This window comes from Bradyrhizobium sp. UFLA05-112 (assembly GCF_053572325.1).
In genome coordinates, this window is the sequence record NZ_JBANBK010000023.1 from 1 (window position 1) to 57,671 (window position 57,671).

A 57,671-nucleotide genomic window follows, 5' to 3' on the forward strand; every position below is an offset into this window, starting at 1 on the left:
GACGAAGCCGCGGTCGACCAGCGACAGGCGGTTGGTGTTGAAGGAGGCCGGCATCGCCGCGCCGTAGGAGCCGTAACCGTAGAGCAGCAGCGGCGCCGTGCCGTCGAGCGCAAGGCCGCGTCGATACACGATCGAGACCGGCACCTCGGCGCCGTCATCGGCCTTCGCCATGATGCGGGTGGTGACGTAGTCGGCCGCATTGTGACCGCTAGGAATCTCCTGGCGCTTGCGCAGGACACGTGAGCGCCTGGCCATGTCGTAGTCATAGACTTCCGACGGCGTCGTCATCGACGAATAGGAGAAGCGCAAGTTCGTCGTCTCGAACTCGTAGGAGCCCATCGTGTCGAGCGAATAGGCGGCTTCGTCGAAGGCGATGGCGTGCTCTTCGCTGTTGCCGAGATCGCGGATCACGATCGCCGGCAGCGCGTTGGCGCGCTCCAGCCGCACCAGGTGGCCGGCATAGAGATCAATATCGATGATGTAGATGCCCGGACGATACGGAATCAGATCGCGCCAGTTCTTTCGCTCCGATGTCGCGAGCGGTGCGGTGACGATCTTGAAGTCGATGGCATCATCGGCATTGGTGAGGATGAAGAGCTCATCGCCGCGATCGGCGAGCGAATACTGTACGCCCTCCTCGCGCGCCGCAACCAGTCGCGGCGGTGCGTCGGGATTGGCAAGATCGATCAGCCGCTGCTCGGAGGTCTCGTGGTCGCCGCCGGCGATCACGCAGAAACGTCCACTGGTGCTCTCGTGCAGATGGGTGAACCAGCCGGAGTCCTGCTCCTCATAGACCAGGAAATCGTCGGCCTGCTTCGTGCCGAGCCGGTGCCGCCACACCTGCATCGGTCGGTGATTGTCGTCGAGCTTCACATAGAAGAAGTTTTTGGCGTCCTTGCTCCAGACCACGCCGCCATCGGTTTCCTCGACGAGGTCGTCGAGATCTTTTCCCGTCGCCCAATCGCGCACGCGGATCGAAAAATACTCGGAGCCCTTGGTGTCGGCTGTCCAGGCCTGCAGCTTGTGATCGGGCGAATGCCGGCTGCCGCCGAACCTGAAGTATTTGTGGTCCTTTGCGAGCGCATCGCCGTCGAGCACGATGTCGCTGTCGCCGCCATTGCGCGGCAGGCGGCCGAACAGCTCATGCTGTCCGCCTTCGCGAAACTTGCGGAAGTAGGCGAACGGGCCGTCCGGTGAGGGCACGCTGGAATCATCTTCCTTGATCCGGGAGCGCATCTCGCGCACAAGCGTCTTCTGCAAGGGCGCAGTATGGCCGAGCAGGCTCTCGGTATAGACGTTCTCTTCATCGAGATATTTGCGGATGTCGGGATCGAGCACCTGGGGATCGCGCAGCACCTCCTGCCATTTCGCATCCTTCAGCCAGGCATAGTCGTCGCTCACGGTGATGCCGTGTCGGGTGAACGAATGCGGCCGCTGCGGCGCGACGGGGGGCTTGGTGGGGCTGGCGGTTTTGGTCAAGTCGATCCTCGCGTCAGGGGGCGTGTCCTGCCTTTATATCGGAGCGAAAGTGGGGGATTTAAAGAAGCTCAATGCGGCTGTGGGGCTGGAAGGTCGCGTCAAACTCCGCCGTCGTCCCCGCGAAGGCCGGGACCCATACCCCCAGGGAGAAGTCGTCGCACGAGCTGGTAACCCCGAGTCTTCGCCCAACCACATCCTGTGGTACCGGGTCCCGGCCTTCGCCGGGACGACATTGGAGTGTTTGGCTTACGCCCAAGCCTAACCCAAGCCTACACCCCGACCTGCTCGCCGAGATAGGCGACCGCGGCCTCGAGCCCGCCCTTGCCGTGCGGGATCTTCAGTGCGTTGAGGCCCACCTCGATCACGCCGAGCGTGCCGAGCAGCATCGGTGCGTTGACGTGGCCCATATGGGCGATGCGGAAGGCCTGGCCGGAGAGATCGCCGATGCCGGTGCCGAGCACCACGCCGCATTTGTCCTTGCAATAGCGCTGCAGCACCGCGGGATCATGACCGTTGCCCACGGTCACGGTCGTCACCGTGTTGGAACGCTCGCTGTTCTCCAGAATGTTGAAGCCGAGCACCTGGCCCTCCGACCACATCGCGACCGCGCGCCGCGCGGCTTCGCCGAGCAGACTATGCCGACGGAATGCGTTCTCGAGGCCCTCCTCGTGCAAGAGGTCGATCGCCTGGCGCAGCGCGAACAACAGATGCACCGGCGCGGTGCCCGCATATTTGCGATAATGCTCGGTGCCTTCGCGCTCGCTCCAGCTCCAATAGGGCGTCGCCATGTTCGCCTTCTTGTGCGCCTCGAGCGCGCGATCATTCGCCGCGACGAAGCCGAGCCCGGGCGGCGTCATCAGGCCCTTCTGCGAGCCGGACATCGCGACGTCGATGCCCCATTTGTCCATCTCGAACGGCATGCAGCCGAGCGAAGCCACGGTGTCGACCATGTACAGCGCGGGATGGCCGCTCGCCTTGATCGCCTTGCCGATCGCCTCGATGTCGTTCTGTACGCCCGAGGCGGTATCGACCTGCACGACGACGACGGCCTTGATCTTGTGCTCCTTGTCACGGCGCAGGCGCTCCTCGACCTCGTGCGGCCGCACTGCGCGGCGCCAGTCACCCCTGAGCACCTCGACCTCGGCGCCCATCAGGGATGCAGCGTGGCCCCAGCCGATCGCGAAGCGGCCGCTTTCCAGCACCAAAAGCTTGTCGCCGCGCGACAGCACGTTGCTGAGCACGGCTTCCCAGGCGCCGTGGCCATTGGCGATGTAGATGTAGGATTTGCCCTTGGTCGCGAACAGTTTTGAAAGATCGCTGATCAGGCTCTCGGTCAGGTCGGTCATCTGCTTGGAATAGATGTCGATCGCCGGACGATGCATCGCCCGCAGCACCTCGTCGGGCATCGTGGTGGGCCCGGGGATGGCCAGAAATTCCCGGCCCGCGCGAACGGTCATTGTTGTTCTTCCTTATGTGATGAAGACGATCTGGAGGGTCATCGACTTACGCTTTTACGCGCCGTCGGGCCCTAAGAAAAGCACGTAAAACGCGGGATAATCATGCAAGAAGCCGATCGTTCGGACATGACTATCGCCGTGTCTCGCGGCATCCTGCGGCTTCGGCTTCCTCCACCGAGCAGAACCAGCGGGTGCCCTTGCTGATCTTCATCTTGATCTGCGCGTACCACCGGCTGGTCGGCTGGTGAAAGATGCATTCGCCGGCGCTGTTGACGTTGCCCTTGATGGTGCAATCCGGGGACGGCGCGACGGCGCCCGATGCCGAGGCGAGCAGGATCGCATGGGCCCCTTCGGGCGGCTTGGTGGCGCCGAGGATCGCGGTCTTCCTGTTGCGCACGCGCCAGTCCCAGGGGGCGATGAAGGCGCCCTGCCACATGCCGGCCTTGGCTTCGCGCGCGACCGCTTCGTCGGCTTCATAGTCGTGGGAGATCCGGGTGAAGGCCAGCGCCCAGCCGTTGCGCACCAGCCATTTCTGGATGTCCTCGCCGTCGACCTCGCAGCGCGCCACGGTGCGGCCGCGGCGGTCGATCGACCTCGCATGGCAGACCCAGTTCTTGCCCTCGGCGTATTTGGCGAGCTCCTCGCGCGCCGCCACGCCGCAGGTCCAGCGCTCGCCCTTGGTGTTGAGGCAGAGCTGGTCGGTCGAGGGTGCATCGATGCCGCCGAGCCGGATGCGGGTATTGCCGATCTGGAGTGTATCGCCGTCGCGGATCTTTGCCGTGCCGGTGATGTCGGCAGCCTGCGCCAGCGACGGCAAGGCGAAGAGGAAAATCAAGCCAAGAAATGTTCGCGACATGCCGGTCCGCGCGTAATGAAAATTCCGATAAGCCCAGCAATTGTGGTCGGTATTTGGCCGCCGGGCCAGCACCTGCCCAACATATGGGCTTTCAACTTCCTGTCATCGGTGGGGCGAGTGGCGAATTGTGAATAGCGAGTAGGGAGACTGATGGTGGCTCCCATTCGTTATTCGCCATTCACCATTCGCCGCCTCGCAACCGCCAGCCCCATCAGCACGAAGGCCGACGTGACTTCGGGGCCGCCGACCAGAATTCGTGTCGGGGTCTTCATCTTGTTCCATTCATAGGCACGGAACGGGCCGCGGCGGCCGCCTTCGCCGAGAGCTCTGACGATGCAGTTCAGCGCCGGCGCGAAGGTCTTGGGATCGGCGCCGAGATGGCCGAGCGCGATCAAGGCGAGCGCCGCGTCGAATGCGTTCATCTCGGCGACGAGCATCTCGCCCTGGACATAGCCGAGCACGCGGGCGCGGATGAAATCGAAGGTGCCGTCGGGATCGATCGCGGCCTGGGCGGCCAGCGGCAGCGACAGGAAGGCGGCGTAGCAGCGGCCGAAATAGGCGCTGTAGAGCTCGGGCAGATAGTAGATGTGCGAGCGCGGATTGGCGAAGGCGCCGCTCGCCGCCAGCCGCTTCTGGAAGGCGATGATGCGATGCACGGTGGCGAGCCGCGCCGGCGTCTCCAGAATCTTCCAGCGTTTAAGATTGCGGAAGGACACTTCGAGGATGTCGAGGTTCAGCGTTGGATCGAGATCGTTGCCATAGGGCCGCTCGCCGGCGAGATTGTCGATCCAGGTGGCGACGCCGCCTTCGTAATCGATGTTGTCGTTGAGCGGCACGGTGACGCGCGGCTCATTGACGCCCTCACGCACCTGGTAGCCCACGTAGAAATCGAGCAGGGGCTGGGCGAGGATCGGATCCTCGGAGCCGGCCTGCGTCGCGGCCGAGAACGAACACGCCGTGGTGTCGCAGTCCGGCACGTAGACGCCGAAGCCGAGGTCCTGCTTGATCTGCGCGAAGAAGCGGGAGAAGCGCGGATGCGGCGGCGGTGCGAGCGCGGTGATGACGTCGAAGCGCGTGCCGTCCGTGCCGCTCACCGCCTCGCGGCTGATGTTGATGCAGAAATCGACCATGTCCGCGATCGCGGCCTGCGCGGCGGTGGCGTCCGCGGGCGAGGCGAGGCCGGTCTCGCGATAGGCGAGCAACGCCTCGATGAAGAAGGCGTCGTAATAGGCCGAGCGGTGGCGGATCTGCACCGGCTCCCACATCGGCTCGGCGATGCCCCGCCAGGGCGGATTGATGATGGCGCCTGCGCTCGAGCGCGCGATGAACACGCGCGCCAGGTTGAACAGCAGCGAGGAGTTCTTGTAGCCGCGCGAGTTCAAGCCGGTCAGCGCCATGATCAGCTCGCGCCCGCGCAGGTCCGGGTCGCCGATCAGGTTGAACGCGGCAAAGGTCGGCAGAAAGCCGTTCTGGCGGTAGCTGCGGAGCAGATGATGCGCGCAGTCGCGGATCACGCTGTCGATTTCCGCCAGCGCCGGCGCCACACCGTTGAACGGCATCGGTGGCGGCTTGGGATGGTCGAGCGCGATGGTATCGAGGAGGTCGGCGACGGGACGGCCGACCGCTTCCCAGTCGGGCATGGCATCGTCACGCGCGCGGGTCAGTGCCGTGCGCAGCCGGGTCAGCCTCGCCTCATCGCGCAGGTCGGGCAGACCGGCGCGGCGGAGCAGCGCCCGCAGGGCCGGATTGCCAAGCGCGGTCTTGTAGAATTTTGCCAGATGCGGATCGCCGGTGGCCGGGCCCGCCAGCACGGGATCGCAGACGTCGTAAAGCGAGGGGCCGTCCTTCCGTGCCGTCAGGGCGCGGAAGGCGTGCCCGGCGAAATAATGAAAGCTCATGAATTACCTGGTCGCGCGGGGCCTTGCCGGGGTTCACGGCACGCCGTCCCGGCAGCGCGCCCATGTCTCCGCAAGTGATTGAAAAGTGTCACGAATTCGCGGGGAACACAAATGTGACCAATGTCACGGAAAAATTGGACACAGGAGCTGCCCGATCAGGGCTGAAAAAGGGCTCAAAGGATGACAAAATCCTCATCTGTGACGCTGCCAATTAACCAGCATATTCAGTGCTTTAGCTAAAAAGAAGGGCAATCTATTGCCGTGGGGGCGATATCCGGTTAAGGGTTTGTTTGGTGCGGCGCCGCAAATTGCGCGCAATTCGGGGACACATCCCCGGCCAATCCCTCAAACCTAAAGACGCCATCGCGCTACTCAGACAAGTGCGCGCGCCGCGATGGCTCCTGACAGGAATGAACCGAGATGAATGTAAGGCAGCTCGACATTTCCCGACGCACCATTGCGGTCGCCGCCGCCCTGATCGGCACGGTGTCGCTGGCGATCGGCGCCCACGCTGCCCTCAACATGCGCGCCCTCGATGCCGCCAAGGCGGTCTCGACCGCTGAGGTCACCGGCTCGGTCGGCCACACCTCGCGTCTCGCCCTCGTCATCGGCAATGGTCATTATCCCGACGCCAATGCGCCGCTGTCGCAGTCGATCAACGACGCACGTGCGCTGTCGTCCTCGCTGCGCAAAGGCGGCTTCGACGTTGACATGGTGGAGGACGCCAGCAAGGACGACATGGTCCGCGCCGTCAACCGCCTGAAGTCGAAGATCACGCGCGACAGCGTCGTCATGCTGTTCTTCGGTGGCTACGGCGTGCAAGCCGGCCGCGAGAGCTACATGCTGCCGGTCGATGCCGTGATCTGGAAGGAAAGCGACGTCCGCCGCCACGGCGTGTCGATCGAGAGCGTGCTCGAGATGATGAAGGAGCAGGGCGCCAAGGCCAAGCTCGTCGTCGTCGATGCTTCGCGCCGTAATCCCTATGAGCGCCGCTTCCGCTCATACAGCCACGGGCTGGCGCCGATCAGTGCGCCGGACAACGCGCTGATCCTCTCCTCTGCCTCGCCGGGCAAGGTCGCCGACGACGGCAAGGGCGAGCACAGCGTGCTGGTCAGCGAGCTCCTGAACAACCTCAATGCGCAGGGCAGCGCCGAAATCGTCTTCAACAAGACCCGCGTCGCCATCTCCCGCGCCTCCGAAGGCGACCAGGTCCCGACGGTGTCGTCCTCGCTCCTGGAAGACGTTCAGTTCGACCAGGCTGGCGGCTAGTTCCTCACACCCTGCAAGGTCTCGTGCCCCGGACGCGGCGCATCATGAAATGATGCGCTGCTGAGCGGGGCCCATGCCTTCATGCGGAGCTTTCGGGAGAGATGGGTCCCGGCCCAGCGCAGCAGCGTGCACGCTGCTGCGCGTCCGGGACAAGAGCCCTTCTTACGCGTTTACTTCGTCTCCGCGCTCGCCGTTACCGGGCGAACTGGGTCGCCTTCGCGCAATAGCGCGCCGGCGCGGGCGACGACGATGTCGCCTTCATTGACGCCGTCGCGAATCTCGATATTGCCGCCGGACATCAGCCCGATCTCGACCCGCTTGGTCTCGACGCGGTTGCGGCGGATGATCTGCACCACGGTGCCGGCGGGACTGTACTGCACGGCGGTCAAGGGGACTGCGACATTGCAGCTCTGCCCGGTCTTGATCAGCGCGCGTCCGCTGGAATTCAGCAGCAGCCGCCGCGGCGTCGAGATGCCGATATAGACCATGCCCTGCTGGATGTTCGGCTCGACCGTCGGCCCGATCTTGCGCACCTTGCCGTCGATGTCGCCGGCACCCGCGACGCGCACGGTGGCCGGCTGATTCACCGCGAGCTTCTTCATGTCGGCGGTGGCGACCAGGCCGACGAGGTCATATTCGCTGCGCGCCACGATCGAGAACAGCGCTTCGCCGCGCGCCGAGGCCGGTGCGCCGATCTGTGCCGTCGAAGCGGAGATCACACCCGCGACCGGCGCCGTCACCTGGACTGTACCACCTTCGGGCAAGGCCAGCCGCGCCAGCACCTGGCCGGCGGTGATGGTGTCGCCGGCTTCCGCCAGCACCTCCGTCACCTTCAATCCGGGACGCTCGGGCCGCACCGAGCTTTCCTCGCGCGCGATGATCGTGCCGCTCGCCTCCACGATGTCTGAGAAACAGGACTTTGCCGCCTTCAGCACCGTGACGGCCGGTCCCTTGGGTGCCTCCTCATCGGCGGCGCGGGCCGGGAGAAGGCCAAGAAAAAGGCCAAGCCCCAGTGCGGTGGCCGCTGGAAGCAGGGTTTTGCGAGATTTGCGGGTGCAACGACGCATCGGACCAATCCACGGGATCAAACGCTTCACTCGATAGCAGATGGCGAGGGTCCACACCATGGCGCCCGAGTGGCAGGACGGATCGCCGCAGGTGCAGGTCACGGCAAGCCTTTGATTAGTCGCGGGATTGAAGATCAGGTTCGGCGCCTCGCGCCATCCGTCAGCTAGGGCGTTCGCCGAGCAGCCTACCGGTCGTGCGATTGATCAGGTGCAGGCGCGCGCACGCCGGACACGTCACCGAATCGTGCGTATCCCTGGAATCGGACAGCTCGGCCGTAAGCCGATGCTGAACGTTCATGCCGGTCTGCGGGCATTTGAAGACAATATGACGGTCCATCGCGTGCCGGAATATGACGGCAGCGAGCCGCGACCGAAACTACGGATGATTGCGTAGGTCGGTCGCAACTCCCGCCCTCTTACTGCAGCGCGATGAACTCCACCCAGTTCGGCTTCTTGCCGGTCGGATAGGACTTCAGTTTGGTTAACGCGCCGCTGGTTTGGTCGATCGCATAGACCGACATGCCGTCGGACAATTCGCCGAGGGCGGCGAGATAGCGGCCGGTGGGATCGATGTTGAAGCCGCGCGGCTGCTTCTCCGTCGGCACGGTGCCTACCGTGGTGAGTTTGCCGCTTGCCGGATCAATCTTGTAGGCGGTCAGCGTGCTGGTGGTCCGCTCCGAGGCATAGAGGAAGCGGCCGTCGGGCGTGACATGGATGTCGGCGGCCCAGGGTTTGCCGGTGAAACCTTCGGGGAGCGCCGTAGTCCGCTGGATCTCGCTCCACCCGCCGGACTTGGCGTCATAGCTGAACGCCGCGACGTCGCCGTTCAGTTCGTGGATGAGATAGACGTATTTGCCGTTGGGGTGGAATACGAAGTGCCGGGGACCCGATTTCTCAGGTACCTTGTAGACCGGCGGATCGCTCGGCGTCAGTTCGCCGGTGGTGGCATTGAAGGCGAAGGCCAGCACCTGGTCGGAGCCGAGATTGGTCGCAAACGCAAAGCGATTGTCGGGCGAGGGGATCAAGGCGTGCGCATTGAGCCCGGTCGGGATCACCTGCTTGGGCTCGCCGACGACGCCGGTATCAAGCAGCGGATTGAGCGTGACCTTGTTACCGCCATAGGAAGCGCTGAGCACGAACTTGCCGGTGCGATCGGTCATGACATAGGCCATGCTGTCGGCGAGCGGCCCGTTGCCGATGTGCTTGAGCGTGCCGGTCTTCGGATCGATCGCAAAGCTCACCGCCGAGAACGGCTGCGAGCGCACGCCGGCGATCAGCACGCGGCGATCGGGTGTCACCGCCAGCGGCGTCGAGGAGCCGGGCTTCTCTATGCCGGCGAAAGGCGCGGTCTGCACCGGGCTCATCTCGCCCTTGTCGTCGATGCGGAAGACGGAGATGTCGTTGCTGTCGGCATTGCCGACATAGGCAAATGTGTCGGCCATACCGGCGCGGACTCCGAATTGGGTGGCAAGAATGACGGCGCATGCCGCAAGCGGCAGTCGTTGCAGGATAGTACGGGGGGGCGGTCGAGACATCAGGCTTCCTCCAGCTTTCCAAAATCGCCCTTGCCGTCCGGCATGGCTTTTCTTGGTTGCCGGCGAGGATACAGGGCTCCCTGCCATTCCGCCAAAATCCACGTTGGATCGATCGATGTCGAAATTGTATCGGTCGGGTGTCGCAAAGCCGGCACCGTGACGCGAACCAATGTGGTGTGCATGAATTGAGTCCGGGCAGGCCTCAGAGGAGCTTGGTCATTGCCCCGCGAAAACGATCTTGAGGGTAAGCCCGATATGGGCGGCAAGCATGGCGGCCAGGCCGGCCAGCCTAAATCTCCGCCACGCCCAAAAACCAGCCAGCGCGATGAAGACGCGGTGGCAAAGCATCGGGGCCATCAAACCGAGCAGAGGCCGCCACCGACCAACAAGAGATAGTTCGGCAAGATATTGGCCCCAGGATAATGGCCTTGGGTGCGCTCACAGGCCGCAGCAGAAGAGGAACGGCATCGTCGTTCGGCTGTTCTAGAATTCCTGCTTGCGGCGGGAGGCTTTTGCGGAGGCTGACGTGTTTTGGATTTATTGGGACACCGCCTGGTCGATCATCATCAGCGGCATCATGTTCGCGACCATCGTCGCGCATCCCGACGCTGAGTTCGCGGAAGTGCGCGCGGCAAAACGATCCTGAGGCCTGCACTGCGTCGGGGCCGCGTGTCTCCGTAGTTCTGCGGAGTCAGCGCCGCCGCGCGTCGTTGTTCGATGCGACGGCCTTTGCCCGTATCGAGGTGAACCAAATCTTAGGCGCGCGACGGTAATTTTCCGCATCTTTCATAGGATGCGGCCCGCAATGAAATTGTCTGGCAATCCCTCCATTCGTTCGGTTCTGGGCGCCATCATCGGCATCCTCGGCCTGTTTCTGCTCGCCCAGCTCGCGACCGGACTCTATGGCGCGGTTGAGCGCAACGCCGCGGCGCAAAAGCTCGAGCGCTTTGCGGGCACCGACCAGCAGCTCTTTGCGACCCTGCTCGGCTTTCGCCTGGAGCGCGGCACATTCCTGTCGGCGCTGCTGGCGGAGGGGCCGGCCAACGCCAATGCTGACAATCGCATCGCCAGCAACCGGCAATTGTCGGAAGCCGCCTATAAGAGCGTGCTCGAGCGTCTCGAGGGCGTGACCGATTCCCGTCTCGCCGGTGCCCTGAGCCGGCTGGTCGCAATTCATGACGCGCTCGTGTCGCTTCGGCCCAAGGCGGAAGCCGCCATCCACCAGGCGAAGGCCGAGCGCGTCACGAAGCTCGCCGACGATTTCCGCAAGACCGCGCAGGATTATCTCGACGCGATTCTGGCGCTGACGGGCGAGCTCGAGAATGCGCTGAAGCTGAGCGATCCCGTGGTCGATCATCTCCTGGGCGTGAAGCAGTCGGCCTGGGCCGCGCGCAATTTCGGCGGCCTGATCGCGATCCGCCTGGAAGCCGCGGCGGCCAGTGCAAAACCCTGGAGCGCCGCCGACATGGTCGGCGCCGCCGAGGATACCGGCCGTGCCAAGCAGGCCTGGAGCCAGGTGCTGGATGCAGCCGGCCGCGCCGATGCGCCCGCCAGCCTCACCGACGTTGTCGCGCGCTCGAAGCAGGGCGAAGCCGCGGCCATGGTCGAGCGCCAGCAGGGTTTCATCAAGGCGCTGAGCAACAACCAGACGATCGACATCAAGATCGAGGATCTCTCCAAGCTCAACACCGCCATCCTCAACTCCAGCGTCGAGGCCGGTCAGGTCGCGCTGGCCGAGATGGTCGCGCGTGCCGGGCAGCAGATGAGCTCGGCGAAGTGGAGCCTGGTGTTCAATGGCGCGATGATGCTGGTCGCGCTCGCCATCACCGTGTTCGGCTTCATCCTCGTCAACCGCCGCGTCAGCGTCCCGATCCGGAAGTTGACTCAGGCGATGCGCCGGCTTGCCGAGCGCGACTATGCGATCGAGCTCGCCGGCATCGAGCGCGGCGGTGAGATCGGCGAGATGTCGCGCGCGGTGTCGGTCTTCAAGGAGAACATGATCACGGGTGATCGTCTCGCCGAGGAGCAGGCGGCAGAGCAGGCGCGCAAAGAGCGGCGCCAGCTTGTCGTCGAGCGGCTGATCGGAGAGTTCGAGAAGACCGTCACGGAATCGCTGCATACGCTAGCCTCGGCGTCCGGCGAACTGAACGCCACCGCGCACTCGATGTCGTCAACCGCCGAGCAGGGCTCGTCGAAAGCGGCCTCCGTTGCGTCCCTGTCGGGCGACGCCTCGTCCAATGTCCAGACCGTTGCCGCTGCCACGGAAGAGCTGTCGGCCTCGATCGCCGAGATCAGTCGCCAGGTCGCCGAATCGTCGAGCATTGCCGGGGCCGCCGCGGCGGAAGCTGATCGCACCAATGGCGAGGTCCAGGCGCTGGCGGACGCCGCCCAGCGCATCGGCGATGTCGTTGCGCTGATCACGGGCATTGCCGAGCAGACCAATCTGCTCGCGCTCAACGCCACCATCGAGGCCGCGCGTGCTGGCGAAGCCGGCCGCGGCTTTGCCGTGGTCGCATCCGAGGTGAAGAACCTCGCCACGCAAACCGCGAAGGCGACTGAGGAGATCACCGGGCAGGTCGCCGCAATCCAGGGCGCGACGCGTTCGTCCGTGACTGCGATCCAGTCGATCGGCACCACCATCCAGCGCGTCAACGAGATCGCAGCCGCAATTGCCGCCGCGGTCGAGGAGCAGGGCGCCGCCACGCGCGAGATCGCCCGCAACGTGCAGCAGGCCTCCCAGGGCACTAGGGAAGTCTCGCGCCATATCTCCGGCGTCTCACAGGCCGCCGGCCAGACCGGCGCGGCCGCCGGCGAGGTGCTCGATTCCGCCAAGGTGCTGGCGCGCCTGTCGGAGGATCTGAAACGCGAGGTCGACAGCTTCGTCGAAGATCTCAGGGCAGCGTAGCGCGACTCCGCTCCGCTCTCCGTGCCCCGGATGCTGCGCAGCGCGCCGCCCTTCGCGGCGTGATGCGTTGCTGATCCGGGGACCACACCGAACGGCAAAGCGAGGTCCCGGTTCAGCAGCGCATCACGTCATGCTGCCGGGCATGAAGCAGCGTATCAGCGTGCGGCCGTTGACGTAATACGGCCAGACCATGGTGCGACCGGCGCGGTTCGGCTCGGTGATCACGGTGTCGTCGGGCACCTCCACCCACATACCTTCGAGACGAACGCGGTAATGGCCGTCCCGGGTGTCCCAGTCGGCATCGGCTACCGCGGTGCCGTCGGCGTCCGCGCAGCACGGGCCGCCGCCTTTGCTGTGCAGGCTTTCGAACCAGCCTTTGAGGGGGGAATTCGCAAACCGGCCGTCGTCGCGGCCTTGTACGGGGGCGCCGATCACGGCAAGCGCCACAACGAGAGGGGGTAACCGATAGCCGACAGACATCCTTTCGCCTCTTGGGTTTCGCACGCAAAACAAAACGTCCGGCCCCGAAGGCCCGGTGCGCACGTGATGCATTTTCAGCTGACACCCCCCGGCCGGACTGTTTCGCATCAGCGATTGCGACAACCCACGGGTCGAAGGTTTGATCCTATTTGGGAACGCGCATCATTGCGGCCCTATCGGTCAGAATCTGTGACCGATTGCCGATCGTCCATTTTGTCGACTTGATGCGGGAGCGAATTGAGCGCAGGTTTGCGCCCGTGATTTGTCGTGAAGGGCTTAAGGGGCTTTGGGATTCATGGTGATCGCATCGAGGGCGACAATTGCCGTTTGCTCGTTCCTGCTGGTTGCGGCCGGCGGTACCGCGATCGCTGTCGGCACCGGCGGGCTGTGGCAGGCGTTGCGCGGCGGGGCCGAGGTCAAGGTCGCCGACGGCAAGGCCCAGGTCGAATCCAAGCCGGAAGCCGGGGCGGCGCTCGCGGCGCCGACATTCCTGCCGCCGAGCGCGCCGTCCGTCGCACCGTCAGCGGCGCCCAGCAATGACGTCGCCACCGCGCTCGGCAAAGCGCAGTCCGCGCTCGCCGATCTGCCGGCGCCGACCGCTCCGCCGCCGGCTGCTAGCGAGGAGACCGGGCCGCGTTTCGATGTCGCTCGCGTCGATGATGACGGCGAGGCGGTGATCGCCGGCCGCGCCGCGCCGGGCGCACGCGTCGAGCTGCTGCGCGATGGCGAGAGCCATGCCTCCGCAGTTGCCGATGCGTCCGGCCTGTTCGTGATGACCCCGCCAAAGCTGCCGCCGGGCAGCTACAAGCTCAGCCTGCAATCGACGGCGCCGGACGGCAGCGTGACGAAATCGAGAACCGACGTTCCCGTGACGCTGAACGCGATGGCGCAGCCACCGCGCGCCGCACAAGCGCGTACCGATGTCGCCAAGGTTGCGAAGGACACGCCCACCGGCGAAGCTCCTGTGAAGGAGGCCAGCGCGGCAGCCTCACCGGCCGCCGCGCCGAGCACCGCGCAATCCACTTTGGCACTCGCCGCCGCGCCGTCCGCCGAGAAGGGTCCGTTGCGCTCCAAGGTGGAGACGACGGGTTCGACTAGCTCCAACCGCATCGTCATCCGGGGCGACAGCCTCTGGCAGATCAGCCGCCGCGCCTACGGCGATGGCCTCAGCTACGCCCTGATCTACAACGCCAACCGCGACAAGATCCACAACCCGGACCGGATCTATCCCGGCCAGACATTCGTCTTGCCGCGCAAGGCAAGGTGAGGGGTTCTCGATCCCGCAAATCCTAAGGTGGGTTGCCTGAGCGTGGGAACTTTCTGTTCCAACGCGCGTCATTGACGTTATGACGAGATGCGGCTTGGCGCGAAGGAGGGAGCCAAGGTGACCATCATGTCGAAATCCCGCCTTGGACTCGCGGTGGCCGGCATCGCGCTGATCATTCTCGCGCTGCTGCCTGGCGTCGCCGAGGCCGGCTTCGGCCTGCGGGTCGGCGGTCCTCTCGGCGTCGCGCGTTTTGCGATGGGGCGGATGCTGGGTGTCGCCGGAATTCGCCACATGCGCATGGCCGCGCGGCACAATCGTGCCCGGATGGCCGCGCTGCGCCCGCAGGACCTCCGCCCCGCCGCGGACGCCGTGCGCCCTACCGTTCGCGCCCAGCTCACGGCGGTTGCTGCACTCGCAGGCTGGCGCGGTGGCCGCGCCGGGCAAGGCTGGTGGCAGCACGGCGATGGGACCTATGGCTGGGTCGGCCCCCTGTTCTGGCCGTTTGCTGATGACGACATCACCGATTTCACGATGCGCGGCGACGGCACCGCGCTGTGGGCCTATGGCTACGGCGATATCTATGCCGCAATCTTCGCGCCCTACGCCCCAACCGAGCTCGCCGCCTACACGGCGCCTGGCCGCCGTCACCGCAGGGTCCCCGAGCTCCAACAGCTCTGCGACACCGGCGATGCCGTGGGCCTTCCGATCGATGCGATCCTGCGCACGGTGCAGCCGAACGAGGTCCAGCGCGCCGGCCTCGACGAGCTCGCAAGTGGTTGGGCCTCGGCAGGCGCGACTATCCGCGCCGCCTGCCCGACCGAGGCGGCCGCCAATGCACGCGATCGCTTCGCGCTGATGCAGCGCCGCCTCGAGGCAATGATCAACGCGGTGGATGCGGTCGCGCCGCAGCTTGAAAAATTCTACGGCCTGCTCGACGACGAGCAGAAGTCGCGCCTCAACGCGCTCGGCAAGGAGGGCCGCGGGAACGCCGCCGAGACCAAGCGCAAGGAGATGCAGGCTGCAGCCTGCAGGGCGCCCAGCGAGCCCATGAGCGACGAGCAGGCCCAGCGCCAGTACGAGCAGCTCGCGAAGCAGCAATGGCCGGCCGACGATATCGGGGCCGCGCTGCGGCTCGACGATACCAAGCGCGCCGCGCTGGAGGTGCTGCAAGACACCACCATGGGCACCATGGAAGCCCTATCTCCCTGTGCGCCGCAGAACCTGCACACCCCGCAAGCCCGCCTCAAGGCGGTGAGGGCGCGGCTGGATGCCATGCTCGAGGCGGTGAAGACCGTGGGCGACGCGCTCGACGATTTCGAGTGGGGCCTCTCCGACGAGCAGAAGACGCAGTTCGAGGCGATGGGGCTGAAGCGCGGGGTGTGATCGGATGCTGCGCGCGCAAAAGCCGCGGAGAGCGCGCAAGCGCTCTCCGTATCACAGCTCTCTTGCTCAGCTGAAGAAGTGCCCGCCCGAGGCCAGCGCGTAGGCCTGCCATTGATGATCGAGCACGATCGTCTCATGACTGCCATTGCTCTGGCTGATATCGAGCACGAGGTCGTTGGCGCCGCCGCGATGGGCGGAAACATCGGCGGAATCCTTGACGAGGTCGACCAGCGCCGCCATCGAGTTCACCACCGCGCCGGATCCAGCGCCCTCGCCGGTGTCGAGCACGGTTGCGGGGTGCGTGCCAGTCGAGGCGAATGTGCCGGCCTCGTAGTCGTAGAGCACGAGGCTGTCGCCCTTGCTAAAGTTCAGGTCGAACACCGCGTCGGTGGCGTGCTGGCCAGCCGTCTGGTCGGTGCCGTTGAAGCGGAACTGGTCCGCGCCCCGGCCGCCATAGAGCAGATCGTTGCCGCCGCCGCCATTGAGCACGTCGGAGTGCTGTCCGCCGATAAGGACGTCATTGCCGCCCTTGCCGTCGAGGAAGCTGCCGACCGGGCTGAACAGTCGTGCGACGAGCAGATTGTTGCCATCCGTTCCCTCGACCAGATTGTCCGAAACGACGGTGACGTTGGTGCCCCCGTTGCCGTCGGAGGCGAGCTGGAAATTCAGCCCCGACGCATAGGCATGTGCGTCGAGCTGGAGTGTGATCGTCCCCGCGTTGCCGCCGGTGATGGTGAGCACATTGTCGGCCGATAGCGTCGCATGCGTCGCCTTGCCGATGCCGGCAAGATCGATGGTATCGCCGACGGCAAAGCCTTCGATCGTATTGTCGAGATGGCCGTGGCGGAGCGCTGCCTGGTCGATCTTCAGCGTCTGCGCGCCGTCCTCGAAGGTGATCGCGCCGGTGCCCGCGGCATCCAGCGCCGCGAGCTCCAGCGTGCCGGCATGCAGCGTGGTGCCGCCGCTGTAGCTGTTCGTTTGCGTGAGCACGGTGGTGCCGGCACCGGCCTGGTCGAAGGCGCCGCCGCCGGAGATCACGGCGTTGAACTGGAACAGGTCCGAATGCTCGACGGCGAATTTGCCGTTGTCGGTGACGTTGCCCGTCAGCGAGCCGCCGTCGGCGACCGCAAGTTCCGCGCCATGCGCCACCGTGATGCCGGACGAGAAGCTTTCCGCGTCGGTGACGGACCAGTTGCCGCCTTGTACGTCGAGCACCTCGAAGTTCACCGCATGCGCCAGCGTGCCGGAGCCCGTGCCGAGCAGGTTGAACGTATCGGTGCCGTCGCCACCGTCGATCGTCGCGGTGAAGGTCGACCCCGTGTAGTCATTGAGCACATCGTCGCCGCCGCCAAGCGCGACACTGCCCTCGATCGTGCCGTGATTGGTGATGGTATCGGCGAACGTGTCCGTGATGGAGATCGCTTCGCCATTCCCGCCGTGGATGAGGCCCCAATTCTGGATCGTCGTGGGCGCCCAGCCATTGCCGCCGTTGCTGCCGTTGCTGCCGTTGGGTCCGCCGGCGCCGTCGCTGTCGTTGACGGTGATCGCGCGCTCGAAGCTGGTGATGACGCCGCCGATCTCATTGATGATCGTGCCGCCGCCGATGGTGACGGCCTCCTGGAGATCGACCGTTCCGTCCGACTCGACGACATGCACGCCGGTCGCCTGGATGGTGCCGAAATTGTCGAGCGTCAAAAGGCCGTCCACGTCGATACCGTCGCCGTCCACGGCCTGCGACGGATCGCCGCCGAGATAGCCGCCGGTGCCGACGATCGTGCCGTGATTGGTCACGTACGTCATCGAGAGGCTCGGCGTGTCCATGTTGATGCCGCTACCGAGATGCCCGGTGATCGTGCCCTCGTTGTAGACGGTGATCGGCTGCTCGCCCGTGATGCCGTGGCGGGCGCCGTCGATGGTACCGCCAGCAAAGTTGTTGACGATGCCGCCGCCCGCATTCGACTGGAAATCGATGCCGTCGTTGCCGCTGTCGCCGGCGCCGTTCTGCGCGACGATCGCGCCCCAATTGTTGATCGTGGCGTGCGCGCCGGGCCGGATGGCGTCGGCGTCGGCTGCGCCGATCAGTCCCCCGGCGTAATTGTTGATGGTGACGATCGCGGATTTGAGATTGTCGAAATCGAGCGCCTGGCCGCTGGCGGTGCCGCTGATCGTGCCGCCGCTGTAGCTGCCGGAGACGATGACGCCGGAATTGTTGACGGTGACTGATCCCGCATGGCCGTCGGCGGCGGGAGCGATATCGGTGTTGATGCGAATGCCGTCATTGGTTAGCGACACGAGCTCGGCGCCGCTCGCATTGTTGAAGGTGAGGCTGCTGCCCCGGTGAGCGAATTCTTGCCGGTGTCGATGCCCCGGGTCGTTGCGCTGATGATTCCGAAATTGTCGATTTCGGTCGTGCCGCCGGTCCAGGTGATGTCGGTGGTGTCGGATAGCGTGCCGCCGGCGGCAATCGTGCCGATGTCGCCATTGCCGACGGTTTTCGCTTTCGTGTCTGTCACGCCGCTCGCCACGGTGAACGAAGCCATGATCCCTCCCTGTGTCCCGGAAAAATCGACGCCGGACGGCGTCAGCGCATGATGTTGGTTGCGGCCGCGAGCCGTAGCGGGAGTGCATGACGACGGGATGACGATTGATCAGCCGGCTGTGGACTTCCGACACGAATTGATTTGCCCGGACGCCGGCGGGCGCCAGGGAAGAATGCCCGGCTGCGTCTCCGCACGACACCGCGACGATGTCCTCGCCATGGACGCGATAGTCGTCCGGCAGCTTCAAGGTATCTAGTCGTCGTCCTGGCCTTCGCCAGGACGACCCTGGAGACGATCTGGCGCTCCTCACGGCCGAGGGAGCCGCAATAGCTCACATCCTCCGCCGCGCCGCCGACGCATCCACGACATTGTCGACTTCCTCGCGCCAGCTCAGGATCTCCATTGCGAGCACGGGGTGATTGAAACCCTTGAGCTGGAGATCGTCGAGCGGGCGGGCTTCGACCCATGGCTCGACGATGCCGTAGACGCGCCGCGCGACCACGATCTGGCCGGCCTTGGCCTCGTCGCACAGGCGCGAGGCGAGGTTGGTGACGCTGCCGATCGCGGCATATTCCAGTCGCTGCTCGAAGCCGATCTGGCCGAGCGTGGCATAGCCGAGCGCGACGCCGACGCCGAAGCCGAGCGAATGGCCGCGGTTCTTCCATTTCTCGGTCAGCTTGCCGACCGCATCGCGCATCTCGACCGCCATCTTCACCGCGCGCTTGGTGTGGTCGGCGAATTGAATCGGTGCGTTGAACAGGATCATCACGCCGTCGCCGGCGAAGCGGTCGAGCGTGCCCTCGTAGCGATGGATCAATTCGCCGAGCGCTGCGTGGTATTCCCGCAGCACGTTCATCGCCTCTTCCGGCTCGGTCGCTTCGGTGAATGAAGTGAAGCCGCGCAGATCGCAGAATACGACGGTGACCTCGCGGCGGTGGCTGTCGAGCAGCGCATCGTGGCCGTCCGAGGAGGCGATGAGCTGCGCGACCTGCGGGGCGAGGAAGCGTTCGAGGCGCTTGATGCGGCCGATCTCGCCGAGCTGCTTCTCGACGCGCTCCTCCAGCGAGCGGTTCCAGTTGCGCAGCTGCTCGGTCTGCTCCTGAAGCTTCGCAGCTTGCTGCTGCACCGTCTCATGGGCAGCCGCAAGCTCGCGGCCCTTGTGGTCGACCTCGGTGAAGAGGCGCGCATTGCGCATCGCCAGCTCCGCCTGGTGCGCGAAGGTGCGCATCAATCCGGTGAGGCTGCTTGCGAACTCGCCGCTCGCGCGACGCAAGACCACCAGCGAGCCGAGCGTGCCCTGCTGGTCGACCAATGGCACCACGAGCACGGAATGGAAGCCGGCGTTGACGGCGACGTCGCGCAATGGCTGCCCGGTCGCCTCATCGAGATCGGGAAGCGCGATCGGCTCGCCGCTCCTTGCGGCATCGCTGAGCAGGCTCGCGCCCTCGTCGATGGTGACGTGCGCGCCGTCGGCCGACTTGTCGATGCCATTGGCCTCGACCAGGTTGAACTGGTGTTTCTCGGCATCGTAACCGTAGATCAAGACCGCATCGGCCTGGGTGATCTCGAGCGCGCGCGCTGCGATCGTCGGCAGCACGGCATCGAGATCGAGCGAGGAGGCGACGGCGCGGCCGACCTCTTCCAGCACTTTGAGCTCGTTGATCGACTGTGCGAGGTCGCGCGTGCGCTCTTCAACTTTGGTTTCCAGGCTCGAATAGGTCTCCTGGATCTGGTTCGCCATGCTGTTGAACTGATTTGCCAGTCCCTCCAGCTCGTCGGAGGTGCGCACGTCGATGCGGTGGCTGAAATCGCCCTCGCCAAGCCGATGCGCGCCGGCGCTGAGCGCGGTGATCGGGATGAGCATGCGCCGCGCCAGCAGCGTGCCGGCAAGGATCGCGACCAGCAGGCCCATGCCGATCAGGAGCGCGACCCGCACCAGCTGGTCGCGGATCGGCGTCAGCGCCTGCGCAGTCGGCTGCTCGAACAGCACCGTCCAGCCGAGCTTTGGCACTTCGCTTGTGGCCGTCAGCACCGCGTGGCCGTTGAAGTCGGTGCCGGAGGACGCACCGTCGCGATCGGAGGCGATCGCGGCTGCGACCTGTGGCAGCTTCGAAAGGTCGGCGGCGACTTCGGGCCCCTTCGACGATGTCGCCAGCACCCTGCCATGCGGATCGACCACATAGGCAAACGCAACCTTGCCGACCTGGGCGTCGGACAGGAAGTCGGCGATGAAGCCGAGGTCGACCTCGGCGAGCGTGACGCCGGGCTTGAAGCCGGAATGAGCGACCGAGATCGACATGAACGGCTCCTGGTCGACGAAATGAGCCGGTGCGTAACTGGTGCCGCGGGCGACGGCGTCGGTGAAGCGCATGTCGCGCGCGTAGTCCGTGCTGCTGCCGCTGGAGACCGCGGCGCGCGACACGCGCTGCACCACCTGGCCCTCGCCGTCGAGTTGGGTGAGCCTGCTCACGGCCGAAACCTGGTTCAGGAGCTGGACATAGTCGGCGCGGCGTTTCTCGATGGTGTCCTGCGAGGCGCGCGTCACCCAGCTGATCTGGCGCTCGAGATCGAACATCGATTGCTCGATGCGCTTGGAGACGGCCTGCGCCTTCTCCTCGAGGCCGTCGGTCAGACTTGTCCTGGTGGCGCGATAAGAGATCCAGGTCTCCATCGCGCCATTGACCGCGAGCACGAACACGACGAGGCCGACGAGGGACGCGACATATTTGGCGAACAGGCCCTCGCGGAAAAACCAGGTCTTGTCTTTCGCTCCCGCCATCCAGATCCTCACGCGCCACGGCCGATGCAGGGGCTGCCGGCCGTTCTAGCACAGTTCCGCCTGCACAGCCGCCCAAGCCTGCCGGATATGGGATAAGGCGCTGGCCGAACAGGAGATTAATTGTCGCTGCAACCCAGCTCTTTCCGTTCCCGCCCCCCGTTGCGGGGGAGGGCAGTACCCCGGCAAAGGCTGCCCAAAGGAACACCCGCTGTTGCAAAAACTACCGGTTAAACAACTGACGCAGCACGTCATTCATCGGCTGGCTGTCTTGCTGCTCGGCGGGCGGATTGTCGGGCGGGGTGTTCTGGGCCGGCGGCGTCGGCGAGGCTTGCGGCGCCGGATGCGCCGGCGTTCCGGGCAGGCCGCGGCTGCGGCCGGTGCTGGTCCCGGGGGCGGCGCCGGACAGGCCCTGCTGGATCAGATTGCCGATCGCCTCGCCCAGCGCGCCGCCGAGCGGATTGTTTTGCGACGGCTGGCCTTGAGGATTGGCATTGCCGGCATTGTTTCCGCTTGGCGCAGTGCCGCCGAGACCGAAGCTGCCCAGGATGTTGCCGAGTCCGGCGCCATCGGGACCAAACAGGCCCTTGCCCATTTCGCGCAGCTTTGCGTAGGCCGCCTCCGGATTGTCGAGCACGCCCGCCATGTCCGGATAGATTTTCGGCTGCGACCAGGAGCCCTCGATCATCACGGGAATGCCGAAGCCGACGGGATCGGAGGTGCGGCCCTGGCCCTCGGTGGTCATCACCAGTTTCGGTTCGACGCGAAAACCCATCATCTTGGTGTCGAGCGCGATCGTGCCGGCGCCGGTCACGCGCACCAGCGGGCCGATCAGGTTGAGATCGGTCGTCACCGCCTGGCCCTTGTCGATGCGGAAGGAGGCAGAGAGCTGCGTCAGATCCGTGCTCTGCTCCTGGCTGTCCTGCCAGCCGGACAAGGTGGACGTGGTTAGCGATCGGATCATCTGCGCGACATTGATGCCGCGGATGGCGCCGTCCTGGAAGTTGGCGAACACCGTGCCCTGCATGTTCGCCATCAGCGCGCGCTGGCTGGTGCCTGCGGAGCGCACCGCGATCTTTGCCTGCAGCTTGCCGTCGAGCCGGTCGAAATCGGCGAGCCCCTTGAGCAGCGGCAATGCGCGCACGCCGACGAGGTCGGAATGCATGGCAAAGTTCGGCGCACCGCCGGTCGCATCCAAAATCACCTCGCCGGAGACCTGGCCGCCATAGGCGCCGAGATCGGTCGTGCCGGCCTTCAGCACGCCGCCGGCGAGCTTTGCATCAACCGCGAGAGGCGCAAAACGTGCTTCGCCGATATTGGCCTCGGTCGCCGAGACCCTCATCTGCGCGTCGACATAGTTGAGTCCGGAGACGCTGATCGGCGCATCGCTCCAGGGTTGACCGGCGGCACCGTCGGCGGATTTCGACAGGGGAATGTCGAGCCGCTGGAAGTCGAGATCGAGCTTGAGCAGCGGTTTGCTGGCGATGTCGACCGAGGCCCAGCCGTTGAACGCGCCATCGCCGAGCGTGCCGGTGATGCCGTTGATCATCACGATTGAGCCGTTCAGCCGCGCCTCGGCGTGGCCGCCGAGCTGCGATTGCAGCAGGCTCGGCGCGTCGACGGCGAAGTCGAGCGGAATCGTCTGCCGCTCGACCGGCGCCGTGGGCACCACGGCCTTGATGTCGAACTTGATCCCGTGATCGCCAGCCCGCGCCGTGCCCTTGAAGTTGACCTTGCGATCGGCATTCACGGTCGCGTCCGCATTGATCGCGCTGAGCCGGCTCTCGACACGGTCGCGCGCGACCGAGAACGCCACTTCACCGTCGGTGACCTTGATGCGATCGATGCTGACGTCACCGGCGGCCAGCGGCACCGCCGGCTTCGATGCCGCGGCCGCGTTCGGCATGCGCTCGCGCAGCAGCGGCTGGTAGAGTACGGGATGGGTGACGAGGAGATCGCCGATCCTCGGATGGCCCGACCACACGCTCGCCAGCGACATGTCGGCCTGAACGCTATCGACGGTGAGGCGGTTGATGCCGGTGCGGTCCTTCGGATCCTGGAGCGTGAGGTCGCTCAGCGTCACGTTCAGCGTCGGCCACAGGCTGACCTTCGTGTTGCCGGCGATCGTCAGGCGGTAGCCGGTCGCGCTTTCCACCCGCGAGGTAATCGCCGAGGTCAGGAATCCGGAGGGGACCCCGATCACCAGTAGAAGCGCGATGACGATGATGACGGCGGCGACCGCAGCGCCGGCGAATTTCACTGCTCTCATGTCGACTTTCCAAACGGATAGCGGCGTCGAACCCGGCCGGGCCGATAACCCGTCCGTTGCCCGTCAGTCTATCCCGGGAGGGGAAACCGCTCCAAGCTGCCAAAAATAAACAGGGGGTGCTGCAAAGTTATGTGACTTATGACACACTTCCCTCCGCGGGTTTTCCGCGAAATCTGATGTTGATGGTTCCAAGGGAATTGCCAAGGGTTTGCCAAGGGATTGCCGAGGGGGATTTGCCAGGGGGACTACCAAGAAATCTGAAAAAGGGAATTGCAATGAGCAAACAGGCCGAATTTGCGGTCATTCTGAAAATGAATGCGATGTTCGCCGACCTCGGTGCGGACGAACTTCAGCGCTTGTCCAATCTCTGCCACACCCAGCATCTGGCGAATGGCGAAGTGCTGTTCCAGAAGGGCGACCCCGGCGATGCGCTGTTCGGCGTCCGCCGCGGCCAGGTCCGGATCGAAACCGGTGCCTCCGACGGCAGTCGGCTGACGCTGAATTTCATGGGACCGGGAGACCTGTTCGGCGAGGTCGCCGTGCTCGACGGCCAGGACCGCACCGCGGATGCAACCGCGGGCGAGGCCAGCGAGTTGTTCGTGCTGCGGCGCGAGGACTTCCTCACCTTCCTGGAGCGCGAGCCGAAGGTCGCGATCAAGATCATCATGCTGCTCTGCCAGCGCATCCGCTGGCAGAGCGAGCGCATGGAAGAATCCATGCTCCAGCCTCTGCCGGTGCGGCTTGCCCGCAGGCTCTGCGCGCTCGCCGCCGATTTCGGCTCGGAGGTGCATATTTCGCAGGAGCAGCTCGGCATCTTCGTCGGCGCCGCCCGCGAAAGCGTCAACCGTCAGCTCCAGGCCTGGCGCAAGGAAGCGATCCTCGACCTGCAGCGCGGTCGGATCCTGCTCAAGAACATGCCCAAGCTGACGTCGATCGCGCGGAATGAATAGGGGTAGGTAACACCTACTCCGCGGCCGGATGCACAATGCTCTTCGGCACCGGCGTCGCTTGAGTAGGCGCAGCCGCAGCCGTCGGCGCAGCATGGTGCTCGTCGGCGTCCGTATCGGCGCTGTGCACGATCAGTCGCTTGCCGAAGCGCCAGATCAGCGCGCCGATGTCGTCCATCACCATGAACATCGCGGGCACGAAGACCAGCGACAGCACGGTCGAGAAGATCAGGCCGCCGATCACCGCGAGCGCCATCGGCGAGCGGAACTCGCCGCCGGCGCCGACCGCGAGCGCGCTCGGCATCATGCCGGCGACCATTGCGATCGTGGTCATCACGATCGGGCGGGCGCGCTTCATGCCGGCGTCGATCATGGCTTCGTCGCGCGGCTTGCCCGCGTGGATCGCTTCGATCGCGAATTCGACCAGCATGATCGCGTTCTTGGTCACGATGCCCATCAGCATCAAAATCCCGATCCACACCGGCGTGGTCAGTTGCTTGCCGGTCACGAGCAGCGCCGCGATCGCGCCGCCGATCGACAGCGGCAGCGAGAACAAGATGGTGATCGGCTGCAGGAAGGTGCCGAACAGCAGCACCAGCACGGCGTAGACCATCAACAGGCCGGCGGTGATCGCGGTGGCAAAGCCATCCGACAGCTCGTTCAGGCTTTCGGCGTCGCCGGACGGGCTGACCCTCACGCCCTTCGGCAGGCTCTTCATCACCGGCAGCTCGTAGATCTTCTTGGTGGCATCGCCGAGGGCGGCGTGGCCGACGAGGTCGGCGGCGACGGTCGCCTGGCGTTCCCGGTCATAGCGGTTGATGGTGGTCGGACCCTGGTCGAGCTTGACGTCGGCGATGACCGAGAGTGGCACGCCGCCCTTCTCGCCATGCTCGCCGAGCGGCACCCGCAACTGTTCGAGCGTTTTCAGATTGCCACGCGCGGCATCTTCGAGCTGAACGCGGATCGGCACCAGCCGGTCGCCGACGTCGAACTTCGCGAGCGCAGGTCCGACGTCGCCGATGGTCGCGACGCGGATGGTCTGCGACAGGATTTCGGTCGAGACGCCGAGCCGCGCCGCAAGCTCGGCGCGGGGCTCGATACGCAGCTCGGGCCGTTCGAGCGCGGTTTCCGAGATCACGTCGGAGATGGTCGGGATCCGCTTCATCTGCGTCGCAAGCTCGCTCGCGACGTTGTTGACGATGTTGGCGTCGACGCCGGTGACGACCAGCGAGATTGCGCGCAGGCCGTTCTCGTCGAGGAACCAGAAGCGGATGTCGGGGATGCTCTCGAGCTCCTGGCTGATCGAGGATTCCAGCTCGCGCTGGGTGATCTTGCGGTCGCGCTTCGGTGTATAGTTGATAATCAGGGAGGCGCGCCGGACCTCCTGCGTGCCCGGCGGGACTCGGCCGCCGTCGACGAATATGCTCTTGACCTCGGGCCGCTGGCGCAGGCGCGCGACGATGTCCTCGGTGACCTTCTCGGTATAGGAGAGCTGGGTGCCCGGCGGCAGCTCGATCGCAAGCAGCGATCGTGCGCTGTCCTGCGCCGGCAGGAAGCCCTGCGGCAACAGCGTGATGCTCCAGATCGAGGCAGCGAAAATGCCGAAGCCGATCAGCACGGTGATGAAATAGTGCTTCACCGACCATGCCACGATCTTGTGGTAGGTGCGCAGCACGCGGCCGGGTGGCGGCTCCTGGTGATTGTGATGCTTGAGGAAATAGGCGGCCAGCATCGGGGTGACGAAGCGCGCGGCAAGCAGCGAGAAGAACACCTGTACCGAGACGGTGATGCCGAACTGCTTGAAGAACTGCCCGGCGATGCCGGACATGAAGCTCGCGGGGGCAAAGATCGCGATGATCGTCAACGAGATCGCGATGACCGCGAGCCCGATCTCGTCGGCAGCTTCCAGCGCGGCACGGTAGGGCGACTTGCCCATGTTCATGTGCCGCACGATGTTCTCGATCTCGACGATGGCGTCGTCGACCAGAATACCGGTCGACAGCGTGATGGCGAGGAAGCTGACGAGGTTGAGCGAGAAGCCGAGCAGGTCCATCGCCCAGAAGGCCGGGAAGATCGACAGCGGCAGCGAGATCGCGGCGATGATGGTGGCGCGCAGGTCGCGCAGGAACAGCAGCACGATGATGACGGCAAGGATCGCACCCTCGAACAGGGTCGAGATCGCCGCCTCGTAATTGCCCTTGGTATATTCGACCGAGGTGTCGATCAATTTCAGGTCGACGTCGGGATAGGCGATCTTGAGCGCATCGATGCGCTTCTGCACGGCGGCGGCCACCACCACGTCGCTGGCGCCCTTGGAGCGCTTGATGCCGAGGGCGACGACCGGCTCGCCGTTGAAGCGGGCGAAGGTGCGGCGGTCGGCGATGGTGTCGGTGACGGTGCCGAGATCGTCGAGCCGGACCTCGCCGCCGCCGAACAGCGGGATCATGGTGCCGGCCAGATCGCTCAGCGTCTTGGCGCCGGCCAGTGTCCGGATCGCCTGGTCGTTCTTGCCGATCTCGGCGCGGCCACCGGCGACGTCGACATTGGTGCCGCGCAGGCTCTGGCTGACATTGACGGCCGTCAGCCCCATGGCCTGTAACCGGTCGGGATCGAGCGAGACCAGAATCTCGCGCTCGACACCGCCGATGCGCTCGACCTGGGCGACGCCGCGCACGCCCTGCAGCGCGCGTTTGACCACGTCGTCGACGAAATAGGAGAGCTGTTCTGGTGTCTTGCCGGGCGAGATCGCGGCATAGGTGACGATCGGCAGGCCGATGACGTCGACGCGCTGGATCAAGGGCTCGGTGACGTTCTGCGGCAGGTTGGAGCGCACCCGCGTGACCGCGTCCTTGACGTCGTTCAGCGCGCGGTCGGTGTTGGTTTCGAGCGCGAACTGGATCGTGGTCACCGACAGGCCGTCGGTGATCTGCGAAGTGATGTGTCGCACGCCCTCGACGCCGGAGACCGCGTCTTCAACCGTCTTCGTGACCTGGGATTCAAGCTCGGCGGGAGCTGCGCCGAATTGCGACACCGCGACCGAGATCACGGGGATGTCGGCCGAAGGCAATCGCGTCACCGCGAGCTTGGTGAAGGACACCCAGCCCAGGATCAGGAGAATGATGGAGAAGACGACCGACGGCAGCGGATTGCGGATCGACCATGCCGAGATATTGAGAGCCATCAGCGTACTCGCGATCGATCGAGTTCATCGGCGAAGACGGTCTTGATCTGGTCGCCGTCATGGAGCGAAGAGCCGGCGTCGGCCACGACGATTTCGCCGACGTCGAGACCTTCCAGGATTTCCGTTGCGGTGTCGGACGTCAGCCCGACCCGCACCCGTCGCGTCTCGACCGTGTTCCCTTTGACCACCTGGACGGTGAGATGGTCAATGGCGGTTTTGGGAACCGCAACGCCGCAGCTCCGCTTGGCGTCGATGGAGGCGCGGGCGAACATGCCGACCCTCAGTGACGGATTGTTGGCAACGCTGATCCGGACGTGGCCGAGCTGCGTGGCGCGGTCGATCTCGGGTGAGACCAGCCGGACGCGCCCGATCAGGTCGGGAGCATCGTCCCTGCTGATCCGCACCGTGGCGCCGGGATTGAGCTTGGTCATATGCACGGCCGGCACCTGCGCATCGAGCTCGATCTCACCGCCCACGGCAATGCGGAACATCGGACCCGCCTGCGGCGAGGCCGGGGCACCGACGACGGTGCGGACTTCGGTGACGAGGCCCGCGGCAGGCGCCTTGAGCGAGATCGGTCCTTGCGGTCCCGGCCGTGCCGGCTGTCCTGGCATCTGCGGGGGCGGGCTCAATCGCGCCAGTTCCTGGTTCTCAGTGACCGTGGCGCCTTCGGCGACGAAGAGGTCGGTGACGCGCGACCCTTCCTGGTCGACGGTCACCACGGCCTCGCGGCGCGGCACGAAAAAGCCGGTCACGCGCACCAGATCGGAAAAGCAGGCATTGGTCGATTTCGTCACGACCACGACGGCGTCTCCGGGTGTTTCCTTCACCTCCGGGCGATGGCGGTTCTCGAACCAGTAATAGCCGACGCCGAGCACAACGATGAACGCCGCGGTTCCCGCGGGCTTGATATATTCGGTGATGTTCATCGCCGGATCATCCTGGCCTGGCTCGCTGTCGCCGGCTCGCGGCCTGCCACTGAAAGAGTTTCCCCGAAACGAAGCTGCGTCCCGCAAGGCTGCGGGACGCGCGTCGGACGCACGAACTTACACCACACGACCGGTCACTTGCACAACGTGTCGGGGTTATTTGGCCGCAGTAGTCTTGTTTTCCATATTGACGACCTGCACCCGGCGATTGACCTCCGCCATCGGCTGGCTCGGATCCTTCAGCTTGCTCTTGCCATAGCCGACGGTGACGAGATCACCTGCGGAAATGCTGTACTTGTCGATGAGGTAGCGCTTGATCGCGTCCGCGCGGCGCTCCGACAGGTCCTGGTTATAGGCCTCGCCGCCGGCGGCGTCGGTGTGGCCGGCGACGACGAAGGTCGAGCCCTTGAGGTCGGGATTGGTCAGCGCGCGGCCGAGCGCCTGCACGGATGGCATCGACTTGGCACTGATGTTGGCTGAGTTGTAGTCGAAGGTGATCTCGAGATCGATATTCGGCTTGTCCTTGGCGGCGGTTGCGATTTCCTCGCGTTCGGCCACTGAGAGCGAGCGCGTGGCGCGGCCCCGCACGCTCTGGAGCAATTTGGTCTCGGCGGCGCTCGGCGCTGGATCGGTGGTTTGCGGTCCGATCGAGAGGCCACGGGTCAGGGGCTTCTTCGGCGGCGCCAGCGCCCGGACGATCTGGTCCTCGGTGACGTTGTTATTGGTGTCCTTGTCGTCGCCAGCGAATGCGCTCGATAGCGGCAGCGTCAGTGCGGCGCCGATCGTGAGGATCGAGAGGATCGCGGTCACACCCTTTGCAGCCAATCTCATTGCCAGTCCCTCCTGCAAAAAATTCCTGCAACGAGCCCGGAAGAGCCCTTGCGGCATCCTTCCCTTGGTCTCCGCGGGGCTCTCGGGGGTTCGAGGCCGCGCCTCGAATCTCAAAAAAATATCAACGGACTCCGTAGCTTGCAAACTCCTGGACGATGTTCGGATCCATCGCCTTGGCGTTCGCAATGTCCAGCGCGCCTTCTGGGGCCGAGCCGTTGCGCTGCTTGGCAAGGCCCCGTCCATAAAGCGATGAGGTCAGGCGCGGGTTGATCTTCAGCGCCGCATCGAAATCCGCGATGGCGTTCTTCACCGCGCCGGATTTCAGGTTGACCAGGCCCCGGCTGTCGAGCGCATCGACGAAGTTCGGGCGCAGCCGCAGGGCCTCGTTGCAATCCTTCAGCGCGCCCTGGAGGTCGCCGATCACGGTGCGGGTCCAGCAACGGTTGTTCAGGGCCTCGACGTCCTTGGGATTGATCCGGATCGTATCGTCGAAATCCTTGATCGCAAGGTTATAGGCGCCCTTGCTGGCATAGACCTGGCCCCGCCGGTACAGCGCGTTCACGTCGTCGGGGTTGGCCGCAATCTTGGCGGTCAGGCCCTTGATGGTCGGATCGTCGGCCAGCGTGGCCTGGCTCGGTCCGGTGTCGCCGGTATTGGGGCTGGTGCCGGCGTCGGCCGGCTTCGCCGGCGGCTGCGGCGGGGGAATAGCCGCCTCAACCTGCGGCTTCGGTGACGGCGCAGGAGCCGGCGCGGGAGCGGGAGGCGGAGCGACATTTGCTTCGACCTGCGGCTTCGGCGGGGCGGGCGGTGCCGGGGCAGCGGGAGTTTGTGCCGGAGTTTGTGCAGGCGTCGGCGCAGGCGGCGGGTTGTTGGCAACCACCGGCGGCGTGGGCGCGGGTGGGTTCGGCGGCTGCGCCGTGGCGGTCGGCCGCGATCCGCCGGCGCCGGGAATGAAGGAGAAATCCTCGGCCAGCGAGGACGAGATCCACGGCACCTGCTCGTTGCGCGAGGCACGGGTGACGCCCATCTTGGTGCGGTTCAGCGTTTCCTCCGCCATCAGGTCGGGGACGCGGATTTCCTTCAAAAGCTCCTGGACGAACAGGCTGCGGTCACCACCGGCATCCGAGGTCACCGAGCTCAACGCCGCCGAATACATCACCAGCGTGCCGTTCGGCGCGATCACGGGGGCGAGGCCCGCGGAGAAGCTGCGGAACCGACGCTCGAACGGGTTGCGCCGGGAGGCATCGATCAGCGCGATCTTGACGCCCGCGCCGCGGGTGTTGATCTCGCCGAGCACGGTCTCGATGCTGAAGCCGTCGCGGCGCACGTCGGACTCGGTCCAGATCTGGGCGTCGACCGGGATCATGTAGCTCTGGCGTGCCGACTGGATGCCGAAGCCACTGTAGAACACCAGCACGACCGCGCCGGGCTTGACCTTGCCATAGAGCTTGTCGAAGGCGCGGCGCATGCCGTCGCCGGTCAGGTTCTCGCCGACATCGACGGTAAATCCGTCATGCTTGAGCTCGTCGGCGACGTCGCGTGCGTCGTTGATCGGCTCCTTCAGCGGGCTGTCGGCATCCGGGTATTTGGCATTGCCGATGACCAGCGCATAGCGGTCGCCGGCGGCAAAGGATGGCGCGGTCAGGACGACCCAGAACATCGGGAGCAGAAGCGAAAGAAAGCGAATCTTCATAACGAGCGCGGTCCAGCCAAAAAGGCGCCGTTCGCAAGCTTTGCGCCGCGGCGACCTTAACTTACGCAATTTGCATTATCAAACCGGGGGGTGGGGGCGTCAACCGCTTGGAGACACGGCATTATCGCGACAATTGACCGCGACGCTGGGGAAAGATGGAGGGGCCAAAGCGGCTGTCACGGCATTGCTCGATCGGAGGGGGAGGGTCCGGCGGATATATCTCTTAGCGCAGCCATCGCGACAAAAATGTGATCGGTCTCACATCTCGGCCGCACGCGAGGCGCGTTTGACCTTTGCGTCCGGCGGTGGCTTGGTGATCTTCAGGCTCCCCTCAACGAAAAAAGTGCAACCATGGGAAACCTCTACGAAGTCTACGCGCTGCGCTACGCGACGATGTCGCCCCGCACCCCCCACATGAACTTCCTGTCGCCGGACCCGCATGAGAGCGCCGCGCAGGATCTTGACTATTTCGTCTGGCTGATCCGAGGGCAGGGCCGCGACATCCTCGTCGATACCGGCTTCAACGCCGAGGAAGCGTCCTTGCGCGCCCGCAAGCTGACGCTCAATCCGGTCGACGCGCTGGAGCGCTTTGGCGTCAAGGCATCAGCCATTGCCGACATCATCGTGACGCATCTGCATTACGACCACGCCGGCAATCTCGATCGCTTCCCGAACGCGCGCTTCCATCTGCAGGAGCGCGAGATGGCTTACGCGACAGGCCGCTGCATATGCAACGGCTTATTGCGACATCCGTTCTCGGTCGAGCACGTCACGCAGATGGTGCGCCATGTCTATGGCGAGCGCGTCACGTTCTATGCGGGCGATGGCGAGGTCGCGCCCGGCGTGACCGTGCACCGCGTTGGCGGCCATTCCGACGGCTTGCAGGTCGTCAGGGTCGAGACGGCGCGCGGGCCTGTGGTGCTCGCCTCCGACGCCGCGCATTACTACGCCAATCTGCAGCGGCGCAGCCCGTTCCCGATCGTCTACAATGTCGGCGACATGGCCGCAGGCTGGGAAACGATCGAGCGCCTCGCCGGTCATCCAGATCGCTTCATCCCCGGACATGATCCACTCGTCACCGAGCTCTATCCGCGCGCCAGCGACAAGGTCGATGCCTGGGCGCTGCATCTGCCGCCGACGCGGTCGTTTGTGAAGTGATGTATCTCCGTCATTCCGGGGCTCGCGACTTCGTCGCGCCCCGGAATGAAGAGGTGAGGGAGCGAAACCCCGCTCTCAATCCCCCATCCTGAGGAGGCCGCGCAGCGGCCGTCACGAAGGATGCGGGCCCCAGTTGGGGTTGCAAGCGTAAGTTGTGTAAATCGGTCGAGTATAATACGGTACTGCCATGCGTGCGGACTTAGAGAAGGCGATGATGGCGCCGAACGATGATTGCGCAGTGTCGTCGCGCGTGAGTCGACTATGGGGCTAGTCATCCTTACAGGTGCATCGGGCTCGGGCAAGACGACGATTGCAGACAGGATACAGCAGCAACATCCCGAACTGGCTCGCGTGTTCCTGTTCGATAGCATTGGTGTGCCGTCACCAGAGGAACGGTTAGCGGGGTGGGGGTCCGGAGGCGGTTGGCAGCGCGCGATGACCATTGAGTGGCTGGTTCGGATCGCGAACGAACCTGACGCTCATCCTATCCTGTTTGAAGGCCAGATGCGCCTGTCGTTCATAAAGGAGGGGCTGGCAATTGCTGGAATTGCGCGGGCTCGCATAGTGCTGGTGCATTGTGACGATGCGACCCGAACGCATCGCCTTTGTAGCGAGCGCAACCAACCGGATTTGGCCAATGCAGAGATGATGAATTGGGCAAAATTTCTTCGACGCGAGGCCGAGGCGGGCGGATTCGAATTGTTGGACACATCGAAGATTTCGATCGAAGAGAGCGTTAGTTACGTTTGCGAGCGTCTGGGAAATTGACAATGCGGCGGGGGCAAAAGCGCCGGGATCGTTGCGGACGAACCGGGTTCGCTCACGGACAGCAGATCTCAGCGAGGTGCCGAGCGATTTCGCCCATGCTTACGAGTACTAATACGCCTGCTTGGCATCCGCCTCTTCGCTGGTCTGGATCAGATCCAGACTCTGCTCGATCTTGCCGAGCAGCGCCGACAATTGCTTGCGCTCTTGCGTGGAAAGGCAGCTGAGGATTTCGTCCTCCCGCCGCAACAATTGCGGGAACAGCTCTTCATAGAGCGCGCGACCCTTCTTCGTGAGCTGCAGGCGGAATTCGCGGCGGTCGGCTTCGTTCTCGACGCGCTCGATCAGGGCGTCATGCAGCAGCGCAGTGACCGCGCGGCTGATCGTGGATTTGTGCGTGCGGGTGCATTGCGAGATGAACTGCGCGCTACAGGCGTCGTTGCGGAAGCCCAGCGTGGCAAGCACGCGCCAGGCCGGAATGTCGAGCCCGTGCTGCTCCTGGTACTCGACCGCAAGCGCGGAGCTCACCTCCGCCGCCAGCCGGTTGAGGCGGAACGGCACGAACTTGAACAGATCGAGCCGCGCCTTGGGCTTCGGCGATGCCTCTTCCGCTTCCTTCGCCTTCAGCGCGGTATCGCCCAATGTCCTCGTCAAAAATCGCTCCGAATGCCAGTTGACGGACGGCGGTCGCCGGTCCAAGATAGTTGCACGTGAGACTATCTAGCAGATAAGTCCCCTCCTGACCAGAGCGAAAGGTTAGCGCATGGCGCAGGCAAAAACCCAGTTCGGCTATCGCCGCCACCCCGACCAGGATCGCCCCGACCAGACTCCGGCCGAGCACGCGACCGTGGTCGTGGGTGCCGGGCCGGTTGGGCTGTCGCTTGCGATCGATCTGGCGCAGCGCGGCCAGCGCGTGGTGCTGCTGGATGACGCGGATCGCATCGGCGAGGGCTCGCGTGCGATCTGCTTTTCAAAACGCTCGCTGGAATATTGGGATCGGCTCGGCGTCGGCGACCGCATGGTCGAGAAGGGCGTGGTGTGGAGCGTCGGCAGGATCTTCCACGGCGAGTCCCAGCTCTACCAGTTCAACCTCTTGCCGGAGGAGGGGCACAAGCGGCCCGCCTTCATCAACCTCCAGCAATATTACGCCGAAGCCTATCTCGTCGATCGCATTAGGGATCTGTCGGAGATCGACCTGCGCTGGCGCAACAAGGTGACGGCGCTCGAGCAGCGCAACGATTCCGCCGTGCTGACGATCGAGACGCCCGAAGGCGCCTATCGCATCTCCGCGCAGTACGTCGTCGCCTGCGACGGCGCGCGCTCCTCGCTGCGGCAGATGGTCGGTGCGGAATTCGCCGGCCAGGTGTTCGAGGATCAATTCCTGATCGCCGACGTCAAGATGACCGCAGAATTCCCGACCGAACGCTGGTTCTGGTTCGATCCGCCGTTTCATGCCGGGCGCTCGGCGCTCTTGCACAAGCAGCCTGACGACGTCTGGCGCATCGACCTCCAGCTCAATCGCTATGCCGACCCCAGCGTCGAGAAGAAGCCGGAAAACGTGCGGCCGCGGATTGCGCGCATGCTTGGGCACGACCAGTTCGATTTCGAATGGATCTCGCTTTACAAATTCCAGTGCCGGCGTATGGATCGCTTCATCCATGGCCGCGTGATCTTCGCCGGCGACTCCGCGCACCAGGTCTCGCCCTTCGGCGCGCGCGGCGCCAATTCGGGGCTTGAGGACGCAGAGAATCTGTCCTGGAAGCTCGATCGGGTGCTGCGCGGCCAATCGCCGGTGACCTTGCTCGAGAGCTACCACGTCGAACGCAGCATGGCGGCGGACGAGAACATCCGCGAATCGACCCGCTCGACGGATTTCATGGCGCCGAACTCGCATCAGGAGGCGCGGCTGCGCAAGGCGGTGCTGTCGCTGGCGAAGGAAACCGAGTTCGGCAAGCGCATGGTCAATGGCGGTCGGCTCTCGGTGCCTTGCAGCTATGACTCGCCGCTGTCCTCCGCCGACGCGGAGCCGTGGAGCGGTGGTCCGCGTCCCGGCTGTTCCATGCTGGATGCGCCGATCACGACGCGTGCGGGCGAGGGCGCGTATCTGACCGATATGTTCCGCAAGGGTGGAACGGGATTTGCCGTGCTCGGGTTTGGCAATGATGCGGCCATCGAGCTGCCCGACGGCTTGAAGGACATCCGTATCGGCCGCGAGAACGGACTGATCGACCCCGACGGGCTCTTGGCGAAGCGCTACGACGCCGAGCCTGACACGGCCTATCTGCTGCGGCCCGACGGCTACGTCGCAGCGCGATTCCGCCATCCAACGCAAGCGAAAATCGCAGCGGCATTGTCGCGCGCTCAAGGCTTGAATTGAAGGTTTTGCGAATGGCTCTCTCCACCAGCTCGAACTTCGCGCGGCCTGATGACGCCTTCCGCGCCATCGTCGAGGCGCATCGCGGTCTGACGGAGGAGCAGAGTGCAGACTTTGATGCCGCTCTGGTCCTGATCCTCGCCAACCATATCGGCGACATCGAGGTGCTCAAGGAAGCGATCGTGCTCGCCAGGCGCCGCATGGTCGATGGCCAGCAGCAGCAACAGCAACAACAATAACCGTGCAAGGAACGAACTGATGGCGAAGAACTTCGCATCCACCGGCGATCTCGCGGAGAAGAAGGTCACCTTCTCCGAGATCGGTCCCGATCTCTATGCCTTCACCGCCGAGGGCGATCCGAACTCCGCCGTCATCGTCGGTGAGGACGGCTGTCTGGTGTTCGACGCGCAGGCAACGCCGGCGATGGCGAACAAGGTGATCGAGCGCGTGCGCACGGTCACCGACAAGCCGATCAAATACGTCGTGCTGTCGCATTATCACGCCGTGCGCGTGCTCGGCGCATCCGCCTACAAGGCGCAAGGTATCGTCGCCTCACAGGAGACCTATCGGCTGATCGAGGAGCGCGGCAAGCAGGACTGGGATTCCGAGTATGGTCGATTTCCTCGTCTATTCCAGGATGCGCAGAGCATTCCCGGGCTGACCTGGCCGACGCTCACCTTCGAAGGCGAGATGTCGCTCTATCTCGGCAAGCGCGAGGTGCGGCTGCTGCAGCTCGGGGCCGGCCATACCTCCGGCGACATCGTCGCCTGGGTGCCGGATGCCGAGGTGATGTTCTCCGGCGATCTCATCGAATACCACTCGGCCTGTTATTGCGGCGACGCGCATTTGCGCGAATGGCCGCTGACGCTGACCGAGATCCGCAACTTCAATCCCAAGGCGATCGCGCCGGGCCGCGGCGATGCGCTGAAAGGCACCACCACCGCGCGCGAAGCGATCGCGATGACACGCGACTTCGTCACCACGCTCTATGGCGCGGCGGAAATCTCCGTCGCCAAGGGCCGCACGCTGAAGGAGACGATGGCGGCAGCGCGCGAGGTGATGGATCCCAAGTTTTCGAGCTTTGCCATCTACGAGCACTGCCTGCCGTTCAACGTGTCGCGCGCCTTTGACGAGGCGTCCGGGATCGACGACCCCGTGATCTGGACCGACAAGCGCGACCAGGAGATGTGGGCTGCCTTGCAAGGAGGAGGATAGTCATGAACGTCAATACCTCGCCTGACCAGATCGTTCGCAGCACGGCCCAGGTCACGCCGGGCTACATGTCCGGCTTCGGCAACAGCTTTGAAACGGAGGCGCTGCCGGGCGCGCTGCCGATGGGGCGCAACTCGCCGCAGCGCTGCGCCTATGGGCTCTACGCCGAGCAATTGTCAGGCTCGCCCTTCACCGCGCCGCGCGGCACCAATGAGCGCTCCTGGCTCTATCGCATCCGCCCGTCAGTCAAGCATTCGGGACGCTTTGAGAAAGTCGACGCCGGACTGTGGCGCTCGGCGCCGTGTCATGAATACGACCTGCCGATCGCGCAATTGCGCTGGGACCCGACGCCGATCCCGCAGGAGGAGGTGACGTTCCTTGGGGGCGTGCAGACCATGACGACAGCCGGCGACGTCAATACGCAGGCCGGCATGGCCGCGCACGTCTACCTCATCACCAAATCGATGGTGGACCAGCATTTCTACAATGCCGACGGCGAGCTGATGTTCGTGCTCCAGCAGGGCAATCTTCGTCTCGTCACCGAGTTCGGCCGCATCGACGCCGAGCCCGGCGAGATCGTGGTGATCCCGCGCGGCGTAAAATTCCGCGTGGAGATTCCGAACGGTCCGGCCCGCGGGTACCTCTGCGAAAACTATGGCGGCGCCTTCACGCTGCCCGAGCGTGGGCCGATCGGCGCCAATTGCCTTGCCAATGCGCGCGACTTCCTGACGCCGGTCGCCTGCTACGAAGACAAGGACACGCCGACCGAGCTCTACGTCAAATGGGGCGGCTCGCTGTTCAAGACGCAGCTAGCCCATTCGCCGATCGACGTGGTCGCCTGGCACGGCAATTACGCGCCGTACAAATACGATTTGCGCACCTTCTCGCCGGTCGGCGCGATCGCCTTCGACCATCCCGATCCCTCGATCTTCACGGTGCTGACCTCGCCGTCGGAGACGGCGGGCACGGCGAATATCGACTTCGTCATCTTTCCGGAACGCTGGATGGTCGCGGACAACACCTTCCGGCCGCCCTGGTATCACATGAACATCATGAGCGAGTTCATGGGGCTGGTGTACGGCGTCTACGATGCCAAGCCGCAAGGGTTTGTGCCGGGCGGTATCTCGCTCCACAATTGCATGCTGCCGCACGGCCCCGACCGCGACGCCTTCGATCACGCCAGCAACGGCGAGCTCAAGCCGGTCAAGCTCACCGGCACGCTCGCCTTCATGTTCGAGACCCGCTACCCCCAGCGCGTCACCGCGCATGCCGCGAAGTCGTCGATGTTGCAGGACGATTATGCCGATTGCTGGAAAGGCCTGGAGAAGCGCTTCGATCCGAACAGGCTGTGATGATTTGTTTTGCTCGTCATCGCCGGGCTTGACCCGGCGATCCATCACTCTTCGAGGTGATGGATGCCCGGGTCAAGCCCGGGCACGACGATTTTCCGATTGGAGAAATGAGTGCCCCACCCCAACGACCCCAGCCTCCGCTCCTTCATCGACGTCGATCCCTCCTCCGACTTCCCGATCCAGAACCTCCCCTATGGTGTGTTCTCGACCGCGGCCTATCCGGCGCCGCGCGTCGGCGTTGCGATCGGCGACTACGTGCTCGACCTCTGGGAGCTCGAGCAGGACTCCCGCCTGGATGTCGGCCCGCTCGGCGTGTTCTCGGCGCCGTCGCTCAATCCGTTCATGGCGCTGGGGCCAAAAGTCTGGGCAAAGACGCGGGCGCGGATCAGTGAGCTGCTCCGCCACGACCATCCGGAGCTGCGCGACAACGAGGAGCTGCGCAAGCAGGCTCTGCTGCCGATGCGCGACGTGCGGCTGCATCTGCCATTCGCGGTTTCCGGCTACACCGATTTCTACTCGTCGAAGGAGCACGCCACCAATGTCGGCGTGATGTTCCGCGGCAAGGACAACGCGCTGCAGCCGAACTGGCTCTACATGCCGATCGGCTATAACGGACGCGCCTCGACCGTCGTCGTCAGCGGCACCAAGGTGAGGCGGCCGCGGGGGCAGTTGAAGCCGCCGAATGTCGAGGTACCGAGCTTCGCAGCCTGCAAGCGGCTCGATTTCGAACTGGAGATGGGCGTCGTCATCGGACAGCCGTCGCCGATGGGCGGCATGCTCAGCGAGCAACAGGCCGAGGAGATGATTTTCGGCTTCGTGCTGCTCAACGACTGGAGCGCCCGCGACATCCAGCAATGGGAATATGTGCCGCTCGGCCCGTTCCTCGCAAAGGCCTTCGCGACCTCGATCAGCCCGTGGGTGGTGACGCGCGAGGCGCTGGAGCCGTTCCGCACTAAAGGTCCCGAGCAGAGCCCGGCGCCACTCGATTATCTCGCGCAAGCCCGGCCGCAGAACTATGATGTCGAGCTCGACGTCTCCTTGCGCGCCGCCGGCACGAACGCGCCCGCCAGCATCAGCCGCACCAATTTCAAGTACATGTACTGGTCCTCGGTCCAGCAATTGATGCACCACGCCTCCTCAGGCTGCGCGATGAATGTCGGCGATCTCCTGGGGAGCGGCACGATATCAGGGCCGGAGAAGAACCAGCGCGGCAGCCTGCTGGAGATTTCCTGGAATGGCACCGAGCCCGTGGAATTGCCCGGCGGCACCAAACGTTCGTTCCTGGAGGATGGCGACAGCCTCGTGATGCGCGGCTGGTGCCAGGGCGACGGCTACCGCGTCGGCTTCGGCGAGGTCGAGGGGACGATTCTTCCGGCGGAATAGGACGGCGCCACGAATTGTAGGGTGGGCAAAGGCGCGCTCTTCGCGCGCCGTGCCCACCACGTCTGCTGCATTCGCGGAGAGATGGTGGGCACGGCGCTGACGCGCCTTTGCCCACCCTACGAGTTCAGCGCTCCGCCGGCGGTACGCCGCGAATCCTTGCGCAATGCGCCGCGACATCCTCCGGGCTGTACTTCAAATGCACCCGCTTGTCTGACGGCACGTGCTTGGCCACGCACACGCCCGGCCGCCATTCCTTGGCGGGCCGGATCGGGCGCGGCGTGAAACCACCGCCGCAGTTCGGACAGACATTGAAGAGTTTCGTCTCCACGCAGTCTGCACAGAACGTGCATTCATACGAGCAGATCCGCGCGTTCGCAGCATTCGGCGGCAGGTCGCAGTCGCAATATTCGCAGTTCGGCCGAAGCTGCAGGGCCATGACGCAATCTCCCGGAGCATGATCCGCAAAAGTGTGCAGCGGTTTTCCGAAAAGATCATGCTCAAACAATTAGGTCGGCATCGATCATCGCAGATCGCGCACCATGCGCGAATGCCGCATTTCCCTCGATTTCAGCCAGGTGCGAGCCCTTTCAACGGCAGCCGCGAGCTTTCCTTCAGGCGGTCGAGCACGATCGAGGAGCGCACATGCGCCACGCTCTGGTGCGGCATCAGCACGTCGTTGACGAGGTTGGAGAGGCCCTTGAGATCGCGCAGCACGGCCTTCAGCACATAGTCGGCATCGCCGGTGAGTGAATAGGCCTCCTGGATCTCGTCGATGCGGCCGACGAGGGTGCGGAATCGCTTGGCATTGTCGGGCGAGTGCGTCGCCAGCGTCACCTGGATGAAGGCGACGACGCCGAAGCCGAGCGCCTCGCTGGAGAGGTCGGCATGATAGCCCGCGATCACCTTCTCCTCCTCGAGCCGCATGCGCCGCCGCGAGCATTGCGAGGCCGAGAGGGCCGCGAGATCGGCGAGCTCCTGGTTGGTGAGGCGGCCGTCGTCCTGCAGCGCGGTCAGGATCTTGAGATCGAAGGCATCTATCTGGATCATGCGTCATTTGTCCATTTCATGCACAAACCGTGCATACAATACCGGAAATGGGTCCCGTTTGCACGCCCATTGCGCGCCCCATGAAGGATAGTTCAGGCGAACAATCCGGGAGAGATCGCCAATGGGTCCGTTTCCGCACGATGCACCGCCCGCCACCATCAGCGCCGACAATCCGATGGGCACCGACGGGTTCGAATTCGTCGAATATGCCCATCCCAATCCGCAAGAGCTGCACGCGCTGTTCAAGCTGATGGGCTTTGCGCCCGTCGCGCGCCACAAGACCAAGACAATCACGGTCTATCGCCAGGGCGACATCAACTACCTCGTCAACGAGCAGCCCGGCACGCATGGCTTCGATTTCGTCGCCGCGCACGGGCCGTGCGCACCGTCGATGGCGTTCCGCGTGGTCGATGCGCAAGCGGCCTACGACCGCGCGATCGCGCTCGGTGCCGAGCCGGCGGACGTCACGTCCGCGCAGAAGACGCTGGATGTGCCCGCGATCAAGGGCATCGGCGGCAGCCTGCTGTATCTCGTCGATCGCTATGGCGCGAAGGGCTCGGCCTATGATTCCGAGTTCGAATGGCTTGGCGCGCGCGATCCGCGGCCCCATGGGGCCGGCCTGTTCTATCTCGACCATCTCACCCACAACGTCCATCGCGGCCGCATGGATGTCTGGGCCGGCTTCTACGAAAAGCTCTTCAACTTCCGCCAGATCCGCTTCTTCGACATCGAGGGTCGCGCCTCAGGCCTGTTCTCGCGGGCGCTGACCAGCCCCGACGGCAAGATCCGCATTCCCATCAACGAGGATGCCGGCGATTCCGGACAGATCGAGGAGTATCTGAAGATCTATCGCGGCGAAGGCATCCAGCACATCGCCTGCGGCTGCCACGAGATCCACGGCACGATCGAGGGCCTGCGTGAGGCCGGCCTGCCCTTCATGCCGTCACCGCCCGACACCTATTTCGAGAAGGTCGATACGCGGCTGCCCAAGCACGGTGAGGACGTCGCGCGATTGCAGCGCAACGGCATCTTGATCGACGGCGAGGGCGTCGTCGACGGCGGCCAGACCAAGGTGCTGCTCCAGATCTTCTCCGCCAACGCGATCGGCCCGATCTTCTTCGAGTTCATCCAGCGCAAGGGCGACGATGGCTTTGGCGAGGGCAATTTCAAGGCGTTGTTCGAATCGATCGAGGAAGACCAGATCCGCCGCGGCGTGCTGAAGGTGGACAACGCGGCGTAAGCACGCTGCCGTAGCTGTAGGGTGAGCAAAGCGTAAGCGTGCCCACCGCTTCTCTCGCAATCCTGGTTGGATGGTGGGCACGGCGCTACGCGCCTTTGCCCACCCTGCGAGGCCGTTGCTACCGGCTCGCCTTCCACGCGCTTGCCACCGCGCCGATCTCCGCAGCCTCAGGGTCGCGAACCGCTGACGGCGTGCGCAAAAACCGCGGCGCCGGTCCCGGCTGCTTCACACCATGGCGTTCGACGAAGACGTTGCGTGCGACCATGTGCGGATGCCGTGTCGCCTCCGACATCGTCAGTACGGGCGCGAAGCAGATGTCGGTGCCTTCCATGATGCTGCACCAGTCCTCGCGGGTCTTGCTCTTGAAGACGGCCTTCAATTTCTCCTTCAGCGCCGGCCAGGCCTTGCGATCCATCTGCGCCTCGAAATCGGCGTCGGTGAGTTTGGCGTGCTGGCGCAGCAGCGCGTAGAATTGCGGCTCGATCGAGCCGATCGAGATGAAATGGCCACAGGCGCATTCGTAGACGCCGTAGAAATGCGCGCCGCCGTCGAGAAAGTTCTGGTCGCGGCCTTCGGTCCAGCGGCCCATCGCGGTCATGTCGAAGAAGAACGACATCAGCGACGCCGCACCGTCGCACATCGCCGCGTCGACCACCTGGCCCTTGCCTGACTTTTGCGCCTCCAGCAGCGCTGCGAGCACGCCGACCACGAGGTAAAGCGCGCCGCCGCCGAAATCGCCGACGAGGTTGAGCGGCGGTACCGGCGCCTCCTTCGTGCCGATCGCCGCCAGCGCACCGGTGATGGAGATGTAGTTGATGTCGTGGCCCGCGGCATTCGCCAGCGGACCTTCCTGACCCCAGCCGGTCATGCGGCCGTAGACGAGTTTTGGACTGCGCGCGAGCACGACATCGGGGCCGAGACCGAGCCGCTCCATCACGCCGGGACGAAAGCCTTCGATCAGCGCGTCGGCGTGGCTGAGCAGGTCGAGCACCTGCGCGATCGCCGCCTGGTCCTTCAGGTCGAGCTCGATCACCTTGCGGCCGCGGCCTGCCACCGACTTCATGCTCTTCCTCGCACCGACGCGATCGAGCGTGACGACCTCGGCGCCCATGTCGGCGAGCAGCATGCAGGCGAACGGGCCGGGGCCAATGCCGGCGAATTCGACGATGCGGAAACCTGCGAGCGGGCCGGAGACGCCGACGGAGGAGCCTTCTGATTTTTCCTGGGCAGTTTCCTGGGCTGATTGATCGAGCACGTTGTTGTTTCCCCGGGGTCGCAAGACGGGTGTGCGAGAAGCAGCACCCCTTTTGCACGTTCCTCTGTGGACGAGTTAATTGGTTGATTAAGTTTTCCCGCCTTCGACCTGACGAGGCAAGCGCTTTTGATGCATGGGCGCATAATAAAAGCGGCGCGCATTGCTGCGCGCCGCGGAAAATTTGTGTTGAGTAGCTAAAGCGCGATTGCGATCAGCCCGCCGCAGCAACTGCGCGCTGCGCCATCACCTTGATCAGATTGGCACGGTACTCGGATGAGCCATGCAGGTCCGACAACAGCCCGCTCGACGGGATCGTCACACCGTCGATCGCGCTCGCCGCCCAGTTCGCCTTCAGCGCGGCTTCGATGGCGCCGGCCCGCATCACGCCGCTCTGCGAGGCGCCGGTCACGGCAACGCGGATGTCGCCCGACTTGGTCTGGGCAACGAACACACCGGTCAGTGCGAAGCGCGAGGCCGGATGCGGGAACTTGGCGTAACCCGCCTTCGCCGGAACCGGGAACGAGACGGCGGTGATGATCTCGCCGTCCTCGAGGGCGGTCGAAAACAGGCCCTTGAAGTAGTCATCCGCCGCGATCGAACGCTTGTTGGTCTTGATCGTCGCACCCAGCGCCAGCACTGCCGCCGGATAATCGGCGGCGGGATCGTTGTTGGCGAGCGAGCCGCCGATCGTGCCGCGATAGCGCACGGCGGGATCGCCGATCAGCGAGGCCAGGTACGCAACCGCCGGGATCGCCTTCTTCGCGGCGTCGCTGGTCGCGACGTCGTAATGCGGCGTTGCGGCCTTGATGGTCAGCGTGTCGCCGGCGGCTTCAACGCCGATCAGCTCCTTGATTTTCGCAAGGTCGATCACGTCAGAGGGGCTGGCGAGCCGCTGCTTCATCACTGGCAGCAGCGTCTGGCCGCCGGAGAGATATTTTGCCTCGCTGCCCTTGGCGAACAGCGCGGCGGCCTCATCCACAGAGGAGGCACGATGATAAGTGGTCTGGTACATCTTCGTTCCTCCTTCTCAAGCCGCGTGGATCGTGCGCCACACCCGATCAGGGGTCGCGGGCATTTCGAGATTGTTCTTGCCGATCGCATCCGTGATCGCGTTGATCACGGCAGCGGACGCGCCGATCGCGCCGGCCTCGCCGCAGCCCTTGATGCCCAAGGGATTACCCGGGCAGAGCGTCGTGGTGTGGCTGAGCTTGAACGACGGCAGGTCATCGGCGCGTGGCATGGTGTAATCCATGAACGACGCCGTGATCGGCTGTCCGTTGGCGTCATAGACCGCGTGCTCGAGCAGTGCCTGCCCGATGCCTTGCGCAAGGCCGCCATGGACCTGGCCCTCCACGATCATCGGGTTGATCAGCCGGCCGAAATCGTCGGCCGCCACGAAATTGACGAACGACGTCTTGCCGGTGCCGGGATCGACCTCAAGCTCGCAGATATAGGCGCCGGCCGGGAAGGTGAAGTTGGAGGGGTCGTAGAAGGCGCTTTCCTTCAGGCCCGGCTCCATCCCGTCAGGCAGGTTGTGCGCGGTGTAGGCCGCGAGGGCGACCATCGGCAGCGCGATCTTCTTGTCGGTGCCGGTCACCTTGAACTCACCGTTCTCGATGACGATGTCGGCTTCCGAGGCTTCCAGCTGATGCGCAGCGATCTTCTTGGCCTTGGACTCGACCTTCTCCACGGCTTTCAGGATCGCGGTGAGACCGACGGCCGCAGAGCGCGAGCCATAGGTGCCCATGCCGAACTGCACCTTGTCGGTGTCGCCATGGATGATCGAGACCTGGCTGATGGGAACCCCCAGGCGTTCTGAAATGAGCTGAGCGAACGCTGTCTCATGGCCCTGGCCGTGGCTGTGCGAGCCGGTCAGCACCTCGATGGTGCCGACCGGGTTGACGCGCACCTCCGCCGATTCCCACAGGCCGACGCCGGCACCTAAGCTGCCCACGGCCTTCGAGGGTGCAATGCCGCAGGCCTCGATGTAGCAGGAGACGCCGATCCCACGCAGCTTGCCTTCCGACTTCGCTTGCGCCTTGCGGCCCGCGAAGCCGGCATAGTCGATCGCCTTCATCGCCGCATCGAGCGAGGCGTTAAAGTCGCCGGTGTCGTAGGCCATGATGACCGGCGTCTGGTGCGGGAACTGCGTGATGAAATTCGTCTTGCGCAGTGCGGCCGGATCGACATTCAGTTGCCGCGCCGCCGTCTCCATCATTCGCTCGATCAGGTAGCTCGCCTCGGGTCGGCCCGCGCCGCGATAGGCGTCGACCGGCGTGGTGTTGGTGTAGACGGCGATCACCTCGGCATGGATCGCCGGGATGTCGTACTGGCCCGACAGCAGCGTCGCGTAGAGATAGGTCGGCACTGCCGAGGAGAACAGCGACATATAGGCGCCGAAATTGGCGTAGGTCTTCACCTTGAGGCCAGTGATCTTGTTGTTCGCATCGAACGCCATCTCCGCATGCGTGACGTGGTCGCGGCCATGCGCATCGGTGAGGAAGGCCTCGGTGCGGTCGCCGGTCCACTTCACCGGACGGCCGGTCTTCTTCGACGCCCACAGCGCCACCATCTCTTCGGGATAGATGTAGATCTTGGAGCCGAAGCCGCCGCCGACGTCCGGTGCAATCACGCGCAGCTTGTGCTCGGGCGCGATGTTGTAGAAGGCCGACAGCACGAGGCGCGCGACGTGCGGGTTCTGCGAGGTCGTATAGAGCGTGAAATGCTCTTCGGCCGTATCGTAATCGGCGACCGCCGAGCGCGGCTCCATCGGGTTCGGCGCGAGGCGGTTGTTGGTGAGGTCAAGCTTCACCACATTGGCCGCCTTCGCAAATGCGGCGTTCACCGCATTCTCGTCGCCGATAACCCAGTCATAGATCTGGTTGCCGGGTGCTTCGGGATGGAGTTGAGGTGCGCCGGCCTTGATCGCGTCGGTCACGTTCGCGACAGCGGGCAGTTCCTCGTAATCCACCACCACGGCTTCGGCGGCGTCGCGTGCGAGGTTCTTGCTTTCGGCGATCACGACCGCGACGGCCTGGCCGACGAAGCGCACGGTCTCTGGCGCCATCGCGGGCCACGCGCCCATCTTCATCGGGCTGCCATCCTTGGAGGTGATGGCCCAGCCGCAGATGAGGTTGCCGACCTTGTCGTCGACGATCTCTTTGCCGGTCAGCACGGCGACCACGCCCGGCAGCTTCAGCGCCGCGGCGGCATCGATGCCCTTCACCTTGGCATGCGCGTGGGGGCTGCGGATGAAATGGGCATAGGTCATGCCCGGTAGCTTGACGTCGTCGACATACCGGCCCTTGCCGGTAATGAAACGCTTGTCTTCCTTGCGCACAACGCTTGCGCCAATGCCTTCAACACCCATGTCCTGTCCTCCCGACCGGAATTTGTTTGACCGCGCTTTCCATCGAAAGCTGCGGCGGTTGTTCGATTGAGGCGAGGTCGCCGCTTACTCGGCGGCCTGCGCGACCTTCATGCGGCCGGCCGCATCCAGCACCGCCTTCACGATGTTGTGGTAACCGGTGCAGCGGCAGATATTGCCTTCGAGCTCGTGGCGGACGGTGGCTTCATCGAGCTGGCCACCGTGACGTTTCACGATATCGACCGCCGACATGATCATGCCCGGGGTGCAGTAGCCGCACTGCAAACCGTGATTGTCGCGGAACGCCGCCTGCATCGGGTGCAGCTCGTCGCCCCTGGCGAGACCTTCGATCGTGGTGACGTTCGCGCCATCGGCCTGGCCTGCCAGCATGGTGCAGGATTTCACCGCACGGCCGTCGATGTGCACGACGCAGGCACCGCACTGGCTGGTGTCGCAGCCGACATGGGTGCCGGTGAGGTTGAGGTGATCGCGCAGGAGATGGACCAGCAGCGTGCGGTCCTCGACATCGACAGAGACCGCCTTGCCGTTCACTGTCAGTTTGACTGTAGACACGTGAGTACCTCCCGTATGTGTTTTGTCGTTGTTCTAATTAGAGACAGCGCGAACGGAACTTTGCAACTGGGATTTTGGTGACCGCGGGTCATGGAAAGGTCATCGTGGCGACGGTCGCAGGCGCGCGATTCGATCATGACGCTCCGCGCCGCCGCCCGCGCGTGGCGCGACCTGTGAGACGCTTCCGGAAAAATCTGCGTCACGCCTGCGGCGGCGTGCTTTCCATGCCGCCGCGCGACGCCGTTTGCCCTCGGACCTCAGCCTTGTCGCGCGTCGCTTCTCCCTCTGATGCCTTGTTCGTTGTTTCGAATAGGAGCACGCGCCCGCGGCTTTGCAATCGCGATCTTGGTAGTAGGCGCAATCCAGCTAAGTCATTGATTTCGTTGATGGTGCCCCTGGCCACCTCGCCTGAGGCGCGTGTGGCGATCGCGGGCGTCCCGATACTGCAGCCCATTCCGTCGTTCCAGGGCCCGGGAGGCCGGAGTCCGTCGGGTCGCAGGGTTCGCGGATGAATGGATTCTCAGATACGCAATTGCGCATCACAGCTCGCGGAGTGACGGTGACTGATCATCGGCGAAGGCGCCGGCGGCGTCGCTAGCTTTCGCCAGGGGCGGCGCGAAAGTCAGACTCGAGGAAGCATCGCCCGACGTCACCACCCCGCACGACGAGAACCGAAGCGCTGATCGGCGGCAAGCTTGCGCAGCTCGACTCGCGGCTGATCGATTCGAGGCTGCGGAAGCTGGCCGCAAATTTCTTCGAAGCCTTGCAACTGTGGTAGCGCCGTCATCGTGATTGACGCGAATGATCGACGCGCGTGTCGGACGGAAACGATCGGATCGTGGCACGATATTGCCGCAAATCCGATCGTGCATTTCGAGCTTCACACCAAGCGCAGGACGCGTGCTTCGACAACGAGATGAGCGGCACGAGCCGACAATGATTTGCACTACTACCTTCCGCCTATACTAAGCGCGCAAAGTCGATGCTGTAATTTCCAACGATGGCTCGCAGACAAACTGCGCATCACGAGCGCGGCGCGCTCAGGCGCCCAACATGGCGTACACACCAACACCGCGGAGGGAATACATGACCTTTGGAACGAAGGGCTTTTTGGCTGGCATTTCGATGATTGCGATGCTGGCCGCCAGCACGACCGTCACTCGCGCCAACGACTCGGTGCTCAAGGCGCAATCCGATGCGAACCAGTGGGCCGTTGCCGGCCACGACTACGGCAACACGCGCTTCAGCCCGCTCAATCAGATCAATACCGAGAACGCAGGCAAGCTGTCGCTCGCCTATTCGTTCTCGCTGGCGTCGCTGCGCTCGAACGAATCCTCGCCGATCGTGATCGGCAACACGCTCTACGTCTCGAGCTCCTGGGGCCCGAAATACGTCTACGCGCTCGATGCCGCGACGGGGCAGCGCAAATGGACCTGGGAGCCCGACATTCCCGATGACGTGCTGCAATACGCCTGCTGCGACGTGAACAATCGCGGCGTCACCTACGCCGACGGCAAGATCTTCGTCGGCCGCCTCGACGGCAAGCTGACGGCAATCGATGCCGCGACCGGCAAGTCGCTGTGGACCGCGAAGGTGGTCGACTACAAGCAGGGCTCGGTCATCACCTCGCCGCCGCTCGTCGTGCGCGACAAGGTCATCACCGGCTTCGGCGGCGGTGAATACGGCGTGCGCGGCGCGCTGCTCGCCTTCGACATCAACACCGGCAAGCAGATGTGGCAGACCTATACCGTGCCTACGCCGGATGAGCCCGGCGGCGACACCTGGAAGGGCGATTCCGCCCAGCATGGCGGCGGCGCGGCCTGGCTGGTCGGCTCCTATGATCCCAAGAGTGACACGGTCTATTGGGGCACCAGCAATCCCGCTCCGTGGAACTCGGCCGTTCGCTCGACGGGCAATGGCGATTTCGGCAAGCTGACCAATCTCTATACGGCGTCCACGCTCGCCCTCGATCCCAACACCGGCAAGATCAAGTGGCACATCCAGACCACGCCGGCCGATGCCTGGGACTACGACGGCGTCAACGAAGCCGTTCTCGCCGATCTCAATATCGGCGGCAGCAACGTTCCGGCGCTGATGAAGGCGGATCGCAACGGCTTCTTCTTCGTCGCCAACCGCGAGACCGGCAAGGTTCTTTCGGCAGAGAAATATGTCTTCTCGAACTGGGCGCAGAAGTGGGACGTCGCCACCATGCGTGCGGTCGAAGACCCCGACAAGCGTCCGGGACCAGGCCATCCCATCAAGGACGTCTGTCCAAACCTGATCGGTGGCAAGAACTGGCAGCCGATGTCGTTCAATCCGCAGACCGGTCTCGTCTACATCCCGTCCAACAATGTTTGCATGGACTGGTCGGTGAGCGACATTTCCTACAAGCGTGGCGTGTTCTATCTCGGTGGTGAGTTCCCACCCAAGGAAGGGCCCGGCGGCTTCATGGGCGAACTCGTGGCCTGGGATCCGGTCGCGCAGAAGAAGGTCTGGTCGATCAAGGAAGATCTGCCGTTCAACGGTGGCACGCTGACGACGGCTGGCGGCCTGGTGTTTGCCGGTAACATCCATGGCGATTTCCGCGCCATCGATGCGAAGTCCGGCAAGGTGCTGTGGAGCAAGAATCTCGGCTCCGGCATAGGCGCGGGTCCCGTGACCTACCAGGTCGACGGTAAGCAATACGTGGCCATCGTCGTCGGTCGCACCGCTGCGATGCCTGCGTTCCTGGGCGGCATCGGCGGGAAGATGACGGCCGCAGCTCCCGAGGGCGGTTCGCTCTTCGTGTTCTCCGTCCAGTGACCACTCGCGCGCGTATCTCAAGGTGACGAGGTACGCGCGCGCCTTTTCCAGAGCGTGATTGCGGCATCGGACAAGCCCGCGTGCCGCAACGCGTGGTCCAACAATTCCCAACTGCGGGAGATGAGGATGCGTCCGAATCAATTTGGAAGTGGCAAGAGCCGAAATCACGCCATCACCGCGCTTGTCGCATGGGCTGCCGCGTCCGCGATGATCGCACCGGCCGCAACCGCTCGCGCGGACGAGACGCAGCCGTTCCGGCTCTGCGCCGATCCGACCAATCTTCCGTTCTCCAGCGATAGTCCGTCGCAGCCAGGCTTCTACGTCGAGATCGGGCAGGCCCTGGCGCAGGCGCTCGGCCGACCGATCGCCTATGACTGGTACAAATCCTATTTCGGCAAGCGCACCGTGCGCGTCACGCTGCTCGGCAAGCAATGCGACGCCATGATCGGCCTGCCGCGCTCCGAGGACTTCATGGGACCGGCGGTGATCTTCTCCAACACCTTCGCAAAGGAGGGCTATGCTCTCGTGGCGGCGAAGGGGCAGGCGATCGGCGGCGTCGAGGGCCTCAAGGGCAAGCGCGTCGCCGTGCAGTTCGCCAGCACGCCGCAAAACCTGCTCGCGAGCCGCGACGACATCCGGAAGGTCACCGTGCTGTCGCCCGAGGAAGGCATGCGGGCGCTCGACCAGGGCAAGGCCGACGTCGCCTTCATCTGGGGGCCTGTCGCCGGCTGGCTGAACAAGACCACCTACAGCGATCGTTATCAGATCGAGCTCACTGAGGGCGAAGGCCTGTCATGGGATGCGGCCATCGGCTTTGCGAAGACGTCGACGGAGCTGCGCGATCGCGTCGATGCCATCCTGCCGCAGCTTCAGAAGACGATCGCCGATCTTGCGGTGAAATACGGCTTGCCAACGGGCCAGCCCGTTCGCTTCGGCGGGGCCCAGGCGGTGCCGGAGGGAACAACGACGGGAACTGGACCCGGAGCCCAAGTGACTGCCCAAGTGACTGAGATTGCCAATGTGGTGGCGACCGAGACCAAGGGTGACGCGGCCGCGCCAGGCGCCGAGGCCGTCGGCACGGGCAAGGAGATCTTCAACGGCACCTGCGCGCATTGTCACGGTCCCGACGCGATCCAGAGCGAGAAGAAGATCGATCTGCGGCTGCTGCGTCACCGCTACGGCGACGAGATGCGCGAGAAATACTGGACGACCGTGCATGAAGGACGGCCTGCCAAGGGCATGCCGGCCTGGAAAGAGGTCTTCACCGATGACCAGTTCGACAACATCTATTCCTTCCTGCTGACGGTCCAGTCCGAATCGAACGACTGAACTCTCTTGACCGGACGCGATCAGGAGAATGAGGTAGCGTCCATCCGGCATCATCCCGGTGCCGGATGGATGCCGCATAGATGTACCGCTTCCGCTCCTGCGGTGGACGACCGTGCGATGGAGCCTCGTGCGGTGGAGTCTCGTGCGGTGGAGTCTTGGGAACGCGCCATGACCAGCTTCCTGATCATCGACGATCATCCGCTGTTTCGCGAGGCGCTCGGCAATGCGGTACGGCTGGCATTGCCGGAGGCGCGGATCTTCGAGGCGATGTCGATCGAGGACGCCCTGCATATCCTGTCGGCCGAACAGGGCATCGACCTCGCGCTGCTCGATCTCTCGCTGCCGGATGCGACCGGCTTCTCCGGCTTTCTCCGCTTGCGCGAGACCTATCCGCGCCTGCCGGTCGCCATCGTTTCGAGCGAGGAGGACCAGCACGTCGTTCGCGAGGCGCTGGCGCTGGGCGCCGCCGGCTATCTGCCGAAGTCGACGTCGAAGCGCGAGCTCGCGCAATCGATCGAAGGCGTGCTGAGCGGATCGGTGTCGGTGCCGAAGGATTTTGTCGCAACCCCGCAGCGGCGCCGCGCCGACACCAGCAAGGCGCTTGCGGTCAAGCTGCGCGAGCTCACGCCGCAGCAGCTTCGGGTGCTCGACCTCCTGCGCCGCGGCTATCCGAACCGGCAGATCGCCCAGGAGCTTCAACTCGCCGAATCCACCGTGAAGGCGCACATCACCGAGATCCTCCGCAAGCTTGGCCTGTTCAGCCGCAACAAGGCGATCATCGAGATCGGCAAGATGGACCTGCCCGATCCCAAGGGCCGGCCCTATGCACGCCTCGATCGCGGCCGGCCGCAATGACGCGCGCTCTCGTTCTTGACCTGGATCAACCCGGCTTGATCCAGCTGATGCATTCTCAATGCAACTTTGCACCCGGCAATAATTTGGAAACGGCTCACGCGCGATGCGATTTCTGATTGTCGAAGATCATCCGCTGTTTCGCGAGGCGCTCGAAGGTGCGCTACAGATGGTGGCGCCCGAGGCGGACATCCTTCAAGCCATGTCGGTCGACGGTGCGCTCGAGCTGTTGTCGGCGACCGCGGGGCTCGATCTCATTCTCCTTGACCTGTCGATGCCGGGCACGACGGGTCTTTCGGGCATCATCCGCATCCGCAAGGCGTTTCCCAAAATTCCCGTCGTCATCGTATCCGGGCATCAGGATCCGCAGATCATTTCCGGCGCATTGTCGCTCGGCGTCGCCGGCTACATCCTCAAGTCCTCGTCCAAGCAGGATCTCGCGCAGTCGATCGGCGAGGTGCTGCGCGGCGCGGTCTGCGTTCCCGGTGCCTATCGTGCGACCCGTCCGCAGCGCGCCGCCGGCCCCGCGCAGGATCTCATCAAACGCCTGCACGATCTGACGCCGCAGCAATTGCGCGTGCTCGAAATGCTCAAGCGCGGCCTGCAGAACAAGCAGATCGCCTATGAGCTGAAGATTTCGGAGACCACCGTGAAAGTCCACGTCTCCGACATCCTGCGCAAGCTCAACGTGCTCAGCCGCACCAAGGCGATCGTCGAAATGTCCCGTATCGATTTCGCGACGCTTGCGAGCGAAGGCGCGCGAGCGAAGCACGATCGCGCGCAATCGGAGTAGCTGGACGAAGAGCGATTCGCCCTTTGCATCTGAAGGATCGTGGTGAACGATGTCTTTGCGGCCCATCCTTCGAGACGCCCGCCTTTGGCGGGCTCCTCAGGATGAGGTCTTGCTTCGCGGCGAAATTCTAGACCCTCATGGTGAGGAGCGCCGCTTGCGGCGCGTCTCGAACCATGAGGCCGAACACGTTCACAGCCAACCATCGTCATACGCGATGGCCCTGCCGCTCTTCGCCACAATACCCTTTTGTCAGTGATTTGCCCGACGTGTCAAGTGGTTTTCGGATAAAGCGTAGGCCGTCACCGCCAGCCGTTTCTACTTTGCATGGGGTTGTTTTGCGGGTTTTTGCAGCGACCCGGTCGATCGCTCCGATCCGATCGCTCCTCAAGTCAGCAGGAACGACAGCAGTGCCCGCATCTCGGCGGGCTTGATCGGCTTCTTCAGCACCTCGAGCCCGTGCAGGCTCGCCTCCTTCGCGGCCTTTTCGGAATAGTCGGCCGTGATGATCATTGCCGGCACGTCCAGCTTCAAATGCTCTCTTATCTCTGCGACGGCCGACAGGCCGCTCTCGCCGTGATCGAGATGGAGATCGGCGATCACGGCATCGGGGGCGCCACCGAGCTCGCTGAGGCGAAGCAGTGCGTCCACGGCCGATCGCGTCGTCGCGACGTCGCAGCCCCAGCCTTCCAGCAGCGCGGCCATGGCCTCGGAGCCATTCGGATCGTTCTCGATCAGGAGGATCTTGGCGCCTTCGAGCCCGCCATAGTGCCGCTCGGCCAGCTTGACCTCGTGCACCTCGTCGCTGACTTCCGTGAGGTCGGCAGGCTCCAGCTCCAGGGCGAAGGTCGATCCCCGACCGACCTGCGATGACAGCCGCACCTCGTGTCCGAGCACGGTGGCGAAGCGGCGGACGATGGAGAGGCCGAGCCCGAAACCGGCCTGGTCGGTCGCGCTGGCCTCGCCGCGCTGGAATTCGCGGAAGATCGCTTCCTGCTGCGCCTGTGCAATGCCCGGCCCGGTGTCGGAGACCTGGACGCAGATGCGCTCGCCCCTCGGCCGGCATCCCATGACGACGCCGCCGCTGCGGGTATAGCGAATGGCGTTGGCAAGCAGGTTTTGCAGGATCCGCCGCAGCATCATCGCATCCGACGTCACCGCAAGCGGTGAGGTGCGGATGCGCAAGGAAAGACCCTGCCGCGCGGCGATCGGCTCGAATTCGTTGCGAAGCTGCTCGAACAGGGGGGCCAGCGCGATCGGGCGGACGTCGGGCCTGAGCGCGCCGGCATCTAGCTTTGCGATCTCCAGCAGCGATCGCAGCAGGTCCTCCAGCGTCACCAGCGAGCGGTCGACCTGATCGATGAGCAGGCCCGCCTCCTGCGATTCCATCATCTCGGTCAGCGCCGACAGCGTCAGGCGCGCCGCGTTCAACGGCTGCAACAGGTCGTGGGTGACCGAGATCAGAACCGAGGATTTCAGCGAGCTCGCGGCCTCGGCCTGCTGCTTGGCGCGATACAGTCCCTCATTGGCGCGTTCGATCGAATGGAGCGCCTCGCGCAATTGATGCGTCCGGTCGCGAACCTGATGGTCCAGCGCGATGGCCGTCTCGAACAGCGAGAACGCGTTGAGCTGCTGGTCCATCGAGCGCTCGACGCGGGACATCAGCGCCGCATTGATCTTCCTCAGCTTCGCGGCTTCCCGCTGAAGCTGCTCGACGGCTTGAGGATCCTGACACGCCTCCGTCACGAGGGGCGCCTTCCAATCGCGACGCCCGTGAAGGTCTGGTTGACATGCATCGAGCCGAACTGTTCGCCATAGGTGTGAAAGCCGACGACGCGGTTCTGCCGGTACAGCTCGGACATGTCGCGGGCGAGCTGATGCTGCTCGGCGTCCAGCCGGCGCAACAGGCATTCGAAGCCGATGAAGAGCGACACGTCGCCGATCTCATCGCGAATTTCGGCAAAAGTCTCGCGCGTCGAGCCGACCAGGCTTCGCGACGTCGCAGCGGTCAGCACCATGCCCTCGTCGATGGCGCAGAAGAAATGCAAGGAGCCGTCCGGCTCGACGCGCTGGATCGACCGCGCATAATAGGAGCCGCCGACGCGTACCAGAACGGGGTGGGACGCGAAGGAGAACGGGTCGAGCTTGGCGTCCATGATCCCGACCATGCGCGAATATTCCTTCGCCGCAGGCTCCGCATTCAGCTCCCTGACCGTCCGATTTTCGATGTCGGCCTCGGTGACCACCATCTTCTGCGGCTGTGGCTCGAAATTGTCGCATTTGAAGACCCGGAACGGCAGCGACGTGTTCAGGAGGATCAGGAGGGCGGCATTGGTGTGGGCCTTGCCTTCGAAGAACACCCAGGTCTTCTCGAAGCGCATCCCGTCGCCCGCCGATCCCCCGACGACTGGAATGTCGTCGAGCGAAGCATAGATGGCGGACATCACCGCTTCCTCGCGTCGGCACAGGCCGTCGATCAATACGAGGCCAAACGGACTGCCGCGGTCGACCTGCGGGGTAGCCCGCAGCAGCTCGTGCCGGAGCTCGCCGCCGATCCTGCGGCCGTCCTCGACGCGGAAGCTGTCGAGATTGAGAATGGGCCGGATTGCGGCCGAGAAGTCGGCGCGGCTGAACGCCAGCGCCACGACACTGTTCTCGTCCCAGCCGTCCGGGGCGAGCTCGCCCGCGGTCGTGCAACCGCAGACCTGGGTGTCATCGAAGTGCCGGGTGATCTCGGCAATGAAGTGATGAGGATCGTAAGCGGGGGAGAGGAAGACCAGGATCAGCGCCAGCTCGTCGGCTGGGAGCTGGGCCGCGAGCTCGGCCACGGCTTCATCGACGCTCGCAGCCTTCGATTTGGCAACGGCAACGCCAGACGCACCGCCAAACCGAAAGTCGGTTTGCCCCACTCCGTTTCTCCCCTCGAGGACCGGCTCGGTCTGACGCCAAGAGCCTGATAAGTGCCCGACAAGTGCCCCAAGAGTAAGGCGCTTTCCGGTTAGCCGCAACACGGCGCCCCGAACGCCTTGGACAGGAAGATGCTCGACACAGCATGCAGGCCGGACGAATTTACCGCCCCTTGACGTTTCTGCCTTAATTTTCCGCACCGGTTCGGGAGGGGCTGCTTCCGGGCCGCATGAATGCTGCAAGAACATAAATTGGGGGTTGGAATGGTCGGGCGTACCGCGTCGAAGTCGAAGCGCACATTTTTTCCGACCCTGAGGTTCCGCGCCAAGATCATCCTCGGCTTTGCCGCCGTGCTCGTCATATTGGCCGTCAGCATGGCCTTCGCCTATTTTGGTTTTGAGCGGGTCTCGGCTGGCGTCGGCTCCTACCGCACCAGCGTCTCCGAGGCTGATCTCGCCCGCAACATCGATCGCGAGTTGCTCGCCTATCGTTCGGCCGCCCGCTACTTCGTCGTCACCGGCAAGGAAGATGATGCCAAGGTGGCGCTGGAGGCCGAAGCGGGCCTGAAGAACGCCATCGACCATGCCATCAAGGGTGCCAAGAAGCAGGCGCGGCTGGAAAGCCTCAACAAGCTCGCCAGGGAGTTTTCGAACTTCTCCGCAACCTTTGCCAAGATCCTGCAATCCAAGCGTGACAGCGCGCTCCTGGTCGAGAACCAGCTTCAGCGCAACGCCAACCTTTTGAAGTACAAGCTCGACGACATCGGCAACAACGCCTCGGACGCCGAGGCGCAGGCGATCGAATTCGGCACCAAGCAGGTCAATGCCCAATTTCAGACCGCGAGCGCGGCGGCGACCAACTTCGTCCTCAATTCAGACCAGGCGCTTGCCGCAAACGCGCTGGCGCGGCTGAAATTCGTCGAGAATTCGCTCAACGCGGTCTATTCGATGGATGACAAGATCGTCGCCGGCCTGAAGGACGCCAAGGGTCTGCTTGCGGCCTATCGCGAGGCTCTGGAGAAGCTCGTCGCCAATGCCAAGATGATCGACGACCTCGTCACCGAGATGAGCGGCTCGGCCGGCGCCATCATGCAGGGCGCAACCGCGATGAAGGCCGATCTGGTGTCCGAGCAGCGGCGGCTGGAAACGGAATCCGAGACCAGCATCGACCAGACGGAACATCTGATCCTGATGCTGGCTGCCGGTGGCACGCTGCTCGGCGCCATCTTGGCCTTCCTGCTCGGCACCGGCATCTCGCGGCCGATGATCGCGATGTGCAAGGCAATGCGCGAACTCGCCTCGGGCAATTTCGAGGTCGTGCTGCCGGGCCTTGGCCGCAACGATGAGATCGGCGAGATGGCTGGCGCGGTCGAAGAGTTCAAGATGCAGGCTGTCGCGAAGGCCGAGCGCGACGCGGCGGCCAACGAAGCCCAGAACAAGGAGACGGCCGCGGCGCGCCGCAATGAGCTGATCCGCTTTGCCGATGATTTCGAGACCGCGGTCGGCGCCATCGTTTCGAACGTCTCGGCTTCAGCTGTGCAGCTCGAATCCGCAGCGTCCACGCTCACGCGGACCGCCGAGACCACGCAGACCCTCTCGAGCCAGGTCGCAGGGGTCTCCGAGCAGGCCTCCTCCAACATGCAGTCGGTCGCTACCGCGACCGAAGAGCTCTCGGCCTCGGTCGAGGAGATCGGCCGTCAGGTCCGCGATTCCAGCCGCATCGCGGAGGCTGCCGTCGTCCAGGCCAGGGAGACCGACGGCCGCATCGGCAAACTGTCGCATGCGGCACAGCAGATCGGCGAGGTGGTGAAGTTGATCACCGCGATCGCCGAACAGACCAATCTTTTGGCCTTGAACGCCACGATCGAGGCGGCTCGCGCCGGCGAAGCCGGCCGCGGCTTTGCGGTGGTCGCCAGCGAGGTGAAGTCGCTGGCGAGCCAAACCGCGAAGGCGACCGACGAGATCTCCTCGCACATTACGGGCATGCAGGGCGCGACCGCCGAGTCGGTTGCGGCAATCAAGGAGATCGGCGCCACCATCGGCCAGATCTCGACGATTGCGACTTCGATTGCCACCGCCGTGGAACAGCAGGGCGCCGCGACGCAGGAGATCGCTCGCAGTGTCCAGAATGTCGCGCAGGGCACGCAGACCGCGGCCACCGATATCGGCCAGGTCAACCGCGGCGCCGCCGAAACCGGCTCGGCCTCGGAAGAGGTGCTGAACTCGGCCAAAACCCTCTCCAGCGAAAGCACCCGCCTGCGCGCCGAGCTCGACCGCTTCATGGCGAATATCAGGGCGGCGTAAGGCTGCCCTTCCGTCGCCACGCCTTCTGGTGTCATCCCGGCGAAGGCCGGGATGACGAGCGGACCATGTGTCGCTGTCCAAATTTATTTTGCGCAGCCTTCACTCCCTCCCGAACGCCCGCTTCAGCTCCACCTTGGCGCGCTCAAGCCGCGTGCGCTGGGTCTTCGGCAGGGTTTTGCCGGCGCGGTTGATGTAGAAGG

The 57,671-nt window shown here is 64.4% G+C and carries 45 protein-coding genes (1 of these 45 running past the window's edge); 19 read left to right on the forward strand and 26 right to left on the reverse strand.

What is annotated here, in order from left to right; translation table 11 throughout:
- The 4 genes from SO180_RS15635 to SO180_RS15650 all read right to left on the reverse strand — a co-directional run.
- The coding region (locus SO180_RS15635; RefSeq protein ID WP_449379730.1) for a S9 family peptidase at positions 1-1,479 on the reverse strand (1,479 nt) is incomplete at its 3' end.
- 269 nt (positions 1,480-1,748) lie between these two features.
- Positions 1,749-2,936 carry a pyridoxal-phosphate-dependent aminotransferase family protein gene (locus SO180_RS15640; RefSeq protein WP_449379731.1) on the reverse strand — a complete coding sequence of 396 codons (1,188 nt, stop codon included), beginning with the start codon at positions 2,934-2,936 and terminating at the stop codon, positions 1,749-1,751.
- 130 nt (positions 2,937-3,066) lie between these two features.
- Positions 3,067-3,792: a thermonuclease family protein gene (locus tag SO180_RS15645; protein WP_449379732.1), complete on the reverse strand. Its 726-nt coding sequence runs from the start codon at positions 3,790-3,792 to the stop codon at positions 3,067-3,069.
- A 167-nt stretch (positions 3,793-3,959) separates the two neighbouring features.
- A complete protein-coding gene (locus tag SO180_RS15650) occupies positions 3,960-5,690 on the reverse strand; it encodes a hypothetical protein (protein ID WP_449379733.1) in 1,731 nt (576 codons plus the stop codon).
- 420 nt (positions 5,691-6,110) lie between these two features.
- Between SO180_RS15650 and SO180_RS15655 the strand changes: the two genes are divergently transcribed.
- Positions 6,111-6,959 carry a caspase family protein gene (locus tag SO180_RS15655; protein WP_449379734.1) on the forward strand — a complete coding sequence of 283 codons (849 nt, stop codon included), beginning with the start codon at positions 6,111-6,113 and terminating at the stop codon, positions 6,957-6,959.
- 170 nt (positions 6,960-7,129) lie between these two features.
- On the opposite strand, the gene SO180_RS15660 is transcribed toward SO180_RS15655, so the two are convergent.
- Positions 7,130-8,026 (reverse strand): efflux RND transporter periplasmic adaptor subunit, encoded by an 897-nt coding sequence (locus tag SO180_RS15660; RefSeq protein ID WP_449379735.1) that lies wholly within the window; start codon positions 8,024-8,026, stop codon positions 7,130-7,132.
- A 127-nt stretch (positions 8,027-8,153) separates the two neighbouring features.
- Between SO180_RS15660 and SO180_RS15665 the strand changes: the two genes are divergently transcribed.
- Complete coding sequence (locus SO180_RS15665) at positions 8,154-8,420, forward strand: hypothetical protein (RefSeq protein ID WP_449379736.1); 267 nt, start codon at positions 8,154-8,156, stop codon at positions 8,418-8,420.
- A gap of 22 nt (positions 8,421-8,442) precedes the next feature.
- Here the strand turns inward: SO180_RS15665 and SO180_RS15670 are convergent, their stop codons facing one another.
- Positions 8,443-9,561 carry a lactonase family protein gene (locus SO180_RS15670; RefSeq protein ID WP_449379737.1) on the reverse strand — a complete coding sequence of 373 codons (1,119 nt, stop codon included), beginning with the start codon at positions 9,559-9,561 and terminating at the stop codon, positions 8,443-8,445.
- Positions 9,561-9,743: a hypothetical protein gene (locus SO180_RS15675; RefSeq protein WP_449379738.1), complete on the reverse strand. Its 183-nt coding sequence runs from the start codon at positions 9,741-9,743 to the stop codon at positions 9,561-9,563. Before SO180_RS15675 ends, SO180_RS15670 begins: the two co-directional genes overlap by 1 nt.
- Before the next feature lie 623 nt (positions 9,744-10,366).
- Here SO180_RS15675 and SO180_RS15680 point away from each other — a divergent pair.
- Entirely contained in the window at positions 10,367-12,466 is a 2,100-nt protein-coding gene (locus SO180_RS15680; protein WP_449379739.1) for a methyl-accepting chemotaxis protein, read from the forward strand.
- Between the two features lie 123 nt (positions 12,467-12,589).
- Here the strand turns inward: SO180_RS15680 and SO180_RS15685 are convergent, their stop codons facing one another.
- On the reverse strand, positions 12,590-12,946 hold the full coding sequence (locus tag SO180_RS15685; protein WP_449379740.1) for a hypothetical protein: 357 nt from the start codon (positions 12,944-12,946) through the stop codon (positions 12,590-12,592).
- Positions 12,947-13,241: 295 nt separating this feature from the next.
- Between SO180_RS15685 and SO180_RS15690 the strand changes: the two genes are divergently transcribed.
- Positions 13,242-14,213, forward strand: coding sequence for a LysM peptidoglycan-binding domain-containing protein (locus tag SO180_RS15690; protein ID WP_449379741.1), 972 nt, complete (start codon positions 13,242-13,244; stop codon positions 14,211-14,213).
- A gap of 126 nt (positions 14,214-14,339) precedes the next feature.
- The gene (locus tag SO180_RS15695; protein WP_449379742.1) at positions 14,340-15,596 is read left to right on the forward strand and encodes a Spy/CpxP family protein refolding chaperone; all 1,257 of its coding nucleotides are present in this window, start codon (positions 14,340-14,342) and stop codon (positions 15,594-15,596) included.
- A gap of 66 nt (positions 15,597-15,662) precedes the next feature.
- Here SO180_RS15695 and SO180_RS15700 read toward each other — a convergent pair whose 3' ends face one another.
- The 4 genes from SO180_RS15700 to SO180_RS15715 all read right to left on the reverse strand — a co-directional run bounded on the left by SO180_RS15700 (position 15,663) and on the right by SO180_RS15715 (position 23,181).
- Positions 15,663-17,888 (reverse strand): beta strand repeat-containing protein, encoded by a 2,226-nt coding sequence (locus SO180_RS15700; protein ID WP_449379743.1) that lies wholly within the window; start codon positions 17,886-17,888, stop codon positions 15,663-15,665.
- Positions 17,879-18,136, reverse strand: a complete 258-nt coding sequence (locus SO180_RS15705) for a hypothetical protein (protein WP_449379744.1) — start codon at positions 18,134-18,136, stop codon at positions 17,879-17,881. Before SO180_RS15705 ends, SO180_RS15700 begins: the two co-directional genes overlap by 10 nt.
- A gap of 331 nt (positions 18,137-18,467) precedes the next feature.
- Positions 18,468-20,915 carry an adenylate/guanylate cyclase domain-containing protein gene (locus SO180_RS15710; protein ID WP_449379745.1) on the reverse strand — a complete coding sequence of 816 codons (2,448 nt, stop codon included), beginning with the start codon at positions 20,913-20,915 and terminating at the stop codon, positions 18,468-18,470.
- 220 nt (positions 20,916-21,135) lie between these two features.
- Positions 21,136-23,181: an AsmA family protein gene (locus tag SO180_RS15715; RefSeq protein ID WP_449379746.1), complete on the reverse strand. Its 2,046-nt coding sequence runs from the start codon at positions 23,179-23,181 to the stop codon at positions 21,136-21,138.
- A gap of 275 nt (positions 23,182-23,456) precedes the next feature.
- Here SO180_RS15715 and SO180_RS15720 point away from each other — a divergent pair, with 275 nt between their 5' ends.
- Positions 23,457-24,131: a Crp/Fnr family transcriptional regulator gene (locus SO180_RS15720; protein WP_449379747.1), complete on the forward strand. Its 675-nt coding sequence runs from the start codon at positions 23,457-23,459 to the stop codon at positions 24,129-24,131.
- A 13-nt stretch (positions 24,132-24,144) separates the two neighbouring features.
- Here the strand turns inward: SO180_RS15720 and SO180_RS15725 are convergent, their stop codons facing one another.
- From SO180_RS15725 to SO180_RS15740, 4 genes are all read right to left on the reverse strand, one after another.
- Complete coding sequence (locus tag SO180_RS15725; protein ID WP_449379748.1) at positions 24,145-27,309, reverse strand: efflux RND transporter permease subunit; 3,165 nt, start codon at positions 27,307-27,309, stop codon at positions 24,145-24,147.
- Entirely contained in the window at positions 27,309-28,238 is a 930-nt protein-coding gene (locus SO180_RS15730) for an efflux RND transporter periplasmic adaptor subunit (protein WP_449379749.1), read from the reverse strand. The genes SO180_RS15725 and SO180_RS15730 overlap by 1 nt, the downstream gene beginning before the upstream one ends.
- Positions 28,239-28,394: 156 nt before the next feature.
- Positions 28,395-29,069 carry an OmpA family protein gene (locus SO180_RS15735; protein WP_449379750.1) on the reverse strand — a complete coding sequence of 225 codons (675 nt, stop codon included), beginning with the start codon at positions 29,067-29,069 and terminating at the stop codon, positions 28,395-28,397.
- A gap of 121 nt (positions 29,070-29,190) precedes the next feature.
- Positions 29,191-30,762: a caspase family protein gene (locus SO180_RS15740; protein ID WP_449379751.1), complete on the reverse strand. Its 1,572-nt coding sequence runs from the start codon at positions 30,760-30,762 to the stop codon at positions 29,191-29,193.
- A 351-nt stretch (positions 30,763-31,113) separates the two neighbouring features.
- Here SO180_RS15740 and SO180_RS15745 point away from each other — a divergent pair, with 351 nt between their 5' ends.
- Both SO180_RS15745 and SO180_RS15750 read left to right on the forward strand, forming a co-directional pair.
- A complete protein-coding gene (locus SO180_RS15745; protein ID WP_449379752.1) occupies positions 31,114-31,920 on the forward strand; it encodes an N-acyl homoserine lactonase family protein in 807 nt (268 codons plus the stop codon).
- A gap of 261 nt (positions 31,921-32,181) precedes the next feature.
- Positions 32,182-32,688, forward strand: coding sequence for an ATP-binding protein (locus SO180_RS15750; protein ID WP_449379753.1), 507 nt, complete (start codon positions 32,182-32,184; stop codon positions 32,686-32,688).
- Between the two features lie 108 nt (positions 32,689-32,796).
- On the opposite strand, the gene SO180_RS15755 is transcribed toward SO180_RS15750, so the two are convergent.
- Positions 32,797-33,339, reverse strand: a complete 543-nt coding sequence (locus SO180_RS15755) for a MarR family winged helix-turn-helix transcriptional regulator (protein ID WP_449379754.1) — start codon at positions 33,337-33,339, stop codon at positions 32,797-32,799.
- A 109-nt stretch (positions 33,340-33,448) separates the two neighbouring features.
- Between SO180_RS15755 and SO180_RS15760 the strand changes: the two genes are divergently transcribed.
- The 5 genes from SO180_RS15760 to fahA all read left to right on the forward strand — a co-directional run bounded on the left by SO180_RS15760 (position 33,449) and on the right by fahA (position 39,006).
- Entirely contained in the window at positions 33,449-35,062 is a 1,614-nt protein-coding gene (locus SO180_RS15760) for an FAD-dependent oxidoreductase (protein ID WP_449379755.1), read from the forward strand.
- Positions 35,063-35,073: 11 nt separating this feature from the next.
- Positions 35,074-35,298, forward strand: a complete 225-nt coding sequence (locus SO180_RS15765) for a DUF2783 domain-containing protein (RefSeq protein WP_449379756.1) — start codon at positions 35,074-35,076, stop codon at positions 35,296-35,298.
- 19 nt (positions 35,299-35,317) lie between these two features.
- On the forward strand, positions 35,318-36,274 hold the full coding sequence (locus tag SO180_RS15770) for an MBL fold metallo-hydrolase (RefSeq protein ID WP_449379757.1): 957 nt from the start codon (positions 35,318-35,320) through the stop codon (positions 36,272-36,274).
- 2 nt (positions 36,275-36,276) lie between these two features.
- Positions 36,277-37,623 carry a homogentisate 1,2-dioxygenase gene (gene hmgA, locus SO180_RS15775; RefSeq protein WP_449379758.1) on the forward strand — a complete coding sequence of 449 codons (1,347 nt, stop codon included), beginning with the start codon at positions 36,277-36,279 and terminating at the stop codon, positions 37,621-37,623.
- A gap of 111 nt (positions 37,624-37,734) precedes the next feature.
- Positions 37,735-39,006 (forward strand): fumarylacetoacetase, encoded by a 1,272-nt coding sequence (fahA, locus tag SO180_RS15780; RefSeq protein ID WP_449379759.1) that lies wholly within the window; start codon positions 37,735-37,737, stop codon positions 39,004-39,006.
- A 124-nt stretch (positions 39,007-39,130) separates the two neighbouring features.
- Here the strand turns inward: fahA and SO180_RS15785 are convergent, their stop codons facing one another.
- Positions 39,131-39,442 (reverse strand): DUF1272 domain-containing protein, encoded by a 312-nt coding sequence (locus tag SO180_RS15785; protein ID WP_449379760.1) that lies wholly within the window; start codon positions 39,440-39,442, stop codon positions 39,131-39,133.
- A gap of 131 nt (positions 39,443-39,573) precedes the next feature.
- Entirely contained in the window at positions 39,574-40,053 is a 480-nt protein-coding gene (locus SO180_RS15790) for an Lrp/AsnC family transcriptional regulator (RefSeq protein WP_449379761.1), read from the reverse strand.
- 121 nt (positions 40,054-40,174) lie between these two features.
- Here SO180_RS15790 and hppD point away from each other — a divergent pair, with 121 nt between their 5' ends.
- On the forward strand, positions 40,175-41,293 hold the full coding sequence (gene hppD, locus SO180_RS15795; protein ID WP_449379762.1) for a 4-hydroxyphenylpyruvate dioxygenase: 1,119 nt from the start codon (positions 40,175-40,177) through the stop codon (positions 41,291-41,293).
- 118 nt (positions 41,294-41,411) lie between these two features.
- On the opposite strand, the gene SO180_RS15800 is transcribed toward hppD, so the two are convergent.
- The 4 genes from SO180_RS15800 to SO180_RS15815 all read right to left on the reverse strand — a co-directional run bounded on the left by SO180_RS15800 (position 41,412) and on the right by SO180_RS15815 (position 46,488).
- Positions 41,412-42,548, reverse strand: coding sequence for a CaiB/BaiF CoA transferase family protein (locus SO180_RS15800; RefSeq protein WP_449379763.1), 1,137 nt, complete (start codon positions 42,546-42,548; stop codon positions 41,412-41,414).
- 211 nt (positions 42,549-42,759) lie between these two features.
- Positions 42,760-43,560 carry an FAD binding domain-containing protein gene (locus tag SO180_RS15805; protein ID WP_449379764.1) on the reverse strand — a complete coding sequence of 267 codons (801 nt, stop codon included), beginning with the start codon at positions 43,558-43,560 and terminating at the stop codon, positions 42,760-42,762.
- Positions 43,561-43,575: 15 nt separating this feature from the next.
- Positions 43,576-45,918, reverse strand: coding sequence for a xanthine dehydrogenase family protein molybdopterin-binding subunit (locus SO180_RS15810; RefSeq protein ID WP_449379765.1), 2,343 nt, complete (start codon positions 45,916-45,918; stop codon positions 43,576-43,578).
- An 84-nt stretch (positions 45,919-46,002) separates the two neighbouring features.
- The gene (locus SO180_RS15815) at positions 46,003-46,488 is read right to left on the reverse strand and encodes a (2Fe-2S)-binding protein (protein WP_449379766.1); all 486 of its coding nucleotides are present in this window, start codon (positions 46,486-46,488) and stop codon (positions 46,003-46,005) included.
- Between the two features lie 1,086 nt (positions 46,489-47,574).
- On the opposite strand from SO180_RS15815, the gene SO180_RS15820 reads away from it, so the two are divergent.
- From SO180_RS15820 to SO180_RS15835, 4 genes are all read left to right on the forward strand, one after another.
- Positions 47,575-49,290, forward strand: coding sequence for a PQQ-dependent methanol/ethanol family dehydrogenase (locus SO180_RS15820; protein WP_449379767.1), 1,716 nt, complete (start codon positions 47,575-47,577; stop codon positions 49,288-49,290).
- Positions 49,291-49,416: 126 nt separating this feature from the next.
- Positions 49,417-50,619, forward strand: coding sequence for a c-type cytochrome (locus SO180_RS15825; RefSeq protein ID WP_449379768.1), 1,203 nt, complete (start codon positions 49,417-49,419; stop codon positions 50,617-50,619).
- Positions 50,620-50,787: 168 nt separating this feature from the next.
- Entirely contained in the window at positions 50,788-51,474 is a 687-nt protein-coding gene (locus tag SO180_RS15830; RefSeq protein WP_254102012.1) for a response regulator, read from the forward strand.
- 103 nt (positions 51,475-51,577) lie between these two features.
- Positions 51,578-52,264, forward strand: a complete 687-nt coding sequence (locus tag SO180_RS15835) for a response regulator (protein WP_449379769.1) — start codon at positions 51,578-51,580, stop codon at positions 52,262-52,264.
- 384 nt (positions 52,265-52,648) lie between these two features.
- Here the strand turns inward: SO180_RS15835 and SO180_RS15840 are convergent, their stop codons facing one another.
- Both SO180_RS15840 and SO180_RS15845 read right to left on the reverse strand, forming a co-directional pair.
- The gene (locus SO180_RS15840) at positions 52,649-54,007 is read right to left on the reverse strand and encodes a hybrid sensor histidine kinase/response regulator (RefSeq protein ID WP_449379770.1); all 1,359 of its coding nucleotides are present in this window, start codon (positions 54,005-54,007) and stop codon (positions 52,649-52,651) included.
- Positions 54,004-55,170: an FIST N-terminal domain-containing protein gene (locus SO180_RS15845; protein ID WP_449379771.1), complete on the reverse strand. Its 1,167-nt coding sequence runs from the start codon at positions 55,168-55,170 to the stop codon at positions 54,004-54,006. The genes SO180_RS15840 and SO180_RS15845 overlap by 4 nt, the downstream gene beginning before the upstream one ends.
- A gap of 261 nt (positions 55,171-55,431) precedes the next feature.
- Here SO180_RS15845 and SO180_RS15850 point away from each other — a divergent pair, with 261 nt between their 5' ends.
- Entirely contained in the window at positions 55,432-57,471 is a 2,040-nt protein-coding gene (locus tag SO180_RS15850) for a methyl-accepting chemotaxis protein (RefSeq protein ID WP_449379772.1), read from the forward strand.
- 99 nt (positions 57,472-57,570) lie between these two features.
- Here SO180_RS15850 and SO180_RS15855 read toward each other — a convergent pair whose 3' ends face one another.
- Positions 57,571-57,671, reverse strand: partial view of a DUF3175 domain-containing protein gene (locus SO180_RS15855; RefSeq protein WP_449379773.1) — the final stretch only. The gene runs 304 nt beyond the window's last position; the window shows 101 of its 405 coding nt (coding positions 305-405); its start codon lies beyond the right edge, outside the window; its stop codon occupies positions 57,571-57,573.

Excerpts from the sequence above, each read along its gene's own strand:
- SO180_RS15640 (WP_449379731.1), bottom strand. The coding sequence starts at position 2,936 with ATGACCGTTCGCGCGGGCCGGGAATTTCTGGCCATCCCCGGGCCCACC.
- SO180_RS15645 (WP_449379732.1), bottom strand. The coding sequence starts at position 3,792 with ATGTCGCGAACATTTCTTGGCTTGATTTTCCTCTTCGCCTTGCCGTCG.
- SO180_RS15650 (WP_449379733.1), bottom strand. The coding sequence starts at position 5,690 with ATGAGCTTTCATTATTTCGCCGGGCACGCCTTCCGCGCCCTGACGGCA.
- SO180_RS15655 (WP_449379734.1), top strand. The coding sequence starts at position 6,111 with ATGAATGTAAGGCAGCTCGACATTTCCCGACGCACCATTGCGGTCGCC.
- SO180_RS15660 (WP_449379735.1), bottom strand. The coding sequence starts at position 8,026 with ATGCGTCGTTGCACCCGCAAATCTCGCAAAACCCTGCTTCCAGCGGCC.
- SO180_RS15670 (WP_449379737.1), bottom strand. The coding sequence starts at position 9,561 with ATGTCTCGACCGCCCCCCCGTACTATCCTGCAACGACTGCCGCTTGCG.
- SO180_RS15675 (WP_449379738.1), bottom strand. The coding sequence starts at position 9,743 with ATGCACACCACATTGGTTCGCGTCACGGTGCCGGCTTTGCGACACCCG.
- SO180_RS15680 (WP_449379739.1), top strand. The coding sequence starts at position 10,367 with ATGAAATTGTCTGGCAATCCCTCCATTCGTTCGGTTCTGGGCGCCATC.
- SO180_RS15685 (WP_449379740.1), bottom strand. The coding sequence starts at position 12,946 with ATGTCTGTCGGCTATCGGTTACCCCCTCTCGTTGTGGCGCTTGCCGTG.
- SO180_RS15690 (WP_449379741.1), top strand. The coding sequence starts at position 13,242 with ATGGTGATCGCATCGAGGGCGACAATTGCCGTTTGCTCGTTCCTGCTG.
- SO180_RS15695 (WP_449379742.1), top strand. The coding sequence starts at position 14,340 with ATGTCGAAATCCCGCCTTGGACTCGCGGTGGCCGGCATCGCGCTGATC.
- SO180_RS15705 (WP_449379744.1), bottom strand. The coding sequence starts at position 18,136 with ATGGCTTCGTTCACCGTGGCGAGCGGCGTGACAGACACGAAAGCGAAA.
- SO180_RS15710 (WP_449379745.1), bottom strand. The coding sequence starts at position 20,915 with ATGGCGGGAGCGAAAGACAAGACCTGGTTTTTCCGCGAGGGCCTGTTC.
- SO180_RS15715 (WP_449379746.1), bottom strand. The coding sequence starts at position 23,181 with ATGAGAGCAGTGAAATTCGCCGGCGCTGCGGTCGCCGCCGTCATCATC.
- SO180_RS15720 (WP_449379747.1), top strand. The coding sequence starts at position 23,457 with ATGAGCAAACAGGCCGAATTTGCGGTCATTCTGAAAATGAATGCGATG.
- SO180_RS15725 (WP_449379748.1), bottom strand. The coding sequence starts at position 27,309 with ATGGCTCTCAATATCTCGGCATGGTCGATCCGCAATCCGCTGCCGTCG.
- SO180_RS15730 (WP_449379749.1), bottom strand. The coding sequence starts at position 28,238 with ATGAACATCACCGAATATATCAAGCCCGCGGGAACCGCGGCGTTCATC.
- SO180_RS15735 (WP_449379750.1), bottom strand. The coding sequence starts at position 29,069 with ATGAGATTGGCTGCAAAGGGTGTGACCGCGATCCTCTCGATCCTCACG.
- SO180_RS15740 (WP_449379751.1), bottom strand. The coding sequence starts at position 30,762 with ATGAAGATTCGCTTTCTTTCGCTTCTGCTCCCGATGTTCTGGGTCGTC.
- SO180_RS15745 (WP_449379752.1), top strand. The coding sequence starts at position 31,114 with ATGGGAAACCTCTACGAAGTCTACGCGCTGCGCTACGCGACGATGTCG.
- SO180_RS15750 (WP_449379753.1), top strand. The coding sequence starts at position 32,182 with ATGGGGCTAGTCATCCTTACAGGTGCATCGGGCTCGGGCAAGACGACG.
- SO180_RS15760 (WP_449379755.1), top strand. The coding sequence starts at position 33,449 with ATGGCGCAGGCAAAAACCCAGTTCGGCTATCGCCGCCACCCCGACCAG.
- SO180_RS15765 (WP_449379756.1), top strand. The coding sequence starts at position 35,074 with ATGGCTCTCTCCACCAGCTCGAACTTCGCGCGGCCTGATGACGCCTTC.
- SO180_RS15770 (WP_449379757.1), top strand. The coding sequence starts at position 35,318 with ATGGCGAAGAACTTCGCATCCACCGGCGATCTCGCGGAGAAGAAGGTC.
- hmgA (WP_449379758.1), top strand. The coding sequence starts at position 36,277 with ATGAACGTCAATACCTCGCCTGACCAGATCGTTCGCAGCACGGCCCAG.
- SO180_RS15785 (WP_449379760.1), bottom strand. The coding sequence starts at position 39,442 with ATGGCCCTGCAGCTTCGGCCGAACTGCGAATATTGCGACTGCGACCTG.
- SO180_RS15790 (WP_449379761.1), bottom strand. The coding sequence starts at position 40,053 with ATGATCCAGATAGATGCCTTCGATCTCAAGATCCTGACCGCGCTGCAG.
- hppD (WP_449379762.1), top strand. The coding sequence starts at position 40,175 with ATGGGTCCGTTTCCGCACGATGCACCGCCCGCCACCATCAGCGCCGAC.
- SO180_RS15805 (WP_449379764.1), bottom strand. The coding sequence starts at position 43,560 with ATGTACCAGACCACTTATCATCGTGCCTCCTCTGTGGATGAGGCCGCC.
- SO180_RS15810 (WP_449379765.1), bottom strand. The coding sequence starts at position 45,918 with ATGGGTGTTGAAGGCATTGGCGCAAGCGTTGTGCGCAAGGAAGACAAG.
- SO180_RS15820 (WP_449379767.1), top strand. The coding sequence starts at position 47,575 with ATGACCTTTGGAACGAAGGGCTTTTTGGCTGGCATTTCGATGATTGCG.
- SO180_RS15825 (WP_449379768.1), top strand. The coding sequence starts at position 49,417 with ATGCGTCCGAATCAATTTGGAAGTGGCAAGAGCCGAAATCACGCCATC.
- SO180_RS15830 (WP_254102012.1), top strand. The coding sequence starts at position 50,788 with ATGACCAGCTTCCTGATCATCGACGATCATCCGCTGTTTCGCGAGGCG.
- SO180_RS15835 (WP_449379769.1), top strand. The coding sequence starts at position 51,578 with ATGCGATTTCTGATTGTCGAAGATCATCCGCTGTTTCGCGAGGCGCTC.
- SO180_RS15850 (WP_449379772.1), top strand. The coding sequence starts at position 55,432 with ATGGTCGGGCGTACCGCGTCGAAGTCGAAGCGCACATTTTTTCCGACC.